Source organism: Pseudomonas sp. HT11, assembly GCF_044875395.1.
Lineage (GTDB): Bacteria > Pseudomonadota > Gammaproteobacteria > Pseudomonadales > Pseudomonadaceae > Aquipseudomonas.
Genome location: NZ_CP173217.1, coordinates 1,384,596 through 1,442,266, shown reverse-complemented (window position 1 = coordinate 1,442,266; position 57,671 = coordinate 1,384,596). Strand labels below are relative to the sequence as shown.

The window sequence follows — 57,671 nt, the reverse complement described above, 5'->3', positions numbered from 1 at the left end:
ATCGAGGACGCGGTTGCGCTCCAGCAGGCGTTCGTTCTCGGCGTGCTGGTCGGCAATTTGCTGGGTCAACTCTTTCACCTGCGCAAAGCTGCCATTACCCACCCATAGGCGGTACTGCAGGCCAGCCAGCAACAAGAGCAAGACGAGGAACAACCAATTGGGACTGCGCATCGAAATCCGGGTATCCAGTAAAAAAAGACAGCCATGCAAAACTTTTGAAGCAACTGATAGCACGAAGCCTGGATGAACCAGGCTTGTGCTTGTTAGCCATGAGATTAGCGTCGAAATTCACGCTGCCGTGATTTTTCCGACGTAATCCGCTGACCTTTTACCATTTAACAATCAGCCGCGAAACTCGCTGCGACCGTTGTACTTGGCTTTACCTGCCAATTGCTCTTCGATACGCAGCAATTGGTTGTACTTGGAAACGCGGTCCGAACGGCACAGGGAACCGGTCTTGATCTGCCCAGCCGAGGTGCCCACGGCCAGGTCGGCAATGGTCGAGTCTTCGGTTTCGCCGGAGCGGTGGGAGATCACGGCGGTGTAGCCCGCAGCCTTGGCCATCTGGATGGCTTCCAGGGTTTCGGTCAGGGTGCCGATCTGGTTGAACTTGATCAGGATCGAGTTGGCGATCTTTTTGTCGATGCCTTCTTTCAGGATCTTGGTGTTGGTCACGAACAGGTCGTCGCCGACCAGTTGGATTTTTTCGCCGATCTTGTCGGTGAGGACTTTCCAGCCAGCCCAGTCGGACTCGTCCAGGCCGTCTTCGATGGAGATGATCGGGTAGCGTTCGGTCAGGCCTTTGAGGTAGTCGGCAAAACCTTCGGAGGTGAACACGTGGCCTTCACCGGACAGGTTGTACTTGCCGTCTTCGTAGAACTCGCTGGCGGCGCAGTCCAGGGCCAGGGTCACATCGGTGCCCAGCTTGTAGCCCGCATTGGCCACGGCTTCGGAGATCACTTTGAGTGCATCTTCGTTGGACGCCAGGTTCGGTGCGAAACCACCTTCGTCACCCACGGCAGTGCTCAGGCCACGGGCCTTCAGCACAGCTTTGAGGTGGTGGAAAATCTCGGTGCCCATGCGCAGGCCTTCGGAGAAGGTCTTGGCGCCAACCGGCTGCACCATGAATTCCTGGATGTCGACGTTGTTATCAGCGTGCTCGCCACCGTTGATGATGTTCATCATCGGCACCGGCATCGAGTAAACACCCGGGGTGCCGTTCAGGTTGGCGATGTGTGCGTACAGCGGCAGGTCCTGGTCCTGTGCGGCGGCCTTGGCAGCTGCCAGGGACACGGCGAGGATCGCGTTGGCGCCCAGGCTGCCTTTGTTTTCGGTGCCGTCGAGCTTGATCATCGCGTGGTCCAGGGCTTTCTGGTCCAGCGGGTCCTTGCCCAGCAACAGGTCACGGATCGGGCCGTTGATGTTGGCTACAGCCTTGAGTACACCCTTGCCCAGGTAACGGCTCTTGTCGCCATCACGCAGTTCCAGTGCTTCGCGGGAACCTGTGGAAGCACCGGACGGCGCGCAGGCGCTGCCGATGATGCCATTATCGAGGAGCACGTCGGCTTCGACGGTAGGGTTGCCACGGGAGTCGAGAACTTCACGACCTTTGATGTCGACGATTTTTGCCATTGTTGTAAACACTCCAAAGTTGACGAAAACGACGCAGCTGAAGGAAATCTTTTGACCGACCGCAAGGGTGGAACAACGGGGCAGGCTTGCAGGCGACAAGGCTCAGGCCCGCAGGCCTGAGCGTAAAGCGAGGGAAAGTCTACCGGAGAAATGGCGCTTACGCGGTCTCTACCGTCGGAAAACTCTTGACCAGTTCGTCCAACTGCTTGAGCTGGGCCAGGAATGGCTCCAGCTTGTCCAGGCGCAAGGCGCATGGGCCGTCGCATTTGGCATTGTCCGGGTCCGGGTGGGCTTCCAGGAACAGGCCCGCCAGCGACTGGCTGATGCCCGCCTTGGCCAGGTCCAGCACCTGGGCACGGCGCCCACCGGCGGAATCGGCGCGACCACCGGGCATTTGCAGCGCGTGGGTTACGTCGAAGAACACCGGGTATTCGAACTGTTTCATGATGCCGAAACCGAGCATGTCCACCACGAGGTTGTTGTAGCCAAAGCTCGAACCACGCTCGCAGAGGATCAACTGGTCGTTACCCGCTTCCACGCACTTGTTCAGGATGTGTTTCATTTCCTGGGGCGCGAGGAACTGGGCTTTCTTGATATTGATCACAGCGCCGGTCTTGGCCATGGCGACCACGAGGTCGGTCTGGCGCGATAGGAAGGCCGGCAACTGGATGATGTCGCACACCTCGGCGACCACGGCCGCTTGTTCCGGCTCGTGGACGTCGGTGATGATCGGCACGCCGAAGGCTTGCTTGATGTCCTGGAAGATCCGCATGCCTTCTTCAAGGCCCGGGCCGCGATAGGAAGTCACGGACGAACGGTTGGCCTTGTCGAAGCTGGCCTTGAACACGTAAGGGATACCGAGTTTCTCGGTGACCTTCACGTACTCTTCACAGACCTGCATCGCCATGTCGCGGCTTTCCAGCACGTTCATGCCGCCGAACAGCACCATGGGCTTGTCGTTGGCAATCTCGATGTCGCCTACGCGAATGATCTTCTGGGCCATCAGGGTTACGCCTTCTTCTGATGTTGCGTCAGTGCTGCTTTAACGAAACCGCTGAACAACGGGTGGCCGTCGCGCGGGGTCGAGGTGAACTCCGGGTGGAACTGGCAGGCCACGAACCACGGATGATCCGGTGCTTCAACCACTTCAACCAACTTGCCATCGCCGGAGCGACCGGAGATTTTCAGGCCGGCTTCTTTGATCTGCGGCAGCAGGTTGTTGTTCACTTCGTAGCGATGACGGTGACGCTCGACGATCACGTCCTTGCCATAGCAATCGTGAACCAGCGAGCCCGGCTCCAGCAGGCAGTCTTGCGCGCCAAGGCGCATGGTGCCGCCCAGGTCGGAGCTTTCGGTACGGGTTTCAACGGCGCCGGTGGCATCTTCCCACTCGGTGATCAGGCCTACGACCGGGTGGCCGCTGGTGTGATCGAACTCGGTGGAGTTGGCGTCTTTCCAGCCCAGCACGTTACGCGCGAACTCGATGACCGCCACTTGCATGCCCAGGCAGATGCCCAGGTACGGCACTTTGTTTTCACGTGCGTACTGCACGGCAGTGATCTTGCCTTCCACGCCACGCAGGCCGAAACCGCCGGGTACGAGGATCGCGTCAACACCTTCGAGCAGCGCGGTGCCCTGGTTCTCGATGTCTTCGGAATCGATGTAGCGCAGGTTGACCTTGGTACGGTTGCTGATACCGGCGTGGCTCATCGCTTCGATCAGCGACTTGTACGCATCCAGCAGCTCCATGTACTTGCCGACCATGGCGATGGTGACTTCATGCTCAGGGTTGAGCTTGGCATCCACCACAGCTTCCCACTCGGACAGGTCCGCGCCGTTGCACTGCAGGCCGAAACGCTCGACCACAAAATCATCCAGGCCCTGGGAGTGCAGGATGCCCGGGATCTTGTAGATGGTGTCGGCGTCTTCCAGGGCAATCACCGCACGCTCTTCAACGTTGGTGAACTGCGCAATCTTGCGACGCGAGGAAATGTCGATCGGGTGATCGGAGCGGCATACCAGCACGTCCGGCTGCAGGCCGATGGAACGCAGTTCCTTGACCGAGTGCTGGGTAGGCTTGGTTTTGGTTTCGCCGGCGGTGGCGATGTACGGCACCAGCGTCAGGTGCATCAGCATCGCGCGCTTGGCGCCGACTTCGAAACGCAGCTGGCGGATGGCTTCGAGGAACGGTTGGGATTCGATGTCACCCACGGTGCCACCGATCTCGACCATCGCCACGTCGGCATCGCCTGCACCCTTGATGATGCGGCGCTTGATTTCGTCGGTGATGTGCGGGATCACCTGGATGGTTGCACCCAGGTAGTCACCACGGCGCTCTTTGCGCAGCACGTGCTCGTAGACACGGCCGGTGGTGAAGTTGTTGTTCTGGGTCATGGTCGTGCGGATGAACCGCTCGTAGTGGCCCAGGTCCAGGTCGGTCTCGGCGCCGTCGTGTGTGACGAACACTTCACCGTGCTGGAACGGGCTCATGGTGCCCGGGTCAACGTTGATGTACGGGTCCAGCTTGAGCATGGTGACCTTAAGTCCCCGCGCCTCCAGGATGGCCGCCAATGAAGCGGAGGCAATGCCTTTCCCCAATGAAGAAACAACACCGCCCGTGACGAATATGTAGCGCGTCATGAAAAACCCTAGAAGTCTGCGTTAAAGCGGTCCGAGCCGCCGGGGAAAGCGAAGGAAGGCCGAAGCCCCCGATCACCTGCATTAATCACAGTGCACCTTTCAAAAAAACCGCCGCGTTGTGACAGACCAGCAATGAAACACCGGTACGTTGATCGCTACACATTTTTTGGAATCGCCCAGCAAAGACTGCTTGGTAATCGGCAACTGCTGCGATTCAGTCGAATCCACAGAAGTTGTATCAAGAAGGGAGCGTAGTCTACCGGAAAGGCTCTATCAGCTCAAACCTTGATCGCAAGTCTGTGGCATCCAATCCAATTGTCCGTCACCCGGCAGCCTGGCCCACAGCCCTGCAAGGCGTGGCACAGCCAGCAATTGCTCACCCTGATACACCAGCGGCAATCTGCCACGGACAAAGCCCGGCAGCCCACACTCATTAAGCAAGCGCTTCAAATCGCGCCGGCCTCGAGCGGGCACTTCGATAATTTCGCCGCCCTGACGGTAACGCACCTCAAGCGGACCTTGGGGAGCCTCGCCGATAAATTTCAGCTGGCCATTGCCGGGTAACGCGAGTGGGTTTTGCGGATGCGGCCAGCTCACCGCGGCGTCGGAAAACTCCAACCATGCTGCGGGCAGCCACCAGATGCGCTCGCCGCAACGATGCAACTGGCCGTCGGCAAGGCGCCACAGCGGTTGTGCGTCAGCTTTGGCGTCGCGCAGGGAATGCCAGCTGGCCCAGTGGTCGCTGTCGGGTAAACGGGTCAGAGGCGCCAGCCAGTGGCGCAAGGCATTACGTTGGCGAGCGTCGGAAAGTTCGCTTAGTGGAGCCAGAACCAACGAGGGCAGAGGCAACCAGGGAAATGGCGAAGGCTGATCGGCGGCTTGCAAGTCCATCCTCGCCAACTCGTCGAGCAGGCCCTGGGCTTCACCCAGGTGATCAGCGGTACGCGCCAGGCTGGAAACGGCCTGAGGCCATCGCTGCGTCAACACGGGAAGCACACGATGGCGCAAGTAATTGCGCGAGAAACGTGGGTCGGCGTTGGAAGGGTCTTCGATCCACGTCAACTGGTGCTCGTGGGCGTAGGCTTCCAATTCAGCACGCGAGACCTCCAGCAACGGCCGCACCACGTGACCATTCGCCAGCTGGCGATGCACAGGCATTGCCGCCAGCCCGCGCACCCCTGCACCGCGCATCAGCCGAAACAACAGGGTTTCAGCCTGATCGTCGCGATGCTGCCCGGTGAGCAACACCTCCCCCGCGCCGATGGCTTGGGTAAACGCCTGATAACGCGCGTCACGCGCTGCGCGCTCAAGGCTGGCGCCCGGTTGCACTTGCACGCGCATCACCTGCAAGGGCACGCCCAAGCCGTCACACACCGCCTGGCAATGGCTGGGCCAGGCGTCGGCGGCAGCTTGCAGGCCATGGTGGACGTGGACAGCACTGAGCGGTGGAAGGCTTTCGGTGGTAGCAAGGGTGGCCAACAGGTGCAGCAGGACGGTGGAGTCCAGACCACCCGAGAATGCGATGTGCCAGGCCGGGGCATTGCGCCAGGGTGCCAGGGTTTGCAAGAGGTTGGCGGGTAGAGCCGGCTTCATAACACAGTACCGCCATCGATCTGGAACGCGATAACCCAGCATACACAAAGCAAATGTGGGAGCGGGCCTGTGTGGGCGCCGGGCTCGCCCGCGATGCAGGCAACTCGGGTTATCTGTTACACCGAGTTGATGCTATCGCAGGCAAGCCAGCGCCCACACAAGTCTGCTCCCACATTAGTACTGCATTGTCTTCACGATCAGTGTTTGATCAGAGACCGTAGCTCATCAGGCGCTCGTAACGACGGGCCAGCAGCGCCTCGTTATCGAACTTCTTGAGCATCGCCAATTGCGAACCCAGCTCAGCGCGCAGGGTGGCAGCAGCCGCAGCCGGGTCACGGTGGGCGCCGCCCAATGGCTCGGCGATCACTTTGTCCACGATGCCCAGGCCTTTGAGGCGATCAGCGGTGATGCCCATGGCTTCAGCCGCGTCCGGTGCCTTTTCGGCGGTTTTCCACAGAATCGAAGCGCAACCTTCCGGCGAGATCACCGCGTAGGTCGAATATTGCAGCATGTTCAGCTGGTCGCATACGCCAATGGCCAGTGCCCCGCCGGAACCACCTTCACCAATCACGGTGGCGATGATCGGGGTTTTCAGGCGCGCCATCACACGCAGGTTCCAGGCGATTGCTTCGCTCTGGTTGCGCTCTTCGGCGTCGATGCCCGGGTAAGCACCCGGCGTGTCGATGAAGGTCAGGATCGGCATCTTGAAGCGCTCGGCCATTTCCATCAGGCGGCAAGCCTTGCGGTAGCCTTCGGGGCGCGGCATGCCGAAGTTGCGGCGGACTTTTTCACGCACTTCACGGCCTTTCTGGTGACCGATCACCATGACCGGCTGGTCGTCCAGGCGAGCGATACCGCCCACGATGGCCGCGTCGTCGGAGAAGTGGCGGTCGCCGTGCAGCTCGTCGAACTCGGTAAAGATGTGCTGAATGTAATCCAGGGTGTACGGACGGCGCGGGTGGCGTGCCAAGCGCGCGATCTGCCAGCTGGTCAGCTTGCCGAAGATGTCCTCGGTGAGCGTGCTGCTCTTGTCTTGCAGGCGAGCGATCTCATCGCCGATATTCAGCGAATTGTCATTGCCGACCAGGCGCAATTCTTCAATCTTGGCTTGCAGGTCAGCGATCGGCTGTTCGAAATCAAGAAAATTCGGGTTCATAAGCGTCCGTCTTGGGTCGACGGCCAAGGAGTGCCTGGCCAGCCGGTTGTCTATTCGCGCCCTACCTTAAGGGAGAGGCGCGTTTAGGTCGAGATTAAATGTTCAGTCGAGATCAGACCTATCTGACCGTCAACGGTATTGGAGGAAGACGTTGTCTCGCCCGAACTGGTCACGCAAAGCTTGAATCAAGCCATCGGCGGGATCAATTCGCCACGTCTCACCAAACTGCAACATCGCCTTGGCGTCATTGCCGGTGTACTCCATGGTCACCGGGCACGCGCCACGGTGACGCTTGAGCAGGTCACCCAACCAGCGTAGCTGATCGCCTTTGAGGGCTTCGGTCTTGACCTTCAAGCGCAGGCTTTCGGCGAGGTTGGTGCGCGCGTCTTCCATGCTCATCACCCGCTTGATCCGCAGGCGCAGGCCGCCGGAGAAGTCGTCGTTGCTGACCTCCCCTTCGACGACCACCATGGCATCGGTCTGCAGCAACGACTGGGCAGAGTGGAAAGCGTCGGCAAACAATGACGCTTCGATCCGGCCCGAGCGGTCGTCGAGGGTGATAAAGCCCATCTTGTCGCCCTTCTTATTTTTCATCACCCGCAGGGCGATGATCATGCCGGCGACCGTCTGGGTGTCGCGCGCCGGTTTCAGGTCGATGATGCGCTGACGAGCGAAACGGCGGATTTCGCCTTCGTATTCGTCAATCGGGTGACCGGTGAGGTACAGGCCCAGGGTGTCTTTTTCGCCCTTGAGTCGTTCCTTGAGGGTCAACTCCTTGGCCTTGCGGTGGTTGGCGTAAACGTCCGCGTCTTCTTCGACGAACAAGCCGCCAAACAGGTCGGCGTGGCCGCTGTCGTGGGTGCGGGCGGTCTGTTCGGCCGCCTTGATCGCTTCTTCCATGGCGGTCAGCAGCACCGCGCGGTTGCGGTCGATATTGGCCTGATAAGCCTTGGGCTCATCATGGAAATACGGGCCAAGGCGATCGAGCGCACCGCTGCGGATCAAGCCATCGAGGGTGCGTTTGTTGATGCGTTTGAGGTCAACCCGTGCGCAGAAGTCGAACAAGTCCTTGAACGGCCCGTCCTGGCGCGCTTCGGTAATGGCCTCGACCGGGCCTTCGCCCACGCCTTTGATCGCGCCCAGGCCATAGATGATGCGGCCTTCGTCGTTCACCGTGAACTTGAACTCGGAGGCGTTCACGTCCGGCGCGTCGAGGCGCAGCTTCATGGTGCGCACTTCCTCGATCAAGGTCACGACCTTGTCGGTGTTGTGCATATCCGCCGAGAGTACCGCGGCCATGAACGGCGCCGGGTAATGGGCTTTCAGCCAGGCAGTCTGGTACGACACCAGGCCGTAGGCGGCGGAGTGGGATTTGTTGAAGCCGTAACCGGCGAACTTTTCTACCAAGTCGAAGATGTTACCGGCGAGGTCGGCGTCGATGTTGTTGGTGGCACAACCCTCAATGAAACCGCCGCGCTGCTTGGCCATTTCTTCGGGTTTTTTCTTACCCATGGCGCGACGCAGCATATCCGCGCCGCCGAGGGTGTAACCGGCCATCACCTGGGCAATCTGCATCACCTGTTCTTGATACAGGATGATGCCGTAGGTTGGCGCCAGTACCGGCTTGAGGCCTTCGTACTGATAATCCGAGTGCGGGTACGCCAGCTCGGCACGGCCGTGCTTACGGTTGATGAAGTCATCCACCATGCCCGACTGCAGCGGGCCGGGACGGAACAGTGCCACCAGTGCGATCAAGTCTTCCAGGCAGTCGGGCTTGAGCTTTTTGATCAGCTCTTTCATGCCGCGCGACTCAAGCTGGAACACCGCCGTGGTTTCGGCTTTTTGCAGCAAGGTATAAGTCGGTTTGTCGTCCAGCGGGATAAAGGCGATATCCAGCGGCGCTTCGTTGACCTTGGCGCGGTCGCGGTTGATCGTCTTCAGTGCCCAGTCGATGATCGTCAGGGTCCGCAGACCCAGGAAGTCAAACTTCACCAGGCCGGCGGCTTCAACGTCGTCCTTGTCGAACTGGGTTACCAGGCCGTCGCCTTCTTCATCGCAATAGATCGGCGAAAAGTCGGTCAGCTTGGTCGGTGCGATCACCACGCCACCGGCGTGTTTACCGACGTTACGCACCACACCTTCGAGCTTGCGCGCCATGTCCCAGATTTCGGCGGCCTCTTCATCGACCTTGATGAAGTCGCGCAGGATTTCTTCCTGCTCGTAGGCTTTTTCCAGGGTCATGCCGACTTCGAACGGGATCATCTTCGACAGGCGGTCCGCCAGGCCGTAGGACTTGCCCTGCACCCGCGCCACGTCACGGATTACCGCCTTGGCCGCCATGGAACCGAACGTGATGATCTGGCTTACCGCATTGCGGCCGTATTTCTCGGCCACGTACTCGATCACGCGGTCGCGGCCGTCCATGCAGAAGTCGACGTCGAAGTCGGGCATGGAGACCCGTTCCGGGTTCAGGAACCGCTCGAACAGCAGGTCATATTCCAGCGGGTCAAGGTCGGTAATCTTCTGAACGTAAGCCACCAGCGAACCGGCACCTGACCCCCGGCCAGGACCTACCGGTACGCCGTTGTTCTTGGCCCACTGGATAAAGTCCATCACGATCAGGAAGTAACCGGGGAACCCCATCTGGATGATGATATCCAGCTCGAAATTCAGTCGGTCAACGTAGACCTGGCGCTTGGCCTCGTAGTCCTCGGTGGTGTCCTTGGGCAGTAGCACGCTGAGGCGCTCTTCGAGGCCATCGAAGGACACTTTGCGGAAATACTCATCGATGGTCATGCCATCGGGAATCGGGAAGTTGGGCAGGAAGTGCTTGCCCAGCTTCACTTCGATATTGCAGCGCTTGGCGATCTCGACGGAGTTTTCCAGGGCCTCGGGCAGGTCGCTGAACAGCTCCGCCATCTCGTCGGCGCTTTTGAGGTACTGCTCTTCGCTGTAGTTCTTGGAACGACGCGGGTCGTCCAGAGCCCGGCCTTCGCCGATGCACACGCGGGTTTCGTGGGCTTCGAAATCTTCCTTTTTGATAAAGCGCACATCGTTGGTTGCAACCAGCGGCGCGCCCAGCTTGTCGGCCAGGGCCACGGCGGCGTGCAGATGCTCTTCATCATTGGGGCGATTGGTGCGCTGGACTTCCAGGTAGAAACGGTCAGGGAAGACCTGCATCCACTCGCGGGCCAGCACTTCGGCTTCCTGCGGGTTGCCGCCGAGCAGCGCGATACCGATCTCACCTTCTTTGGCGGCCGAGAGCATGATCACGCCCTCGCTCGCCTCGGCCACCCACTCGCGCTCGATGATGATCGAACCGTTGCGCTGACCGTCGATAAAGCCACGGGAAATCAATTCGGTGAGGTTGCGATAACCGACGCCGTTCATCGCCAACAGGCTGATGCGGCTCAGAGGGTTATCCGGGTCTTTGTTGGACAGCCACAGGTCGGCACCGCAAATCGGCTTGATACCGGCGCCCATGGCGTTTTTGTAGAACTTGACCAGGGAACACATGTTGTTCTGATCGGTCACCGCTACCGCAGGCATGTTCATGCCCACCAGGGTTTTGACCAGCGGTTTGATCCGTACCAGGCCGTCGACCAGGGAGTATTCAGTGTGCAGGCGCAGGTGAACGAATGAAGCCGGCATAGTGATCCTGTTCTAATACGTGGAGACAACAAGGCCCGGATTGTACCGGGCCTTGAGCAAAACATCAGCCTCGCGACTAAACCTCGATGAGGCGCTCGCGCAGCTCGTAAGCCTGGCGGACCGGGGCGAACGAGCGGCGATGGATCGGCGTGGGGCCGAGGCGAGCGAGGGCTTCCAGATGAACGGGCGTCGGATAGCCTTTATGGCCACCCATGCCGTAGCCGGGGTAGATCAACTCAAACGCGGCCATTTCACGGTCACGACTGACTTTGGCCAGGATCGAGGCGGCAGCAATGGCCGGAACCTTGCTGTCACCCTTGACCACCGCTTCTGCAGGCATCGCCAGTTTTGGGCAACGGTTACCGTCGATCATCGCCATTTTGGGCGTGATATGCAGGCCTTCCACCGCGCGCTGCATGGCCAGCATGGTCGCGTGAAGGATGTTCAGCTCGTCGATTTCTTCGACTTCAGCCCGGGCAATATGCCAGCTCAGGGCTTTTTCACAGATCTCGTCATAAAGCTTTTCGCGACGGGCTTCGGTGAGTTTTTTCGAATCGTTGAGGCCCAGGATCGGGCGGTTCGGATCGAGAATCACCGCCGCCGTGACGACGGCGCCACACAGCGGGCCGCGCCCTACTTCGTCAACCCCGGCGACCAACTCGTGCACTTGCGCGACGAGGCTGAAGTCCAGGCCCATTTGCGTCGTCATAGGGCTTCCTGTTTGTGGCCAATCAAGGTCAGCACGGCGTCTGCCGCCTGGTTCGACGCATCACGGCGCAAGGTCCGGTGGATGTCGTCGAAACCACGGGTCTGTTCTTCGCCGCCGTCGATCAAGGGTAGTAGCGTTTGCGCCAAAGCCTGGGGCGTTGCATCGTCCTGCAACAATTCCGGGACCAGCAGACGCTGGGCCAACAGGTTGGGCAAGGAGATGTAAGGACTTTTGACCATGCGTTTGAGAATCCAGAACGTCAGCGGCGCCAGGCGATAGGCCACGACCATCGGACGCTTGTACAACAACGCTTCGAGTGTAGCGGTGCCTGAGGCAATCAGTACCGCATCACATGCCGCCAGGGCCAGGTGCGACTGACCGTCCAGCAAGGTGACCGGCAGCGTGCGCCCTTCCAGCAGCATTTCGATTTGTGCACGACGTTGCGGGCTGGCACATGGCAACACAAAACGAATGCCTGGCTTCAACGCCTGCAGACGTTCGGCGGCGTCAAAAAACAGCGCCCCCAGGCGACCGACTTCACCGCCGCGACTGCCCGGCATCAAGGCTACCAGCGGGCCGTCGGGCAGGCCCAGTTCGGCACGCGCAGCCGCGCGATCAGCTTGCAATGGAATGGTATCGGCCAGGGTGTGCCCGACAAACCGCACCGGCACGCCCTTCTCTTCGTAGAACCGGGCTTCGAACGGCAGCAGTGTCAGCATCAAGTCGCAGCCTTCACGGATCTTGAGCACGCGCTTCTGCCGCCACGCCCATACCGAAGGGCTGACGTAGTGCACGGTCTTGATCCCGGCCTGACGCAACTTGAGTTCGATATTGAGGGTGAAGTCCGGCGCGTCGATTCCGATAAAGACGTCAGGCTTTTCTTCGATCAAGGTTTGAATCAGCAGCTTGCGGCGAGCCAGCAGCTCGCGCAGACGCCCCAGCACTTCCACCAGCCCCATGACGGAAAGACGCTCCATGGGGAAGTAGGACGTCAGCCCTTCGGCCTGCATGAGCGGGCCGCCCACACCGATAAATTCCACCGCGGGATGCTGGGCTTTGAGGGCCCGCATCAAGCCTGCGCCGAGAATATCGCCGGAAGCTTCTCCGGCCACCAACGCGATACGCAGATTAGCCATGATCAGCGGGTGATGCCGCGAGTCGATGCCTGGATAGAGTCACGGAACACCGCGACTTCCGGGTACAACGCTGCCGGCTCGGTCAGTTCGGCCAAAGCCTGGTCAACCGTCAGCCCCTGGCGGTAAACCACCTTATAGGCACGGCGCAGGGCGTGAATCGCGTCTTCACTGAACCCGCGACGGCGCATGCCTTCGAAGTTCATGCTGCGCGCTTCAGCCGGGTTGCCGAATACCGTGACGAACGCCGGAACGTCCTTGCCGATCGCAGTGCCCATGCCGGAAAAGCTGTGGGCGCCGATATGGCAATACTGATGCACCAGGGTAAAGCCAGACAGGATCGCCCAATCATCAACATGCACATGGCCCGCCAACGCAGTGTTGTTGACCAGGATGCAATGGTTGCCGATGACGCTGTCGTGGCCGATGTGGGCATAGGCCATGATCAGGTTGTGATCCCCCAGCGTGGTCTCGGCACGATCCTGCACGGTGCCGCGGTGAATCGTCACGCCTTCACGGATGATGTTGTGATCACCGATTACCAGGCGCGTTTCCTCACCCTTGTACTTCATGTCCGGGGTGTCTTCGCCTACCGAGGAAAACTGGTAGATACGATTGTGTTTGCCAATGCGGGTCGGACCTTTAAGGATCACGTGTGGCCCGATGACAGTCCCCTCGCCGATTTCAACACCTGCGCCGACGATCGACCAAGGGCCGACCTCAACGTCGGCGGCCAGAACGGCCGACGGATCGATGATTGCGCGAGGGTCAATCAAACTCATAGTTTGCGTTCCGCGCAGATGATCTCAGCAGAGCACACCGGCTTGCCGTCCACCGAGGCCTGGCATTCGAACTTCCAGATCTGGCGCTTGCAGCTGATGAACTTGGCTTCCAGGATCAACTGGTCACCCGGTGTGACCGGGTTGCGAAAACGCAGCTTGTCGGAGCCCACGAAATAGTAAAGCGTGCCATCGGCAGGCTTGAGGTCGAGCATTTTGAAACCAAGGATACCGGCAGCCTGGGCCATCGCTTCGATGATCAACACGCCCGGCATGATTGGATGCGCCGGAAAGTGACCATTGAAGAACGGTTCGTTGATGCTGACATTCTTGTAGGCACGAATGCGCTTTTCCTCAATGTTGAGGTCCACTACACGGTCCACCAGCAGGAACGGGTAACGGTGAGGCAGGTATTCGCGAATCTCGTTGATGTCCATCATTTCGGGGGGAAGCCTGTAATAAAGATTGGGGGCGGGCGGACAAAACGCACGCCCCGCTAGCAAATCAAGGAGGCAGTCTAGCGGCTGTGCACACTTGATATGGAAATGGTATCAGCCTTCTGATGAAGCATTACCGCCAGGGGTCACGTCCCCAACACGCTTTTCCAGCTGTTTGAGGCGTCGAGCCATGTCGTCGAGCTGCCTCAAACGTGCTGCACTCTTGCGCCATTCAGCCGCGGGCTGCATGGCGGTACCGGAAGAATAGGCACCGGGCTCGGTAATCGAATGCGTCACCATGGTCATGCCGGTAATGAAGACGTTGTCGCAAATCTCGATGTGCCCCACCAACCCAACGCCACCGGCGAGCATGCAATGCTTGCCGATTTTGGTGCTACCGGAAATCCCCACGCACGCGGCCATGGCGGTGTGATCGCCAATCTGTACGTTGTGGGCAATCTGGATCTGGTTGTCGAGCTTCACACCGTTACCGATGACGGTATCGGCCAAGGCGCCACGGTCCACTGCGGTATTGACGCCGATTTCCACGTCATCGCCGATCAGCACGCCGCCGACCTGGGCAATCTTGTGCCAGATGCCTTTGGCATTGGCAAAGCCAAAACCTTCGCCACCAATTACAGCACCTGACTGAATGACCACACGTTCACCGATACGCACGTCGTGGTACAGGGTGACACGCGGAGCCAGCCAGCCATCGGCACCGATCTCGCAGCGTGCGCCGATAAAGCAATGCGCACCTACTGTGACGCCGGCGGCAATGCGCGCGCCGCTCTCGATCACGGCAAACGCGCCAATGCTTGCCGCAGGGTCAACCCAAGCATCATCAGCAATGACCGCAGACGGATGAATACCGCCAGCAGCCTTTGGCTTTGGATCGAACAGGTGCGACGCCCGGGCATAAGCCAGGTAAGGATCGGCCACCACCAGCGCATCCCCGGCAAACCCTTCGGCATCAGCGGCCTTCAGCAACACGGCTGCGGCTTGGCTGTCGACCAGGTATTTACGGTATTGGGGATTTGCGAGGAAGCTCAACTGAGCTGGGCCAGCCTCCTGCAAGGTGGCTAGCCCAGTGATTTCTTTCTCCTTGGAGCCACGCAAGGTGGCTCCAAGGAACTCGGCCAACTCGCCGAGTTTGATAGTCGCGGTCATGGCTTACTTCAGCTGGTTCATGCGCTCGATCACCTGGCGGGTGATGTCGTATTGAGGCTTGACGTCGATCACGGCGCCGCGCTCGAACACCAGGTCAAAGGCACCTTTCTTGATGACTTCTTCCACAGCGCTGTCGAGTTTCGGCTTGAGCTGCTTGAGCATTTCACGGTCGGCAACGGCTTTGGCTTCATTCAGTTCCTTGGACTGGAACTGGTAGTCGCGGGCCTTTTGCTTGAATTCAAGCTCCAGACGCTCACGCTCGCCTTGCTGCATTTTGTCGCCACCGGCTACCAGACGATCCTGGATGCCTTTGGCACTGCTTTCCAGCGTTTTCAGCTTGGTCAGTTGCGGACCGAATTTTTTCTCGGCATCCACTGCGTAACGCTTGGCCGCGTCGGATTCCAGCAGAGCCATCTGATAGTTCAGGACGGCGATTTTCATTTCGGCGAAGGCCGGGGTGGTCACCAGCACGGTGGCCAGCAGAACCAATTGAGTCAACTTGCGCACGATGTACTCCTACAGAATCCGTTGTCGTTATCTTGGGTCAGACGCTTAGAACGTCTGGCCGAGGGAGAATTGGAAAATCTGGGTTTCAGCGTTATCCGGTTTCTTGATCGGCATGGCCAGAGCAAAGCTCAATGGGCCAAGCGCGGTCACCCAAGTCACACCAACGCCCACGGAGCTCGCCAGGTTGCTGAGGCTCACGTCGTTGCACTGGGTGTTGGAAACGGAACCAGGTGCCGGGTTTTTAACCTGTTCGCACTTGGAGTCGAACACGTTACCCACATCCCAGAAGACCGAAGTACGCAGGGAACGCTGATCCTTGACGAACGGCAGCGGGAACAGAATCTCCGCACCACCTTGAATCAGAACGTTACCACCGAATGGCAGCGGATCGTTGTCCGAGTCAGCCAGAGTGCCCTGGTTACCCGTCACGCTGGCGCCACGGCTCGGCGTACCACGCGGACCCAAGGTGCTGTCCTTGAAGCCACGTACCGAGTTGAAACCACCGGCATAGTAGTTCTCGTAGAACGGCAGGCCACTGGTCGAACCATAACCGTCGCCATAACCCAGCTCAGTGTGCAGGCGCATGGTGTAGTTATCGCTCAACGGCTGGAACAACTGACCACGGTAGTCGAGCTTGAAGAACGACAGATCGCTGCCCGGCGTAGTCACTTCTGCCGTGAGGCTCTGGGAGTGACCACGGGTCGCCAGTACGCCTTTGTTCAGGGTCGATTCCGACCAACCGGCCGAAGCCTTGAAGTTCAGGAACTGGTCACCCTCTTTGCGCACGAAGTCGAAGATTTCGTCCACGGTGTACACACCGGTCTTGATCTTGTCTTGTTGCGCGGTCAGGCCGAAGGTCAGGCGCGAAGTCTCGCTGATCGGGTAACCGATGTTCACACCGGCGCCGAGGCTGTCGATCGCATAGCTTGCAACGTCAACGTCGAGGTCTTTGTAGTCGGTGGTGCGGTAGAAGGCGTTGTAGCCCAGGCTCACACCGTCAGCCGTCCAGTAGGGGTCGACATAACCGAAGTTATAGCGGCTCTGGTATTCGCTTCGGGTCAGGCCGATGGAAACCTTGTTACCGGTACCCAGGAAGTTGTTCTGGGTGATCGAACCACCGAGGATCAGACCGGCGCTCTGTGCAAAACCAACGCTGGCGGTGATCGAGCCCGACGCTTGTTCTTCAACGGCGTAGTTCACATCAACCTGGTCATCCACGCCCGGTACAGCCGGGGTTTCGACGTTGACTTCTTTAAAGAAGCCCAGGCGCTCAAGACGGGTCTTGGACTGGTCGATCAGGTAAGTCGACGCCCAGCCACCTTCCATTTGACGCATCTCACGACGCAGCACTTCGTCCGCAGACTTGGTGTTGCCGCGGAAGTTGATGCGGTTCACGTAGGCGCGCTTGCCCGGATCAACGACAAAGGTGATGTCCACAGTGTGGTCATCATCGTGCGGAGTCGGTACGCCGTTGACGTTGGCGAAGGTATAGCCTTCGTTACCCAGACGACGGGTGATCAGCTCGGACGTGGTGGTCATCAGCTTGCGCGAGAACACCTGGTTTTTCTGTACCAGCAACAGCGCCTTGACCTGATCTTCAGGCACTTTCAGGTCGCCGCTGAGTTTCACGTCACGAACGGTGTACTTCTCGCCTTCGTTGACGTTGACGGTAATGTAGACGTGCTTCTTGTCCGGGGTGATGGACACCTGGGTCGAAGCGATATCCATGTTGATATAGCCACGGTCCAGGTAGTAGGAGCGCAGACGTTCCAGGTCACCCGAGAGTTTTTCACGGGCGTACTTGTCATCGTTCTTGAAGAACGACAACCAGTTGGTGGTCTTGAGTTCGAACAGGTCGATCAGGTCGTCATCAGCAAACTTGGTGTTACCCACCACGTTGATGTGCTGAATGGCCGCCACGGTGCCTTCGTTGATCTTGACCTTGAGGCCAACACGGTTACGAGGCTGCGGGATCACTTCCGTTTCCACGGTCGCGGAGTAGCGGCCCTGGGCAACGTACTGACGTTGCAATTCGTTACGCACACCTTCAAGGGTGGCGCGCTGGAAGATCTCGCCCTCGGCAAGGCCGGATTGCTTGAGACCCTTCATCAAGTCTTCAGTGGAGATCGCCTTGTTACCTTCGATCTCGATACTGGCGACAGAAGGTCGCTCGACGACAGTGATGACCAGGACGTTGCCTTCGCGACCCAGTTGGATATCTTGAAAGAACCCGGTTTTGAACAGCGCACGAGTGGATTCCACCAGGCGACGATCATCCGCCTGTTCCCCGACGTTCAACGGCAAGGCACCAAAGACGCTACCTGCGGAAACCCGCTGGAGGCCGTTGACGCGAATATCGGAGATAGTGAAGGACTCGGCGTGAACTTCGGCGATCATCAATACGGTGAGAACCGCAGTTAGCAGCAGACGTTTCATGAAGTCCTTTCTTATTCCAACTGGCAATAAACAAACTGCCGCAAAATGCGGCAGATTCGCAATTCAGCGAAGCGTTACAGTCGTCCCAGATCGTTGACCAGAGCTAACAACATCACTCCGACCACCAAACTGATACCGATCTGTATCCCCCAACCCTGCACCCGATCCGACAAGGGGCGACCACGCACCCACTCGACCAGATAAAACAACAGATGCCCCCCGTCCAATACTGGAATGGGCAGCAAATTCAGAACTCCAAGGCTAATACTCAGATAAGCCAGGAAATTCAGGAAATCCGCGACACCCGACTGGGCAGAAGCGCCCGCCACTTTAGCAATGGTTATCGGTCCACTCAAGTTTTTTACCGAGAGCTCGCCGAACAACATTTTCTTGAGCGATTCGAGCGTCAGCACACTCATGGTCCAAGTGCGTTTTGCACCCTCGCCAATTGCCGCCAAAGGCCCGAAGCTGACCTCGCGCACCATCGATGGCGGCCACTCGACACCTTTTACCCCGGCACCGAGGTAACCCCCGGCCGCCTTGGCTTCCCCACGAACAGCCAGGGTCACAGGGACGTCGATTTGAGCACCATCGCGCTCAACTTTCAGCACAATTTTGGTATCAGGCCGTACACGCACCAGATCCACCACCTGCTGCCAGTCGCCCAGCGCCTGACCATCGAGCGCCAACAGGCGATCGCCCGTTTTCAGACCTGCGGCCTGCGCCGGGCCTTTCGGGTCCAGCTCGGCGAGCACCGGCGGCAGGGCCGGACGCCACGGACGAATGCCCAGGGACTTGATCGGATCAGGCTCTTCTGCGCCTTTGAGCCAATGGTCCAGGGACAATTCACGCGGCGTCTCAGCGGTGGAATCCTGCTCGCGCACCACCACATTAATAGTGCCGCTCTCGCCCATGCGGCGAACCAACTGCAAATTGACAGCGCCCCAGCCGGTGGTGGGCTCGCCATCAATGGAAACAATTTCCTGACCGGCGATCAGCCCGGCCTTGGCCGCCATGCTGTCCGCTTCAACTGCGCCGATAACCGGGCGCACCTGCTGGCTGCCCATCATGGCCAAGACCCAGAAGAACACGATTGCCAAGAGGAAATTGGCGATCGGGCCGGCTGCGACAATAGCGATACGCTGACGAACGGTCTTACGGTTGAAGGATTGGTCCAACTGATCGACAGGCACCTCGCCTTCACGCTCGTCGAGCATCTTGACGTAGCCGCCCAGCGGAATGGCCGCAATCACGAATTCAGTGCCCCTACGGTCGTGCCAACGCAGCAGCGGCATGCCGAAACCGACGGAAAAGCGCAGCACCTTGACGCCGCAACGACGCGCGACCCAAAAGTGGCCGAATTCGTGAAAGGTTACCAGCACACCCAGAGCAACCAGGGTGCCGACAATCATGTAGAGCGCACTCATCTAATTTCTCCGCATTCCAATCCAGTGCCTGAGGGCTCAAACCTGCCCACAGACTAACGCGCGTTGCGGTTCAACCACTGTTGGGCCAGGGCTCGGGCCTTTGTATCGGCCTCGAACACTGCACCCAAATCATCCACTGCCACAACGGGCTCAAGGCTCAAAACGTCCTCGATGATACTCGCGATCTGCGGAAAGCGAATACGCCCATCAAGAAACGCCGCCACCGCCACCTCGTTGGCCGCATTGAGTACGGCCGGCGCACTGTTGCCCGCCTCCGCCGCTTGCCGGGCCAGACGCAGGCACGGGAAGCGCTGCTCGTCCGGCGCTTCGAAATCCAGGCGCGCAATGGCAAACAGGTCTAACGGCGCAACGCCGGAATCAATCCGCTCCGGCCAGGCCAGTGCATTGGCAATCGGCGTACGCATATCGGGGTTGCCCAGCTGGGCCAGAACCGAACCATCGACATAGTCGACCAGAGAATGAATCACACTTTGCGGGTGAATCACCACCTCGACCTGATCAGGCCGCGCATCGAACAACCAGCACGCCTCGATCAACTCCAGGCCTTTGTTCATCATGCTCGCCGAATCCACGGAGATTTTTCGCCCCATCGACCAATTTGGGTGTGCACACGCCTGATCAGGCGAGACATGCTCGAGATCAGCCAGCGGAGTTTGCCGGAAAGGGCCACCGGAAGCCGTCAGGAGAATCCGCCGCACGCCAACCTGGCTCAAGCCTCGGGCAAAATCACCGGGCATGCACTGGAAGATCGCATTGTGTTCGCTGTCCAGAGGCAGCAGCACGGCGCCACTCTTGCGCACAGCCTGCATAAAGAGCGTGCCGGACATCACCAGCGCCTCTTTATTGGCCAGCAGGATCTTTTTACCAGCATCGACGGCGGCAAGTGTCGGGCGCAACCCTGCCGCCCCAACAATGGCAGCCACCACAGTGTCGACGTCAGGATCTGCCGAGACCTGGCACAAGCCCTCCTCGCCCACCAACACGTGCGTCGCAAGGCCTGCAGACCTCAACTGGTCCTGCAAGCCGCGCGCTACCGACACCTCTGGCACAACGGCGAATCTAGGCGTATGACGCACGCACAAGGCCAGCAACTCACTCAAACGAGAGAAGCCGGTCAGCGCAAACACCTGATAGCGATCTGGATGGCGAGCAATCACATCCAGCGTGCTGAGCCCGACCGAGCCGGTTGCACCCAGCACGGTCACCTGTTGCAGGCGGCTCACGAAGCCGCCATCCACAACAGCACGGCGAAGATGGGAATGGCAGCGGTAAGGCTGTCGATTCGATCCAGCACACCGCCATGACCCGGCAGCAGGTTGCTGCTGTCCTTGATCCCGGCCTGGCGCTTGAACATGCTTTCGGTGAGGTCACCCACCACGGAGATAAACACCACAACGGCGGTGCCCAACAAGGCCAGGAGGATTTCCTTCACCGACCAGTCGCGCACTACACCGACCACCAGCGTGATCAACAACGTCAATGCCAAGCCACCGTAAACGCCTTCCCAGCTCTTGCCCGGGCTGACGGCTGGCGCCAACTTGCGTTTGCCGAACGCCCGGCCGGAAAAGTAGGCGCCGATGTCAGCGCCCCACACCAGCACCATCACCGCCATGATCAGCCAGTTGCCCATCGGCGAATTCTTGATTTCCACCAGCCCTTGCCAGGCCGGCAGCAGAATCAGAAGACCAATCACCAACTTGCTGGCCACGCTGGACCATTGGGCGCTGGTGCGCGGGTAGGTCAGCACCAGGAAGGTCGCAAGCACCCACCACAGTACCGCCGCTCCCAACACCCAAGGCACGACAATGCTCGAAAGCGTATGCATGAGAAACAGCAACAGGGCCACCACAGCGGCGTAAACCACGCGCGGCAACTGCTCGTTGAAACCGGCCAGGCGCGCCCATTCCCAAGCACCCAGGGTAACGACCAGGCCGATAAACAGCGCAAAGCCGGAACCGTCGAGCAGAAAAAAACCACACAAGGCAATCGGCAGCAGGATCAGTGCTGTGATGATTCGTTGTTTAAGCATTTAAACCCGGGCTCCAGCTTCGATCTGCTCGCTCGTTTTACCGAAGCGACGCTGACGGGAAGCGAAATCGGCCAGCGCATTGCGCATGGCATCGTGTTTGAAGTCCGGCCAGAACAGGTCGGAGAAGTACAGCTCGGTGTAGGCCAGCTGCCACAGCAGGAAATTGCTGATGCGGTGCTCACCACCGGTACGGATGCACAAGTCCGGCAACGGCAGATCACCGGTTACCAGGCAGGTTTGCAACAATTCGGGCGTAATGTCGTCAGGCCGCAGATGCCCGGCCTGCACTTCGCGGGCAAGCCGCTGTGCAGCCTGGGCGATATCCCACTGACCACCGTAGTTGGCTGCAATCTGCAGCACAAAACGGTTGGAGCCGGCGGTGATAGCCTCGGCTTCGCGCATGGCCGCTTGCAGTTCCGGATGGAACCGCGAGCGATCACCAATGATGCGCAGGCTGATGTTGTTGTCGTTGAGGCGCTTGGCCTCACGACGCAACGCCTTGAAGAACAGGTCCATCAAGGCGCTGACTTCTTCGGCGGGCCGTTGCCAGTTCTCGCTGGAGAAGGCAAACAGAGTCAACACCTCGACCTTGGCCTCGGCACACACCTCAATAACAGCGCGCACCGCATCGACACCCGCCTTATGCCCGGCGACACCCGGCATAAAGCGTTTTTTCGCCCAGCGATTATTCCCATCCATGATGATCGCGACATGGCGCGGAACCACGGAGGGCACAGTCTGCTTGGTCTTTTCCATGAAGGCGTCCTGACCCCTTATACGGCCATCAGGTCCTTTTCTTTCTCTTCCGTGGCCTTGGTGATCTGGGCCTCGGCGTCTTTGGTCAGTTTGTCGATATCAGCTACGGCGCGACGCTCTTCGTCTTCGCTGATTTCTTTGTCCTTGACCAGTTTTTTGAGGTCACCCAACGCATCACGACGAATGTTGCGCACGGCAACACGCGCATCTTCAGCAGCGCTGCGCGCCTGCTTGGTGAAGCCCTTGCGGGTTTCTTCAGTCAGGGCAGGCATGGAGATCAGCAACAACTCGCCCAGGTTGGTCGGGTTGAGGTTCAGGCCGGCGCTCTGGATGGCTTTGTCGACGGCTGCGAGCATGTTGCGCTCGAAGGCCACGACTTGCAGGGTGCGCGAGTCTTTTACGGTGATGTTGGCAACCTGGGTAATGGAGGTGTCAGTGCCGTAGTACGGCACCATCACGCTGCCCAGGATGCTTGGGTGAGCCTTACCGGTACGAATCTGGCCAAAAGCATGGGCCAGAGACTCCAGGGATTTGTGCATACGCTCTTGAGCGTCTTTCTTGATTTCGTTGATCATTGTTGGCCTTCCTCGATCAGAGTCCCTTCCGCGCCGCCGTGTACGATGTTCAGCAGGGCGCCGGGCTTGTTCATGTTAAATACGCGCAGTGGCATCTTGTGGTCACGGCACAGGCAAATAGCCGTCAGGTCCATCACGCCCAGCTTGCGATCCAGTACTTCATCGTAGGTCAGATGATCGAACTTCTCGGCATGCGGGTCTTTGAATGGGTCTGCGGTGTAGACACCGTCCACCTTGGTGGCCTTGAGCACGACGTCGGCATCGATTTCGATGGCGCGCAGGCAGGCAGCCGAGTCCGTGGTGAAGAACGGGTTGCCGGTACCGGCAGCAAAGATCACTACTTCTTTGGCGTTCAGGTGACGCATGGCTTTGCGACGATCATAGTGATCGGTCACGCCAACCATGGAAATAGCCGACATCACGATCGCCGAGATATTGGCACGCTCCAGGGCGTCACGCATTGCCAGGGCGTTCATCACAGTGGCCAGCATGCCCATGTGGTCGCCAGTCACCCGATCCATGCCGGCCGCACTCAGCGCCGCACCACGGAACAGGTTACCACCGCCAATCACCAGGCCGACCTGAACACCGATGCCGACCAATTGGCCGACTTCCAGCGCCATGCGGTCGAGCACCTTGGGATCGATCCCGAACTCTTCCGAGCCCATCAGGGCCTCGCCGCTAAGCTTGAGTAGAATGCGTTTATAGCGAGCCTGATAACCACTGCCCTGCTGAGCCATTGCGAATCTCTCCTGCGGCGTATTTTTTAAAAATTCTTGGCGAGCCGTTTACGGCTTGCGTTCACTCTAGCTGGACGCTGTCTCAGCGCCATCGGAACACGGCTTTGTAAGCCAGTTCCGAGAGGAAACCAAATAAAAATTGGTCTTCCCATTTGAAAAGAGGCTGCGCGCGTGAGCGGGCAGCCTCTTTCGGGCGACAGTTGAAAACTGTCTTATTGCTTGGCGGCAGCCAGCTGGGCAGCAACTTCTTCAGCGAAGTTGTCGACCGGCTTCTCGATGCCTTCGCCTACTTTGTAGTAAGTGAAGGAAACGATTTCAGCACCGGCTTTCTTGGCCAGTTCGCCAACCTTGATTTCAGGGTTCTTCACGAACGCCTGCTCAACCAGGCTCGCTTCAGCCAGGAACTTGCTGATACGGCCTTTGATCATGTTTTCAACGATGTTTTCTGGCTTGCCGGCGATCTTGTCAGCGTTCAGGCTCAGGAACACGGCTTTTTCGCGCTCGATTGCGTCAGCAGACACTTCCGACGGCAGCAGGAACTCTGGGTTGCTGGCCGCTACGTGCATAGCGATGTCTTTGGCCAGCTCAACGTCGCCGCCTTTGAGGGCAACCACAACGCCGATTTTGTTACCGTGCAGGTAACCGCCAACCACATCACCTTCGATGCGCGCCAGACGACGGATGTTGACGTTTTCGCCAACCTTGCCGACCAGTACCAGGCGAGCAGCTTCTTGAGCTTCGATCAACGGCTCAACAGTGGTCAGTTTGTCGGCGAACGCTTTTTCAACGCTAGCGGCAACAAATGCCTTGAAGTCGTCTTGCAGAGCCAGGAAGTCGGTCTGCGAGTTCACTTCCAGCAGAACAGCGGACTTACCGTCTTCTTTCAGAGCGATAGCGCCTTCAGCAGCTACGTTGCCTGCTTTCTTGGCAGCCTTGATGGCGCCGGAAGCACGCATGTCATCAATGGCTTTTTCGATGTCGCCGCCGGCCTTGGTCAAGGCCTTTTTGCAATCCATCATGCCTTCGCCGGTACGCTCACGCAGTTCTTTAACCAACGCTGCAGTAATCTCTGCCATTTCAAAATCCTCTTGGATAGGTTTTCAACCATTCCACCCGATCAAACGGGCGATCAATTCTTCCCGAATCACCCTTGTAGGCCGCTGCACGTTACAGAAGATGTAGCTGCGCTGCCGACAAATGGTTTTCGAGGTGGCAAAAAGGGGGCCAAGCCCCCTTTTTGCTTACTGAGTCAACGCCAGGGCGTCAGTTACTCAGCGGCAGCTACCGGAGCTTCTTCAACGAACTGCTCGGTACCGCCAGCAACGTGGTTGCGACCACGGATTACAGCGTCAGCCATCGAACCCATGTACAGCTGGATAGCGCGGATTGCGTCATCGTTGCCTGGGATGATGTAGTCAACGCCTTCCGGGCTGCTGTTGGTATCGACTACGCCGATAACAGGGATGCCCAGCTTGTTGGCTTCGGTGATCGCGATGCGCTCGTGATCAACGTCGATAACGAACAGTGCGTCAGGCAGACCGCCCATGTCCTTGATACCACCCAGGGAACGATCGAGCTTTTCCAGGTCGCGAGTGCGCATCAGCGCCTCTTTCTTGGTCAGCTTGGCGAAAGTACCGTCTTCGGCTTGCACTTCAAGGTCACGCAGACGCTTGATGGAAGCACGGATGGTTTTGAAGTTGGTCAGCATGCCGCCCAACCAGCGGTGATCGACGTACGGCGAACCGCAACGTGCTGCTTCTTCAGCAACGATCTTGCCAGCGGAACGCTTGGTGCCGACGAACAGAATCTTGTTTTTGCCCTGGGCCAGACGCTCTACGAAAGTCAGCGCTTCGTTGAACATTGGCAGGGTTTTTTCAAGGTTGATAATGTGGATCTTGTTACGCGCGCCGAAAATGTATTTACCCATTTTCGGGTTCCAGTAACGGGTCTGGTGACCGAAGTGCACACCGGCCTTCAGCATATCGCGCATGTTGACTTGGGACATGATAGTTCCTTAATAAGTCGGGTTTGGCCTCCACGTATCCCAATGACCAACCAGCGGCATTCGCCTCCGGCACCCAGGTCATCGTGTCGACACGTGTGTGGATTTAAGCTTTGCGGGGTATCCCCGGAAAGCGGCGCATTTTATACCACACGAAGGACAAAAACGAAACCCGCAATCACATTTGCCGTGATCGGCTTTTGCGTAAGCCTTTGAATAGAGCCAACATGCCCCTACCTTATAGAGAGAAGCGATCGTCAGACGCTCATGGTTTGCCGCCCGCGTCTGGTAGAATCGCGTTTTTTTGGGGCTTGTGCGAATTCTGCAACCTTTTGTCGCACGCCCGTAAACCGTATTGATTTCAGCGCGTCGCGCTAGAGAGAGCCTGTATGACCGTTACCTTGAAAACCGCCGAAGACATCGCAGGCATGCGCGTTGCCGGCAAACTGGCTGCCGACGTGCTGGAAATGATTGCCGAACACGTCAAGCCAGGCGTGACCACCGAAGCCCTGGACCGCATCTGCCACGACTATATTGTCGACGTGCAAAAAGCCATCCCTGCGCCGCTGAACTACAAGGGCTTCCCCAAGTCCATCTGCACCTCGATCAACCACGTGGTCTGCCACGGGATTCCAGGCGACAAGCCGTTGAAAGACGGCGACACCCTGAACATCGACGTGACCGTGATCAAAGACGGCTACCACGGCGACACCAGCCGCATGTTCCACGTCGGCACCGTGCCGGTCTGGGCCGAGCGCCTGTCGCAGGTCACCCAGGAATGCATGTACAAGGCCATCGAAATCGTCAAGCCCGGCTGCCGCCTGGGCGATATCGGTGAAGTGATCCAGAAGCACGCAGAAAAGAACGGCTTCTCGGTGGTCCGCGAATTCTGTGGCCATGGCATCGGCAAAGTATTCCACGAAGAACCGCAGATCCTGCATTACGGTCGCGCCGGCACCGGCATGGAACTCAAGGCGGGCATGACCTTCACCATCGAGCCGATGATCAACCAGGGCAAGGCCGACACCAAAGTGCTGGGCGACGGCTGGACCGCCATCACCAAGGACCGCAAGCTCTCGGCACAGTGGGAACACACCCTGCTGGTCACCGAAACCGGCTACGAGATCTTCACCTTGCGCGCAGACGACACGATTCCACGCGTTTCAGCGTAAAGGTTGCTTGGGTTTTCCCCCAACGGTGTTGTGACTGACTGATAGATAGAAAGGAAAGCCGATCGATGCCCCAGGTGGATCCCGAACTCTTCGACCGTGGCCAGTTCCAGGCTGAACTGGCCTTGAAGGCAAGCCCCATCTTCGCCTTCAAGAAGGCTATTCGCCAGGCCCGCGAAGTGCTCGATGCGCGCTTTCGCAGTGGCCGGGACATTCGTCGGCTGATCGAGGACCGTGCCTGGTTCGTCGACAACATCCTGCAAAAGGCCTGGGAACAGTTCAACTGGAGTGAAGACGCCGATATCGCCCTGGTGGCCGTCGGCGGCTACGGTCGCGGTGAGCTGCACCCCTACTCCGACATCGACCTGCTGATCCTGCTGGACAGCGCCGATCATGAGATCTTTCGCGATTCCATCGAGCGCTTTCTGACGCTGTTGTGGGACATCGGCCTGGAAGTCGGCCAGAGCGTTCGCTCGGTAGACGAATGCGCCGAAGAGGCGCGCGCCGACCTCACCGTCATCACCAACTTGATGGAAAGCCGCACCATTGCCGGCCCCGAGCGCCTGCGCAAACGCATGCTGGAAGTCACCAGCACCGCGCATATGTGGCCGAGCAAGGAGTTCTTCCTGGCCAAGCGTGCCGAGCAGAAAGCCCGGCACCACAAGTACAACGACACCGAATACAACCTGGAACCCAACGTCAAAGGCTCACCGGGCGGACTGCGCGATATCCAGACCATTTTGTGGGTCGCGCGTCGCCAATACGGCACCCTGAACCTGCGCGCCCTGGCCGGCGAAGGCTTTCTGGTAGAGAGCGAAAACGCCCTGCTGGCCTCGTCCCAGGAGTTCCTGTGGAAAGTGCGCTATGCCCTGCACATGCTCGCCGGGCGCTCCGAAGACCGCCTGCTGTTCGACCACCAGCGCTCCATCGCCACCCTCCTGGGGTTTGAGGGCGAGGACGCGAAGACCAGCATCGAAAGCTTCATGCAGCAGTACTACCGGGTGGTCATGAGCATCGCTCAGCTCAGCGACCTGATCATCCAGCACTTCGAAGAAGTGATCCTGGCCCCCGAAGACGAAGCACCGCCGCAGCCGATCAACTCGCGCTTCCAACTGCACGACGGCTACATCGAGGCGCGCAACGATAACGTGTTCCGCCGCACCCCGTTCGCCATGCTGGAAATCTTCGTGCTGATGGCCCAGCAGCCGGAAATCAAAGGCGTGCGCGCCGACACCATCCGCCTGCTACGGGAAAACCGTCATCTAATCGATGATGATTTTCGCAATGACATCCGCAACACCAGCCTGTTTATCGAGCTGTTCAAGTGCAAAATCGGCATCCACCGCAACCTGCGGCGCATGAACCGGTACGGCATCCTCGGGCGGTACCTGCCGGAGTTCGGCTTTATCGTCGGGCAGATGCAGCACGACCTGTTCCACATCTACACCGTAGACGCCCACACGCTGAACCTGATCAAGCACCTGCGTAAGTTGCAGTACACCCAGGTGTCAGAGAAATTCCCGCTGGCCAGCAAGCTCATGGCCAAGCTGCCCAAACCGGAACTGATCTACCTGGCCGGCCTGTACCACGACATCGGCAAGGGCCGGCATGGCGACCACTCGGAAATCGGCGCAGTCGATGCCGAGGCGTTCTGCCAGCGCCATCAACTGCCGCTGTGGGACAGCCGCCTGATCGTCTGGCTGGTACAGAACCACCTGGTGATGTCGACCACCGCCCAGCGCAAGGACTTGTCCGACCCGCAGGTGATCCACGACTTCGCCGGCATCGTCGGTGATGAAACCCGTCTCGACTATCTCTATGTGCTGACCGTCTCCGACATCAATGCCACCAACCCGACATTGTGGAACTCCTGGCGCGCCAGCCTGCTGCGCCAGCTCTACACCGAGACCAAGCGCGCGCTGCGCCGCGGCCTGGAAAACCCGGTAGACCGCGAGGAGCAGATCCGCCGCACCCAAAGCGCGGCCCTGGATATCCTGGTGCGCGGCGGCAATGACCCGGACGACGTCGAACAGCTGTGGTCGCAACTGGGCGACGATTACTTCCTGCGCCATACCGCCGGCGACGTGGCCTGGCACAGTGACGCGATCCTGCAGCAGCCTGCCGATGGTGGCCCGCTGGTACTGATCAAGGAAACCACCCAGCGCGAATTCGAAGGCGGCACGCAGATCTTCATCTATGCCCCCGACCAGCACGACTTCTTCGCCGTGACCGTGGCGGCCATGGACCAGCTCAACCTGAACATCCATGACGCGCGGGTCATCACCTCGAGCAGCCAGTTCACCCTCGACACCTACATCGTGCTCGACACCGACGGCGACTCCATCGGCGATAACCCGGTGCGCGTGAAAAAAATCCGCGAAGGCCTGACCGAAGCGCTGCGCAACCCGGACGATTACCCGACGATCATCCAGCGTCGGGTACCGCGTCAGCTCAAGCACTTTGCCTTTGCGCCTCAGGTGACCATATCCAACGACGCCCAGCGCCCGGTGACCGTGCTGGAACTCAGCGCGCCGGACCGCCCCGGCTTGCTGGCGCGCATCGGCGGGATTTTCCTGGAGTTCGACCTGTCGTTGCAGAACGCCAAGATTGCGACCCTCGGCGAGCGCGTGGAGGACGTGTTCTTCATTACCGACGCCGACAACCAGCCGCTGTCCGACCCTGAACTGTGCCGACGTTTGCAGGACGCAATCGTCCAGCAACTGAGCGTGACCCAGGAACCCGGCGTCGAGCTGACGCGGCTGACGATTTGATTTCTTAACTGTGTGAACGCGATTCATGTGGGAGCTGGCTTGCCTGCGATGCGCACGCTGCGGTGTGTCTGGTACACCGCAGCGATGCCAGCGCAGGCAAGCCAGCTCCCACAGGGTTCGTGCCCATTGCAATAGAGGCTTACATGAACAACGCCCTGAACCAGCTGCAGCCCTACCCGTTCGAGAAACTGCGCGCCCTGCTCGGCAGCGTTACGCCAAACCCGGACAAACGCCCGATTGCGCTGTCCATCGGTGAGCCCAAGCACACATCGCCGGAATTCGTTGCCAAGGCGCTGGCTGACAACCTCGACCAGATGGCCGTGTACCCGACCACGCTGGGCATTCCGGCATTGCGCGAGGCCATCGGCGCCTGGTGCGAACGCCGCTTCAACGTGCCCAAGGGTTGGCTGGACCCGGCGCGCAATATTCTGCCGGTCAACGGCACCCGTGAAGCGCTGTTTGCCTTCACCCAGACCGTGGTCAACCGCGCTGACGACGCGCTGGTAGTGAGCCCGAACCCGTTCTACCAGATCTACGAAGGCGCCGCGTTCCTGGCCGGCGCCAAGCCGCATTACCTGCCGTGCCTGGACGCCAACGGTTTCAACCCGGATTTTGACGCCGTGTCGCCGGACATCTGGAAACGCTGCCAGATCCTGTTCCTGTGCTCGCCGGGCAACCCCACCGGCGCACTGATTCCGGTCGATACCCTGAAAAAGCTCATCGCCCTGGCCGACGAGTACGACTTCGTCATCGCCGCCGACGAGTGCTACAGCGAGTTGTATTTCGACGAACAAACCCCGCCGCCCGGCCTGCTCAGTGCCTGCGTCGAGCTTGGCCGTCAGGATTTCAAACGCTGCGTGGTCTTCCACAGCCTGTCCAAGCGCTCCAACCTGCCGGGCCTGCGCTCGGGCTTTGTGGCCGGTGATGCCGACATCCTCAAGGCCTTTTTGCTGTACCGCACCTACCATGGCTGCGCGATGCCGGTGCAAACCCAACGGGCGAGCATCGCGGCCTGGCAGGATGAAGCCCACGTGCTGGCCAACCGTGACCTGTACCGCGAGAAGTTTGACGCCGTGCTGGCCATTCTCAAGCCAGTGCTGGACGTACAAAGCCCGGACGGCGGGTTTTACCTGTGGCCGAACGTGAATGGCGACGACGCCGCGTTCTGCCGTGACCTGTTCGTGGAAGAACACGTGACCGTGGTGCCAGGTTCGTACCTGTCCCGGGACGTGGACGGCGTCAACCCAGGCGCCGGGCGCGTGCGCATGGCGCTGGTTGCACCGTTGGCGGAATGCGTTGAAGCGGCCCAGCGCATTCGCGACTTCATTCAGCGCCGCCGCTGACACTTATGGGTCATTTCACATGACCCAGATTCGCCTCGCTCATGTCCAGATCCGCCAGCACTTCACGCAAAACGTCATCACCAATCTGGTGATGACGGCTCAAGCTGTACAACTCCAACCGCTGCGCTCGCAGGGCCTTGAGGCGTAATTTGCGCTCCAGCTGGTCCATCTGCAGCGCCAGCGCCTGGGCGTCGGCGGAGTCATTGAACACTTCCAACTGATGGCGATATTCCGACATCAGCCGCGCCTTGAGCTCAGTGGCCAGTGCGGCCTGGGCGGCGTCCGAGGTTTCGGTTTCGGCGGGTTCTTCCGCTTCAAGGGCATGGATCGCCGCCACGGCGGTCTTTTTCCACGCCTCGCGCACTTCGTTATGACGCTTTTCGTCGGGACTTTGCTCGATGCCGCGCAACAGCAACGGCAGCGCGATGCAAGCGGCGATCAGCGATAGCAGAATCACCCCGGCAGCGATGAAGATCAGCAGGTCGCGCTCAGGAAAGGCCTCGCCCGGCGCCAGCAGCAGGGGCACCGACATCACACCGGCCAGGGTCACCGCACCGCGTACGCCGCCGACCGTCAATAGCCAGCAGGAGCGCGCGGTCGGCACCAGGGTCAGTTCGCTTTTGCCACGCAGGCGTCGCAGTAAACCCGACAGGCGCCAGATGCTCTGCACCCAGATAAAGCGCAACACCACCAGCACCACAAAGATCGCAATCACATCCAGGCAGCGATACAGCAGGGTGGGCCACAACGTTGTCTCGTGGCTGACCACAGCCTTGATGATGTCCGGCAGTTGCAGGCCCAACAGCAGGAAGATCAGGCCATTGAAGGCAAACTCCAGCAGCGACCAGACACTGCGGTTAAGCAAGCGCGTGCTGGTCTGGCGCGGCAACAGGTCGAGCCAGCTTTGCATCATGCCCGCCGCCACCGCCGAGAGAATGCCCGATGCGCCCAGGCGCTCCGCCAATACATAGGCCGCAAACGGCAACAGCAACATGAACACCACATGCGTGGCCGGGTCATCCCAACCGCGCGCGATCATCCAGGCGCGCAAACGGCCGACCAGCCAGCTCAGCGCCACGCCAACCGCCAGACCACCCACGGCGACCAGCACAAAGGTCAGGCTGGCATCCGCCAGGGAGAACACGCCGGTCAGCGCCGCCGCCAAAGCGAACTTGAAGGTCACCAGGCCCGAGGCATCATTCATCAACGCTTCGCCCTGAAGCATGTGCATCAACGGCTTGGGCAGACGATTCTGGGCAATGGCCGACACCGCCACGGCATCCGTCGGCGATAAAACCGCCGCCAGGGCGAAGGCCACCGGCAACGGGATCGTCGGCAATATCCAATGAATGAAATAGCCAGCACCCACCACGGTGAACAGCACCAGCCCCACCGCCAACGTCAGAATCGGGCCGCGCAATCGCCAGAGCTCGCGCTTGGGCATGCGCCAGCCATCGGAGAACAACAGCGGCGGCAGGAACAGAAACAGAAACAACTCAGGGTCCAACGCCACATGCAGCCCCAGGGTGGGCCAGGCCAGCAAAGCGCCGGCGGCGATCTGCACCAGGGGTAACGGCAGAGGAATGATGCGCCCGACCAGGCGCGAAACGCTGACCAGCATCAGCAGGATAAGAACGGTGTAGGCGGTTTGCATAAAGCGGGTTTCCCGGACAATCGACTTGCAACGACATCCATCAGGCAACAGCTGGCCGTTGAAGTGCCATATTACTCGGCTATGTTAACCAGCCATGTTACGCGGCCATGCCGCGCCATGGCGTTTGCACAAAAGTCGCACTGCGCCATCAGCAAGCATGACGAGCGGCACCCAAACCTGCTGGTCATGGCATAATCCGTGACCTTTCGTTTCTACTTGGTCCAAAGGGGGGCAATTCCTTGACCGCTTCAAGCAAAACGTTGCACCTTTTCGGCATCAAAGCCTGCGACACCATGAAAAAAGCGCGCACCTGGCTCGATGAGCACGCTGTGAGCTATGAGTTTCACGACTACAAAACGGCCGGTATCGACCGCGAACACTTGACCCAATGGTGCAACGAGCACGGTTGGCAGGTGGTTTTGAACCGTGCGGGCACCACCTTTCGCAAACTCGAAGACGAACGCAAAGCCGATCTCGATCAGTCGAAAGCCATTGAATTGATGCTCGCACAACCCTCGATGATCAAGCGCCCGGTGCTCGATCTCGGAGACAGAACCCTGATTGGCTTCAAGCCAGATAGTTATTCGGCGGCCCTCAAGTAGGCCAGCCTTCCATTTTTGTAGAGGTAACAGCATGTCCAATTCCCTGTTCAGCCTGGGCTTCGGCGTCGGCACTCAGAACCGCCAAGGTGCTTGGCTGGAAGTGTTTTACGCACAACCGTTGCTCAACCCGTCGGCCGACATCGTCGCAGCCATTGCGCCGATCCTGGGCTACACCGAAGGCAACCAGGCCATCACCTTCACCGTCTCCCAGGCGCTGCAAATGGCTGACGCGCTCAAAGGCGTCGACGCTGCCCAAGCTGCCCTGCTGAGCCGCCTGGCTGAAAGCCACACCCCGCTGGTCGCCACCCTGCTGGCCGAAGACGCCGCACTGACCTCCACGCCTGAGGCCTACCTCAAGCTGCACCTGCTGTCCCATCGCCTGGTCAAGCCACACGGCCTGAGCCTGGCCGGTGTGTTCCCGCAACTGCCGAACGTGGCGTGGACCAGCCAGGGCGCGATCGACATCAATGAGCTGGCCGAACGCCAACTGGAAGCACGCCTGCGTGGCGAGCTGCTGGAAGTGTTCTCGGTGGACAAGTTCCCGAAAATGACCGACTACGTGGTCCCGGCCGGCGTGCGTATCGCTGATGCCGCGCGTATCCGCCTGGGCGCCTATGTGGGCGAAGGCACCACCGTGATGCACGAAGGCTTCGTCAACTTCAACGCCGGCACCGAAGGCCCGGGCATGATCGAAGGGCGCGTCTCCGCTGGCGTGTTCGTCGGCAAGGGTTCGGACCTGGGCGGCGGTTGCTCCACCATGGGCACCCTGTCGGGCGGCGGCAACATCGTGATCAAGGTGGGCGAAGGCTGCCTGATCGGCGCCAACGCCGGTATCGGCATCCCGTTGGGCGACCGCAATACCGTGGAGTCGGGCCTGTACGTCACCGCCGGCACCAAGGTCGCGCTGCTGGATGAGCAGAACCAACTGGTCAAAGTGGTCAAGGCGCGCGAGCTGGCCGGCCAACCGGACCTGCTGTTCCGCCGTAACTCCGAGACCGGTGCCGTGGAGTGCAAAACCCACAAATCGGCCATCGAACTGAACGAAGCGCTGCACGCTCACAACTAAGCAGCCACTCGATGCCACTAGCGGGTCGCGCCTCCGGGTCGGCCCGCTTATACGAGTCTTGAACACCATGCTTGTGCCCTCTCCCTGGCGCGCCGATTTTCCGGCCATCGCCACCCTGCAACGGCAAGACCAGACCTACCTGGACAACGCCGCCACCACGCAAAAACCCCAGGCCCTGTTGGATGCCATCAGCCATTACTACGCCAATGGCGCAGCCAATGTGCACCGTGCCCAACATTTGCCGGGCGCCCATGCGACCCAGGCGTTTGAAGACAGCCGCAGCAAGGTCGCGCAGTGGCTTAACGCAGGTGACAGCGGGCAAATCATTTTTACCCACGGCGCAACCTCTGCGCTGAACCTCCTGGCCTATGGCCTTGAGCACTTATTCAATGCGGGCGATGAAATTGTTATCAGCGCCCTGGAACACCACGCCAACCTGCTGCCCTGGCAGCAACTGGCCAAACGTCGCGCGCTCACGCTGGTGGTCTTGCCACTGGGTGACGACGGCGTGATTGACCTGCACGCCGCTGGCGAATTGATCGGCCCGCGCACGCGGGTGCTGGCGGTGAGCCAGCTTTCCAATGTGCTTGGCACCTGGCAGCCCTTGGACACCTTGTTGGCGATGGCGCGGGCACACGGCGCGCTGACCGTGGTCGACGGTGCCCAGGGCATCGTGCATGGCCGCCATAACGTGCAGACGCTGGGGTGCGACTTCTACGTGTTTTCCAGCCACAAACTGTACGGCCCGGACGGCGTCGGCGTGCTGTTTGGCCGCCACGAAGCCCTGCATCACCTGCGCCACTGGCAGTTTGGCGGCGAGATGATGCAACAGGCGGACTACCACAGCGCCAGTTTCCGCCCTGCCCCGCTGGGTTTTGAAGCGGGTACGCCACCAATCGCCAGCGTGATCGGCCTGGGTGCCAGCCTGGATTACCTGAGCTCACTGGACCCGCCCGCCGTGGTCGCCCATGAAGCGGCGCTGCACGACTATCTGCTGCGCGGCCTCAAGGCACGCAATGGCGTCCGCGTCTTGGGTTCGCCGCACGTAGCCTTGGCCAGCTTTGTGGTGGAAGGCATACACAACGCCGACCTCGCCCACCTGCTGACCGAACAGGGCATCGCCGTGCGCGCCGGCCACCATTGCGCGATGCCGTTGCTCAAGGCAATGCACTTGTCCGGGGCGATCCGCGTGTCCCTGGCGCTGTACAACGACTCCGATGACCTGGAGCGCTTCTTTGAAGCCCTCGACCAGGCGCTGGATATGTTGCGATGAGCTTGCCGGCCGAAGCCGCCGCTGCCCTGCACGCCTTTCAGGCGGTCGGCAGTTGGGAGCAGCGCGCGCGGATGCTGATGCAATGGGGCGAGCGCCTGCCAGCCTTGGCCGATGAGGACAAAGTCGACGCCAACCTGGTGCAGGGCTGCGAAAGCCTGGTGTGGTTGGTGGGGTGTCTTGAGAACGGCCATTGGCAGTTCGCCGCGAGCAGCGATGCGCGGATGATTCGCGGGTTGGTGGCGCTGCTGCTGGCGCGGGTCAATGGGCTGTCAGCGGCGCAATTGCAGGCCGTTGACCTGCCCGACTGGTTCAGTCAACTGGGGCTGTCCCGGCAGCTGTCACCTTCGCGCAGTAATGGCCTCAATGCAGTCCTGCAGCGCATGCGCGAACTAAGCCATACGCAAAACTAAATGTGGGAGCTGGCTTGCCTGCGATGCAGACACCTCGGTCAATCAATCAGACTGCGGTGATGCTATCGCAGGCAAGCCAGCTCCCACACTTTAGGCGTGTGCCGAGGGTGAGAGTTAAGTGGGCTTGACCCGCTCCGACGGCCTGCGCACCCCAGCCACAATCTTGTCCACCGCCTTGGTCGCCGCCACCATGCCAAACGTGGCCGTCACCATCATCACCGCGCCAAACCCGCCGGCGCAGTCCAGCTTCACCCCATCCCCAACGAAACTTTTTTGCAGACAAATGCTGCCGTCCGGCTTGGGATAGCGCAGCTGCTCGGTGGAAAACACGCACGGCACGCTGTAATGGCGGGTCACGGTGCGGGAGAAACCGTAATCGCGGCGCAACGTGGAGCGCACCTTCGAGGCCAGTGGGTCGTTAAAGGTGCGGTTCAGGTCGCACACCTGGATCAGCGTCGGGTCGATCTGCCCGCCGGCGCCGCCGGTGGTGATGATCTGGATCTTGCGGCGCTTGCACCAGGCAATCAGCGCAGCCTTGGCGTTGACGGCGTCGATGCAGTCGATCACGCAATCGATATTCGGCGTGATGTACTCGGCCATGGTGTCGCGAGTCACGAAGTCCGCCACCGCATGCACGGTGCAATCGGGGTTGATAGCGCGCAGGCGCTCGGCCATGACGTCGACCTTGGGCTTGCCCACGGTGCTGTCCAGCGCGTGCAACTGGCGGTTGCTGTTGCTGACGCAGACGTCGTCCAGGTCAAACAGCGAAATCTCGCCTACCCCGCAACGGGCCATGGCTTCGGCCGCCCACGAGCCTACGCCGCCGACGCCGACGATCGCCACATGGGCCGCTTTCAAGCGTTCCAGGCCTTCAATGCCATACAAGCGGGCGACGCCTGCAAACCGCGGATCTTCTGTGCTCATGACCATTACCCCAAAAACCGGCGCGCATTATGGACTACGCAGCGACAAGTTCGAAGCTTCCAGCTACAAGTAAAGAACTTAGGTGAACATTCGCGGACTAACGTCCGGCTTTTCTCTGTCTGCTGTACGCTCGGGGAAAGGCCGGTGTAGGATGCGCGCCGTTCGGCGTAAGCCGACACCTCTTTTCGTTCCACACCCTTTGGAACCCGAAATAGCCATGTCATCGCGTAAATTTGGACTCAACCTGGTGGTGGTGCTGGCAATTGCCGCGCTGTTCACCGGTTTCTGGGCGCTGATCAACCGCCCGGTCACCACACCCAACTGGCCTGAACAGATCTCCGGGTTCTCCTACTCGCCGTTCCAGCAAGGCCAGTTCCCGCAGAAAGACCAGTACCCAAGCGACGAAGAAATGCGTCGTGACCTCGAGATCATGAGCAAGCTGACGGACAACATCCGTACCTACTCGGTCGACGGCACCCTGGGCGACATCCCCAAGCTGGCGGAAGAGTTCGGCCTGCGTGTGACGCTGGGCATCTGGATCAGCCCGGACCTTGCGCGTAACGAACGCGAGATCCAGCGGGCCATCGAACTGGCCAACAGCTCACGCAGCGTCGTGCGCGTGGTGGTCGGTAACGAAGCCTTGTTCCGTGAAGAAATCACCCCAGAGGCGCTGATTGCGCTGCTCGACCGCGTGCGCGCCGCCGTGAAAGTGCCGGTGACGACGTCCGAGCAATGGCACATTTGGGAAAAGAACCCGCAACTGGCCAAGCACGTCGACCTGATCGCGGCGCACATCCTGCCGTTCTGGGAATTTATTCCGATGGACAAGGCCGGCCAATACGTACTCGACCGCGCCCGGGATCTGAAGAAACTGTTCCCGAAAAAGCCGCTGCTGCTGTCGGAGGTTGGCTGGCCGAGTAACGGCCGTATGCGCGGGGGCAATGAAACCTCGCCCGCCGACCAGGCGATTTACCTGCGTACGCTGGTCAATAAGCTCAACCGCCAGGGCTACAACTACTTCGTGATCGAGGCGTTCGACCAGCCGTGGAAAGTCAGTGACGAAGGCTCGGCCGGCGCCTATTGGGGCGTGTACAACGCCGCGCGCCAGCAGAAATTCAACTTTGAAGGCCCGGTGGTCGCGATCCCGCAATGGCGCGTGCTGGCCATCGGCTCGGTGGTGCTGGCGCTGCTGTCGCTGACCTTGCTGATGATCGACGGCTCGGCCCTGCGCCAGCGTGGCCGTACGTTCCTGACCTTTATCGCGTTCCTGTGCGGTTCGGTGCTGGTGTGGATCGGCTACGACTATAGCCAGCAATACAGCACCTGGTTCAGCGTGACCGTGGGGATCTTGTTGGCACTGGGCGCTCTCGGCGTGTTTATCGTGTTGCTGACCGAAGCCCACGAATTGGCCGAAGCGGTGTGGACCCACAAGCGCCGGCGTGAATTCCTGCCGGTGGAAGGCGATTCGGACTACCGCCCGAAAGTGTCGATTCATGTGCCGTGCTACAACGAGCCGCCAGAGATGGTCAAACAGACCCTCGACGCCCTCGCCGCCCTCGATTACCCGGACTATGAAGTCCTGATCATCGACAACAACACCAAGGACCCGGCGGTATGGGAACCGGTGCGCGACTACTGCGAAACCCTCGGCCCGCGCTTCAAGTTCTTCCACGTCTCGCCCCTGGCCGGTTTCAAGGGCGGCGCGCTGAACTACCTGATCCCGCACACCGCCAAGGACGCCGAAGTGATCGCGGTGATCGACTCGGACTACTGCGTGTCGCCCAACTGGCTCAAGCACATGGTGCCGCACTTCGCCGACCCGAAAATCGCCGTGGTGCAGTCGCCGCAGGATTACCGCGACCAGAACGAAAGCACCTTCAAGAAGCTCTGCTATGCGGAATACAAAGGCTTCTTCCATATCGGCATGGTCACCCGTAACGACCGCGACGCGATCATCCAGCACGGCACCATGACCATGACCCGTCGCTCGGTGCTCGAAGAACTTGGCTGGGCTGACTGGTGCATCTGTGAAGACGCCGAACTGGGCCTGCGCGTATTCGAGAAAGGCCTGTCGGCGGCGTATTACCACGACAGCTACGGCAAAGGCTTGATGCCCGATACCTTTATCGACTTCAAGAAGCAGCGTTTCCGCTGGGCCTACGGCGCGATCCAGATCATCAAGCGCCACACCGCCAGCCTGCTGCGCGGCAAGGGCACTGAGCTGACCCGTGGCCAGCGCTACCACTTCCTCGCAGGCTGGTTGCCGTGGGTGGCGGACGGCATGAACATCTTCTTCACCGTCGGCGCCCTGTTGTGGTCGGCGGCGATGATCATCGTGCCAACGCGGGTTGACCCGCCGCTGCTGATTTTCGCGATTCCGCCGTTGGCGCTGTTCGTGTTCAAAGTGGGCAAGATCATTTTCCTCTACCGCCGTGCGGTGGGTGTGAACTTGAAAGATGCGTTCTGCGCGGCGCTGGCCGGCCTGGCGTTGTCGCACACCATCGCCAAGGCGGTGCTTTACGGCTTCTTCACCACCAGTATTCCGTTCTTTCGGACCCCGAAGAACGCGGATAACCACGGCTTCTGGGTAGCGATCTCCGAAGCCCGCGAAGAAGTGTTCATCATGCTGCTGTTGTGGGGCGCGGCGCTGGGGATCTACCTGGTGCAGGGCCTGCCGAGCAATGACATGCGCTTCTGGGTGGTGATGCTGCTGGTGCAATCGCTGCCGTACGTGGCGGCGTTGATCATGGCGTTCCTCTCGTCGCTGCCAAAACCTGCGCCGAAGGTTGAGCCGGTAACGGCTGAGTAAAAACTTGCGCAATGCACTAAACGGCGGCCCTTGGCCGCCGTTTTGCTATAAGATAACGGCCGTTTTGTGAGACTTGGCCTAGCCCTGCTTTCTGTGGGAGCTGGCTTGCCTGCGATGGCACCGCCGCGGCGTACCTGCCAGACCGCGGCGTCTGCATCGCCGGCAAGCCAGCTCCCACATTGAATCTGCGCCCATTCAGGTTGTGTATTCCACATTCGTCCTGCGCCCATAACACGCTTCCGGAGTTCCCCCATGACGGCCCATGCCGACCTTTCGCCGACCCTTCAACTCGCTATCGACCTGATCCGTCGCCCCTCGGTGACGCCGATCGACGCCGATTGCCAGAAGCTGATGATGCAGCGCCTGGGCGACGCCGGCTTTGCGCTGGAGCCGATGCGTATCGAAGATGTGGACAACTTCTGGGCCACCCACGGCAAGCACGACGGCCCGGTGCTGTGCTTTGCCGGCCACACCGACGTGGTACCGACCGGCCCGGTGGGCGCCTGGCAGAACGACCCGTTCGACGCGCTGATCGACGAAAACGGCATGCTCTGCGGCCGTGGCGCGGCAGACATGAAAGGCAGCCTGGCCGCCATGCTGGTGGCCTCCGAGCGTTTCGTCAGCGACTACCCGGACCACAAAGGCTCGGTCGCCTTCCTGATCACCAGCGATGAAGAAGGCCCGGCGCACCACGGCACCAAAGCCGTGATCGAACGCCTGGCAGCCCGCAAGGAACGCCTGGACTGGTGCATCGTCGGCGAACCGTCGAGCACCACGCTGGTGGGCGATGTGGTCAAGAACGGCCGCCGTGGCTCCCTCGGCGCCACCCTGACCGTGCGCGGCGTGCAAGGCCACGTGGCGTACCCGCACCTGGCGAAGAACCCGATCCACCTCGCCGCCCCGGCCTTGGCCGAATTGGCCGCCGAGCACTGGGACGACGGCAACACCTTCTTCCCGCCGACCAGCTTCCAGATTTCCAACCTCAATTCCGGCACCGGCGCCACCAACGTGATCCCCGGTGACCTGACGGCGGTGTTCAACTTCCGCTTCTCCACCGAGTCCACCGTCGAGGGCCTGCAACAGCGCGTTGCGGCAATTCTCGACAAGCATGGCCTGGACTGGCACGTGGAGTGGGCGCTGTCGGGCCTGCCGTTCCTCACCGAGCCCGGCGCGTTGCTGGATGCGGTGTCGGCCAGCATCAAGGCGATCACCGGGCGCGAAACCAAAGCCTCCACCAGCGGCGGCACCTCCGATGGCCGCTTCATTGCCACCCTCGGCACTCAGGTCGTGGAACTGGGCCCGGTCAACGCGACGATCCATCAGGTCAACGAGCGCATTCTGGCCAGCGACCTCGATGTGCTGACCGAAATCTATTACCAGACCCTGATCAAGTTGCTCGCCTGATGCTCGCTTGCCCCATTTGCAGCGCACCGCTCCACGCGGTGGACAATGGCGTGGCGTGCCCGGTCGGGCACCGTTTCGACCGCGCGCGCCAGGGTTACCTGAACCTGTTGCCGGTGCAGCACAAAAACAGCCGCGACCCGGGCGATAACCTGGCCATGGTCGAGGCGCGCCGCGACTTCCTTAACGCCGGGCATTACGCGCCGGTGGCCAAGCGCCTGGCTGAACTGGCCGCTGACCGCGCACCGCAGCGTTGGGTGGACATCGGTTGTGGCGAGGGTTACTACACCGCGCAAATCGCCGAGGCCCTGCCCCACGCCGACGGCTATGCGCTGGACATCTCCAAGGAAGCGGTCAAGCGTGCGTGCAAGCGCAACCCGGCGCTGACCTGGTTGATTGCCAGCATGGCGCGTGTGCCGCTGGCCTCGGGCAGTTGCCAATTTCTCGCCAGCGTTTTCAGCCCTTTGGATTGGCAAGAGGCCAAGCGCCTGCTCAGCCCCGGCGGCGGTCTGATGAAAGTCGGCCCGACGGCCGGCCACCTGATGGAACTGCGCGAACGCCTGTACGACGAAGTGCGCGAGTACACCGACGACAAACATCTGGCCCTGGTGCCGGATGGCATGAGCCTGGCACACAGCGAAACCCTGGAATTCACCTTGAGCCTGGCCGAGCCCAATGACCGCGCCAACCTGCTGGCGATGACACCGCACGGCTGGCGCGCGAGTGCCGAGCGCCGCGCCGAGGTGATCGAGGCCGCCGAGCCGCTGCAGGTCACGGTGTCGATGCGCTACGATTATTTCGTGCTTCAATAACCGACTTTTAAGCATCCGCGAATGGATTTTCGAATCCCGCAACGAGGAACATCCATGCGCCAACCTGATATCGAGATTTACCTGAAGGACGCCGACGTCGACCATAAAGCCATCGCCGCCTGGCTGGGCGCCGCGCTGGGCCCGTGCACCGACTGGGTCCAGAAGGGCCAGACCTACAAGTGCAAAGCCGGCAATGTGCCCGTCACCTGGCTGCCCAAGGCCGTGGGCAAATGGAACAGCCTGTACCTGGAAAGCGACCAGACCCCGTGGGACGACGACATCGCCTGCGCCCGCGCAGCTTTTGCCGCACTCAACGTTGAGGTGCGTTGTGCGCCGGGTACCTGGGTTGAGGAAGAAGGTGAGGAAAGCGCCGACACCTGGATTCGCATCAGCGTGGACGGTGAAGAACAGATCACCTGGAAAACGGCCTGAACTAAACCTGCGAACCCGATCAATGTGGGAGCTGGCTTGCCTGCGATGCAGGCACCTCGGTCTGTCAATCAGACCGCAGTGATGCAATCGCAGGCAAGCCAGCTCCCACCGTTGATTGGGTTATCAAGCCCGGATGCGGTCTGTGTTACAACCCCACCACATCCTCCGCCTGCAACCCCTTCTCGCCGGTCACCACGGCGTATTCCACCTGCTGGCCCTCGGCCAGTGAGCGGTGACCATCACCGCGAATGGCGCGGTAGTGCACAAACACATCCTTGCCGTCCTCGCGTTGAATAAAGCCATAGCCCTTTGCATCGTTGAACCACTTCACATTGCCGGTTTCGCGCGTTGCCATCAGTTTTGCTCCCACATGCTTTTTATTGTTGAGTCAGTCGCATTGAACTGCCGAGTATAAGACAGGCTCAAAAACGATCAACTCAAGTTTACATCGCTGCTTTTTTGCCGATTTTCGGCGAATACGGCACACTACCCGCCCGAGCGCCTGCTCGGTTTTTTCCACTTGAAGCAGCACGCCTATGACCCGCTCTCCGTTCCGCCGTCTGGTGTTTGGCACCTTGCGCCGACTGTTGTACCTCTGGGTTCGCTCGGAGACGATCAACCAGTCGTCCCTAACCCTTAACCTCGACCGCAGCCGGCCGGTGTTTTACGTCCTGCAATCGCCCTCCCTCACCGAATTGGCCGTGGTCGATACCGAGTGCACCAAGGCCGGCTTGCCGCGCCCGGTGCTGCCGGTCTCGGTAGGCCCGCAGATCGAACCCGCCGCGTTCTTCTACCTCACGCCCGAGCCGGATTGGCTCGGCCGTCAGGACAAGCGCGGCGCGCCGCCGACCCTGACCCGGCTGGTCAACACCCTGACCGAACACGCCGAAGAGAATGCACAAATCATTCCGGTCAGCGTGTTCTGGGGCCAGTCGCCCGAGAGCGAGTCCAGCCCGTGGAAACTGCTGTTTGCCGACAGCTGGGCCGTCACCGGGCGTCTGCGTCGGCTGTTAAGCATCCTGATCCTGGGTCGCAAGACCCGCGTGCAATTCTCCGCGCCTATCAACCTGCGTGAATTGATCGAGCACAATAAAGGTCACGAACGCACCGTGCGCATGGCCCAGCGCATCCTGCGGGTGCACTTTCGCAACCTGAAGACCGCCGTGATCGGCCCCGACCTGTCGCACCGGCGCAACCTGGTCAAAGGCCTGGTGAATATGCCGTTGGTGCGCCAAGCCATCAGCGAAGAGGCCGAACGCGAGAAAATCTCCCCGGAAAAAGCCAAGGCCCAGGCCTTGCGCTACGGCAACGAGATCGCTTCGGACTACACCTACACCGCGATTCGCTTCCTGGAAGTGGTGCTCAGCTGGTTCTGGAACAAGATCTACGACGGCATCAAGGTCAATAACATCGAAGGCGTGCAAAAGGTTGCCCAGGGTTACGAGGTGATCTACGTACCGTGTCACCGCAGCCATATCGACTACTTGCTGCTGTCCTACCTGCTGTTCAAAAACGGCCTGACCCCGCCGCACATCGCCGCCGGTATCAACCTGAACATGCCGGTGATCGGCAGCCTGCTGCGCCGGGGCGGTGCGTTTTTCATGCGCCGCACCTTCAAGGGCAACCCGCTGTACACCTCGGTGTTCAACGAATACCTGCACACCTTGTTCACCAAGGGCTTTCCGGTGGAGTACTTCGTCGAAGGCGGACGCTCGCGCACCGGGCGCATGCTTCAACCCAAGACCGGGATGCTGGCGATTACCCTGCGCAGCTTTTTGCGCTCCTCACGCATGCCGATCGTCTTCGTGCCGGTGTACATCGGCTATGAACGCGTGCTGGAAGGCCGCACCTACCTCGGCGAGCTGCGCGGCGCGAGCAAGAAAAAAGAGTCGATCTTCGATATTTTCAAAGTGGTTGGCGCGCTCAAGCAGCGCTTTGGCCAGGTCGCGGTCAACTTTGGCGAGCCGATCAAACTGGCCGAGTTCCTCGACGCCGAGCAACCCGACTGGCGCGCCCAGGAGCTGGGCCCGAACTACAAACCGGCGTGGCTCAATGAAACCACCAACCGCCTTGGCGAGCTGGTGGCGCGCCACTTGAACGAAGCCGCCGCGGTCAACCCGGTGAACCTGGTGGCCCTGGCGTTGCTGTCCACCACGCGCCTGGCGCTGGATGAACAGGCCATGGCGCGCCAGTTGGACCTGTACCTGGCGCTGCTGCGCCGCGTGCCCTACTCACCGCACACCACCTTGCCGGAAGGCGATGGCCTGGCGCTGATCAAGCACGTCAAGGACATGCACCTGCTGTCGGAGCAGAGCGACGCCCTGGGTAAGATTTTGTACCTGGACGAGCAACATGCCGTCCTGATGACCTACTACCGCAACAACGTGCTGCACATCTTCGCCCTGCCGGCGTTGCTGGCGAGTTTCTTCCAGAGCAGCTCGCGCATGAGCCGCGAACAAATCCTGCGCTACACCCGTGCGCTGTACCCGTACCTGCAATCGGAGCTGTTTATCCGCTGGTCGCTGGATGAGCTGGACGCGGTGGTCGACCACTGGCTGGAGGCGTTTGTCGAACAAGGCCTGCTGCGCTTCGAGAATGAGGTGTACCTGCGCCCGGCACCGAGCTCGCGGCATTTTGTGCTGCTGACGCTGCTGTCCAAGAGCATCGCCCAGACCCTGCAACGCTTTTACATGGCGATCTCGCTGCTGCTCAACAGCGGCCAGAACACCATCAGCGCCGAAGAGCTGGAAGACCTGTGCACGATCATGGCTCAGCGCCTGTCGATCCTGCATGGCCTCAATGCCCCGGAGTTCTTCGACAAGAGCCTTTTCCGACATTTTATCCAGACGTTGCTCGAGCAAGATGTGCTGCGTCGCGATGAGGCCGGCAAGTTGAGTTACCACGACCTGCTCGGTGAGTTGGCCGAAGGTGCAGCCAAACGCGTGCTGCCCGCCGACATTCGTTTGTCGATTCGCCAAGTGGCGTTGCACCGCGTCGATGGCGCAGCCGAAACGCCGACCGAACCCGAGCCGGTAAACGCTGAAGAAAGCCGCTAGATTGAACGAGGCGCCGGGCGGTTTCCGGCGCCGTTGAAAAGGAGCTGTACCATGAAAAAGATCATCCTCCTGGGCCTGACCGCCCTGCTCGGAGCCTGCCAATCCATGACCCCCAAGGCCAGCCTCGACGGCGAAGTGTTCTACCTGCAACGCATCGCGCTGCCGCCCGCCGCCACCTTGAGCGTCAGCCTGCAGGACGTGTCCTTGATGGACGCTCCGGCCGTGACGCTCGCCGAACAGAAAGGCCCGGTCAAAGGCCAGGTGCCGCTGCCATTTCACCTGAGCTACGACCCGGCCCAGATCAAACCGGGCCACACGTACTCGGTCAGCGCTCGCATCGAGCTCGATGGCAAGCTACTGTTTATCACCACCGAGCGGCACGCCGTGCAACTCAACGGCCAAGACCCACAACCAATGCGTCTGCGGGTTGATGCGGTCTCACACTGATTATTCCCAGCTTGAAAAAGGAAGCGCCCATGCTCCGTAATTCTCTTCGCCTCACTGCCCTGTGCGCCGGCCTGCTGCTTGGCGCCAACGCCATGGCGGTGTCACTTGGCAGCCTGTCCCAGGGCGACGCCAGCGGCGGCCTCAAGGATGCACTGACCCAAGGCGCACAAATCGCCGTGAAACAACTGGGCGCGCCCGGTGGCTTCAGCAACAACCCGCAAGTGAAAATCGGCCTGCCCGGCAAACTCGGCAAAGTCGCCGACAAGCTGAAAATGTTCGGCATGGGTGATCAGGTCACGCAGCTCGAAATCAGCATGAACAAAGCGGCAGAAACCGCCGTGACCCAGGCTCAGCCGATCCTGGTCAATGCGGTGAAGAACATGAGCGTGACCGACGCCAAGGGCATTCTCACCGGTGGCCAGGACTCGGCCACTCAATACCTGAACAAAAGCAGCCGCGAAGAGATTCGTGCCAAGTTCCTGCCGATCGTCAAGGCCGCCACCGACAAGGTCGGCGTCGCCCAGCAATACAACGCCCTGGCCGGCAAGGCCGCAGCGTTTGGCGCGGTTGATGCCAAAAGTGCCAACGTCGAAAGCTACGTGACCGAACAGGCGCTGGACGGTCTGTTCAAGATGATCGCGCAGCAGGAAGAAACCATTCGCAAGAACCCGGCCGCGGCTGCCACCAGCCTGGCGAAGAAGGTGTTCGGCGCGCTGTAAACGCTGGCAGTAAACCTTCAATCACTGCGCCAAGGCCGCTGTTCACGGGCCTTGGCGCTGTTGCTTCAGCCCTGGATAACCGCCTGCGCCAACCGCCCAAGCATGAGCGTGGCGAAACAACAAATCGCCACGGATACCGCGCGGTTGATCTTCAGCGGCGTGAGCCACGTCTTCTGAATCCCTTCAAAGCGGCTGCCCAGCAAGATCCAGGCAGACCCCACCGGCACCACCACCAACGCCAGCGTGGCCATGAACCCGGCATAGCCCTGCAACGATGCAAATGCGCTGAGCGGGGCGATGAACGAAACGATCAACAGGCCCTTGGGATTCATCACAGTGAGCCAGAAAAAATACACGCCAGAGAAGCGGTCACGGGTCGAGTCGATGGCGCTGTGTTTGCGTTGCCACAACTTGAACGAGACATACAGCAGGTAGCAGCCCGCCGCCAGTTGCGTGGTTTTCAACGCCCACGGCGAATGCGCCGCCAGATACAGCCACGCCACGCCCCACACCGAGACCTGCAACAGGTACGCCAGGCACTCGACCAGCGCCAGCGTCCACGACGCCCGATAGCCGAACAACACCCCGGCACGAAACAACAGGGTGTTGGTCGGGCCAGGGGCAAGCAGCAACAACAGTAAGGCTGAAACAGTGGCCAGCATGATTACGCGACGTCCTTCCTCACTCGGAACCACGCAGCATACAGGGCCGGCAGGAACAACAGGGTCAACGCCGTCGCCACAATCAACCCGCCCATGATCGCCACGGCCATCGGCCCGAAGAACACGCTGCGTGACAGTGGAATCATGGCCAACACCGCCGCGAGCGCCGTCAGCACAATCGGGCGGAAGCGTCGCACGGTCGCTTCAATGATCGCTTGCCAGGGTGTCAGGCCGGCCTTGATGTCTTGCTCGATCTGATCGACCAGGATCACCGAGTTGCGCATGATCATGCCCGACAAGGCGATCGTCCCGAGCATGGCGACAAACCCGAAGGGCTGACGGAACACCAGCAGAAACAAGGTCACGCCGATAAGGCCCAGCGGTGCCGTCAGAAACACCATCGCAGTGCGTGAGAAGCTACGCAGTTGCAGCATCAGCAAGGTCAGGACCACCACGATAAACAGCGGCACACCGGCCTTGACCGAATTCTGGCCACGCGCAGAGTCTTCAACGGTGCCGCCGACCTCCAGCAAGTAACCTTCCGGCAGTTCGGCGCGCACGCCTTCAAGGGTCGGCAAGATCTGCTGGACCAGGGTCGCCGGTTGTTCCTTGCCATAGATGTCGGCGCGCACAGTCACCGTCGGCAGGCGGTTGCGGTGCCAGATAATGCCCTCTTCGAAGCCGTACTCGAGGGTGGCAATCTGCGACAGCGTAACGCTTTTGCCGTTGTCGGTCGGCACGGCCAGGCTTGGCAACAACGACAGCTCGGTGCGCTCGTGCACGGTGCCGCGCAGGAGGATTTCGATCAACTCGTTGTCCTCGCGGTACTGGCTGACGCTTGCACCAGTCAGCGAACTCTGCAGGAACTTCGACACGTTGGCGGTGCTTACACCCAGGGCGCGGGCGCGGTCCTGATCAATATTGAGGTAGACGATTTTGCTCGGCTCTTCCCAGTCCAGGTGCACGTTGACCACGTGGGTATTTTCACGAACCTTGGCCGCCACTTTACGGGCCAGGGCACGGACCTCTTCGATGTGTTCGCCGGTCACGCGAAACTGCACCGGGTAACCCACCGGTGGACCGTTCTCCAGGCGTGTGACCCGTGAACGCAGTTCGGGGAATTGCTCGTCAAGGGTTTCGATCAGCCAGGTGCGCAGGCTTTCACGCTCTTCGATGGTCTTGGCCAGCACCACAAATTGCGCGAAGCTCGCGGCCGGCAATTGCTGGTCCAGCGGCAGGTAGAAGCGCGGCGAACCGGTGCCGACATACGCCACATAGTTGTCGATGCCGACGTGTTCCTTGAGCAGCGCTTCCAGGCGTTTGACCTGCTCGGCGGTGTTGCTCAGGGACGCCCCTTCAGCCAGCTTGAGATCGACCATCAACTCCAGGCGACCGGAAGCCGGGAAGAACTGTTGCGGCACAAAGCGGAACAGCGCGACCGAGCCGATAAACAACAGCAACGTCAGCACGATCACGGTTTTGCGCCGACGCACACACCATTCAACCAAACGTCGCACACGCTGATAGAACGGCGTGCCGTAGGGATCTGGCCCATCGGTGCCGTGCTTGGCGGCATGAATTTTCGCCAGGTCCGGCAGGAGTTTTTCCCCCAGGTACGGCACAAACACCACGGCGGCCACCCATGAGGCCAGCAGCGCGATGGTCACGACCTGGAAAATCGAGCGGGTGTATTCACCGGTGCTCGATTGCGCGGTGGCAATCGGCAGAAACCCTGCAGCGGTGATCAACGTACCGGTGAGCATCGGGAACGCAGTGCTGGTCCAGGCAAAGCTGGCGGCCTTGAGCCGGTCGTAGCCCTGCTCCATTTTGATCGCCATCATTTCCACGGCGATGATCGCGTCATCGACCAGCAGGCCCAGGGCCAGGACCAATGCGCCGAGGGAGATCTTGTGCAAGCCGATGCCCAGGTAATACATGGTGGCGAAGGTCATCGCCAACACCAACGGAATCGCCAGGGCCACCACCATGCCGGTGCGCACACCGAGGGAAAAGAAGCTCACCAACAATACGATCGCCAGTGCCTCGGCGAGTACCTGGACGAATTCGCCGACGCTGGTTTTCACCGCGGCCGGTTGGTCCGACACCTTGCGCAGCTCCATGCCTGCCGGAAGGTTCTTCTGCAGGCGTGCGAATTCACCTTCGAGGGCCTTGCCCAATACCAGAATGTCGCCGCCGTCACGCATCGCCACGGCCAGCCCGATGGCGTCCGCGCCCATGTAGCGCATGCGCGGTGCCGGTGGGTCGTTGAAACCCCGGTGGATGTCGGCCACGTCGCCAATGCGAAAGGTGCGGTCACCGACGCGAATCGGGAAATTGCGGATCTCCTCCACCGTCTTGAAGTTGCCGGACACGCGCAACTGCACGCGCTCCGTCGGGGTTTCGAAGAAGCCGGCGGTAGAGACGGCGTTCTGCTCCTGCAACGCCTGCTGCACGGCGGCCAATGGCAGGCCGAGGGTGGCGAGCTTGAGGTTGGATAATTCGATCCAGATTTTTTCGTCCTGCAGGCCGAGCAGCTCGACCTTGCCCACATCCGGCACACGTTGCAGTTGAATCTGGATGCGGTCGGCGTAGTCCTTGAGCACCGCGTAGTCGAAACCGTCACCGGTCAACGCGTAGATATTGCCGAAGGTGGTGCCGAATTCATCGTTGAAAAACGGCCCCTGGATGTCCGGCGGCAAGGTCTGGCGAATGTCGCTGATCTTCTTGCGCACCTGGTACCACAAGTCCGGAATCTGCGCCGAGTGCATCGCGTCGCGCGCTATGAAAGTGACTTGGGATTCACCGGGGCGCGAGAAGGAAACAATGCGCTCGTAGTCGCCGGTCTCCATGAGCTTTTTCTCGATACGCTCGGTGACTTGGCGCGAGACTTCCTGGGCCGTGGCCCCGGGCCAGTTGGTCTTGATCACCATGGCCTTGAAGGTAAACGGCGGGTCCTCGCTTTGCCCCAGCTTGGTGTAGGACAGCGTACCGACGACCGCCAGCAGGATCATCAGGAACAGTACGATCTGGCGATTACGCAACGCCCATTCGGAAAGATTGAAACCCATCGGGGACTACTCCTTGTTGGCCGCCAGATTCACCACGCGGTTGGAGCGATCCACCGGGCGCACTTGCTGGCCCTCATGGAGCACATGCACACCGGCCGCAATCACCCAATCGGTGGGGGCCAGACCTTCCAGTACCGGCACGGTTTTTTCACCAAAGGCGCCGATCCGCACCGGCGTGCGCTTGAGCGTGTTGTCTGGCTGCACCACCCAGACGTAGGACGCGCCATTCTCTGCACTCACCGCTGACAGCGGCACCGCCAGCGCAATCACGCCGTCAGCCTGTATGAATACGCGGGCGCTCTGGCCCAGCTCGGCCGGGACTTTGCCGCCGGTGAAGGCAACGCGGGCGGCAAAGGTGCGCGATTTTGGATCAGCAGCCGGCGACAGTTCACGGATACGCCCGGCAAAACGTTGGTCGGGCTGACTCCACAACTCAACCGACACAGGCTGGCCGATCTTGAACCGGCCGAAACCTTGCTCCGGCAGGCTGATCAGCACTTCGCGCTCGCCATCGGTGGCCAGGGTGAAGACGGTTTGGCCGGCCGACACCACTTGGCCAACTTCCACCGCGCGCTTGGCGACCACACCGTCCTGGGGCGCGCGCAGCACGGCGTAACCGGCCTGGTTGCTGGATACGTCGAACTCGGCCTTGATCTGCTTGAGGCGTGATTCACCGGATCGGTAGAGGTTTTCGGAATTGTCGTACTGAGAACGGCTGACCATCTGACGGTCCATCAGGGTCTTGTAGCGATCACGCTCGGCGCGCACCAGGCTCAGGTTGGCTTCGGCGGCGGCCACTTGGGCGCGCGTGGCTTCCAGTTGCAGGCGCACATCCTGCGGATCGAGTTCGGCCAGCGGTTGGTTGGCCTTGACCCGCTCTCCCTCCTCCACCAGGCGTTTACTGACTTTGCCGCCAATGCGAAAGGCCAGGTCCGGCTCATAACGGGCACGTACCTCGCCTGGAAAGCTGTCCATCGCCTGCGCCGAGGGCTGCGGTTGCACCACCATGGCTGGACGGAGGGTGGTGTGGGCCGCTTCTTCATGGCCGCAGGCGGCCAACAGGAAGATCAGGCTGACAGGCAACGCAAGGGGCAGGAAAGTGCTGCGCATGCTGTAGGACCTTTCGCAAATGGAGCTAGGAATAATTATACTGGCCGGTATGTTATTAATACCAAACTCACCAGTCCAGTATTAAAGGTGAAAATGTCCGACAATCCTGTAAACACCAATAGCCCCGGGCGTCCCAAGGACATGGCAAAACGCCAGGCAATCCTCGAAGCCGCGAAAAATCTGTTTTTGAGCAATGGCTACGCCAGCACCAGCATGGATGCCGTGGCAATGGAGGCCGGCGTGTCGAAACTGACCGTCTACAGCCACTTCACCGACAAAGAGACGCTGTTCACCGCCGCCGTCGTGGCCAAGTGCGAAGAACAGTTGCCGGTGATGTATTTCGAGCTGCCCGCCGGCATGCCGGTGGAAACCGTGCTGCTGAACATCGCACGGGGCTTTCATCGGCTGATCAACAGCGAGGAGTCGGTGAACCTGCATCGCCTGATGATGACCACCGGCAATCAGGACGTGAAACTCTCACAGATCTTCTTTGAAGCCGGGCCGATGCGCATGCTGCAGGGCATGGAGCGCCTGCTCAGCCGCATCCACCAGAGCGGCGCGCTGAGCATCGACAAACCGTTTACGGCGGCCGAGCACTTCTTTTGCCTGCTCAAGGGCACGGCGAATTTCTGCTTGCTGTATGGCTGCGGCGGGCAACTGAGCGAAGAAGCCGCCGAGGCGCATGTGCAGGAGGTGGTGGGGTTGTTTATGCGGGCTTACAAACCCTGACGCTGGGTGGTGTCTGGACTGGCGCAATCGCAGGCAAGCCAGCTCCCACAGGAGAATGCATTCCAGCATGAGAACACGGTCAACTGTGGGAGCTGGCTTGCCTGCGATGAGGCCCTCAAGGCTTGAGCGCTTTCTTCGGATAAATGTCATACCGGCTCGATTTGCCATCCAGCGCATGGCTCGGCTTTGGCCCTTCAATGCACGGCGCCTTGCGTGGACGCTTGACCACCACGCGGTGACTGGCCAAGGCCAAGGCCGCGGCGAGCAACGCCGGTGCGTCCGGGTCATCGCCCACCAACGGCCGGAACAGGCGCATTTCCTTCTTCACCAGCGCGGTTTTCTCACGGTGGGGAAACATCGGGTCCAGGTAGATCACCTGCGGCGGCTCACCTTCCCAATTGCGCATTACGTCGATGGAGTTGCCCTTGAGCAACTTCATGCGCGCCACAATCGGCGCCACTTCGAAGTCATCCGCGCCACGGGCCAGGCCGTCTTCGAGCAAGGCGCCGATCAGCGGCTGGCGCTCGATCAGGCTCATCTCGCAGCCAAGGCTGGCCAGCACGAACGCGTCCTTGCCCAGCCCCGCCGTGGCGTCCAGCACGCGTGGGCGCACGCCTTGGGCAATGCCCACCGCCTTGGCGATCATCTGCCCGCTGCCACCGCCGTATAGACGCCGGTGCGCCGCGCCACCTTCGACAAAATCCACGCGCACCGGCCCCGGTGCATCGGGCCCGAGCTGCTGCAGTTGCAGGCCGTGCTCGCCCACTTGCAGGGAAAAGTCCGCCTCTTCCAGTTGCACAGGCAGGCCGAGCTGCGACGCCCACTGCTCGGCACGCGCCTGAAAACCTTCGGCCAAAGCCTCGACCCGAATGCGGCTGGCCGCTGGTTGTTCGCTCATCAATCGCTACGCTCAAAAATATTAAGGATCGGCAAACAGCGGCCGATAAAAACAACAGTCAGGTATTTTGCCAGAGCTGAGCGTCGACCGAGAAAAATGTCAGACATTCTTCCCCTAACCATCGGTGTACTGCCGACCCACAACCACTACGGCCTGCGCAATACTCAAGCGCTGGCCGGGGTGAGTCATGTGTGGCAGGACTTCTTTGCCCGGGCGTTGGCCGAGCAGCTCGGCGACACGCCGGACGCGCGCGCCGCCAAAGCACCGGCACCCAGAGACCCGGCGGTAGAACCCAGCGAAGGCGCCGACCTGCTGTCGCAGATCCTCACCCAGCGTGAATGCGACGTGAAAGACACCGAAATAGCCCCGCCGGAACCGCTGTTCCTGCCGATCGCCGAATTCGAAACCGAGTTGCTGCCGCCACCCGCTACGCCGTTCCCGGCGCAAGAAATCGTTGCCCAACAGCGCCAGCAGAACTTTGAAAGTGGCTGGGTGCGCCCGCTGGTGCTGAATGCCGGCCAGCCGCTGCCTGAGCCTGGGCCGGCGCCTGAACCGCAGCCGCTGCACCTGCCCATCGCCGAGTTCGAACTGGACTTGCTGCCGCCGCCCGCCGTGCCTTATCCAAAGGAAGAGCTGGTGGCGCAACAGAAAGCGCTCGACTTCGACTACCACTGGGCGCGCCCACTGATCCTCAACAACCTGCGCCTGGCCGCCTGAGGCTCAGCGACACACTCCCCAACGCCCCATGTCCAGATGGAAGTGGTTGCGATGAGCAGCGTTGTAGTCCGGGCTCAGCACCACGTTGAAATCATCGCAGGCGCCATCGCGCACCTGGCGCAGAAACCGCGCGCTGTCGCCCGTCCCCGGCCAATCCTTGAGCACACTGATGCTGCGCCCATCCGCCAGGCGGAAGCCGGCGATATCCAGCGCATTGGCCGAGGCGTGCTGACTGAGCCGCCCGTCTGCACGGTTATACATATTGCGACAGGCAAAGCTGCCCAGGTGATCGACCCGCGTCACCGCCTGACCAAACACCGCCTGTGCCGCAGGTTGCAGGCTGTGGCGTTCGAACAGGGCAAAGGCGACGGCCAGCGGGCAACTGGCGAGAAAGCTGCTGCTCAAGGCTACGTCAGCGCCTTGTACGCGCAAGACATTGCGCAATGGGCACGCGGCATCAGCCGGGCTGTCGGCCTGATGGCTGACGCGCAAGTCCGAGGTTTTCAGCACCTCATCGCACAGCGCTGGATCATCCTGCAGGCGACCGAGCTTGAAGCGCGTGAGCAGGTTCGGCTTGGCACGCACATCCAGCGGCGCCCAGGGGTTCCATTCGGCAGGCAACGGCACCCAGCCACGCCACACGCCCACTGCGAACACCCCCGCCAGCAACAGCAGCGCACCGCTCACGTTAAGAAAACGCACGGCTCAGCCCTTGAAGAATTGGTTGGCCTGGCTGAATGGCATCTTGCGCTCGGTGAAGGTAAAGGTGCCCAACTGGTAGACCTCCTGCGCGGCGCGGTAGAACTCGCCATACGCCGCCAGCGCCATGGCCGAGCCGACACTGATGCGGCGCACGCCCATCTCGCTCAACTGCGCGACGCTGAGGTTCAAGCCACCGGACATCAACACATTCACCGGTTTCGGCGCGACCGCCCTGACCACCGCCAACACGTCTTCGGCACTGCTCAACGCCGGCGCATAGAGCACGTCGGCTCCCGCCTCGGCGTAGGCCTGCAGGCGGCGAATGGTGTCAGGCAAATCCAGGCGACCATGCAGGAGGTTTTCCGCGCGAGCCGTCAGGGTGAACGCAAATGGCAGACTGCGGGCCGCCGCAACCGCCGCTTCGACGCGCTCAACAGACAAATCAAACGGATAGATCGGGTCGACGGCAATGCCTGTGGCGTCTTCGATGGAGCCACCGACGATGCCCGTGGCGGCCGCGCGCAGGATGGTCTGAGCGCAGCCTTCGGGGGTATCGCTGAAACCGTTTTCCAGATCGGCCGCCACCGGCAGTGCGGTCGCCCGAACGATGGCTGACGCATTGCCCAGCGTGTCCTCCAGCGACAACGCACCTTCCGCATCCGGCCGCCCCAGGCTGAATGCATAACCTGCGCTGGTGGTGGCCAGGGCTTCAAAACCCAGGCTGGCGAGCATGATGGCCGAGCCGGCGTCCCACGGGTTGGGCATCACGAACGCGCGATCACGCTCGTGCAAGGCTTTGAAGGTTTCGGCGCGAAGGGTTTGGGCATCCATGTCTGACTCCTGGCGGAAAAAGGAGCCTTAGAGTAACCCCAGTTGCTCCGCTGCGGGTTCTCGATGCAAGGTCGGCAGCGGTGGCAGGCCCGGCAAACGCGCCATCAGTTGTTGATGAAAACGCAGCGCCAGTTGCGCGGCAAGGCGGTTATCCGAGGTGTGCAGGAACACATACGGCGTGCGGCCTTCCTCGATCCAACCGGCGACTTTTTCCACCCACGGCACCAGGAACGGGTCGTTGGCTTCCAGCTCCGGATGACCAATGAAACGCACTTGGGGAAACAGCGTCAGCGCGGCCGGGCGCGGCGGCACCTTGGGTTTCTTCGACTGGGCGTGCAGCACGGCGGCTGAGGTAGAGGTGCAACTGAACAGCGCGCGCGGGTCGAGGCAGATTCGCTCAACACCACGGTCACGCAGCAGACGGTTGAGGCTGCGCTCGTCATCGCCCTTGGCGAAGAACGCCTGATGGCGCACTTCCACCGCCAGCGGGCGCTCCAGTCCATCAATAAAACCGGCCAGTTCACCCAGGCGTTGGGGCGAAAAGCTCGCCGGCAGTTGCAGCCACAGCGGCGCGACACGCTCACCCAATGGGCTCATCAAGCCGACAAAACTTTCCGCTGCCGGCAACTGCTCACGCAGGTCGCCACTGTGGCTGATGTCGCCGGGGAATTTGGCGGTGAAGCGAAAATCGGCGGGCATGATTTCAGCCCAGCGCTGCACGGTGGCGGCCGAGGGTCGGGCATAAAACGTGGTGTTGCCTTCAACGGCGTTGAAGACTTGGGCATACAGCGAAAGGTAATCGCTGGCGCGTGCGTCGGCAGGGTACAGGTACTCGCGCCAGGCGTTTTCACTCCAGGACGGGCAACCGATAAAGTAAGGCAGACGCATCAGATATGGATGTCGAGACCCAGCACTTCCATATCCCATTCGACAAAGCCGGCAGTGGTCAGGTAGCTGGCCAGGGCTGTAGCGACGCTTTTGCTCATGGAGCGGGGGAAGACCATGTCTTGCTGACGCGCGGGAAGACCGCTGATACGCGCGCCGGCTGAACCTTGGGCGCTGGAATGAGAACTGGCATGCGACTCGGATTGGACCTCGATGAAGTCCGGCGAATCCTCGACGGAATCGTCTACCGTCACGTTCGCCTTGCGCAGCTTACGTTTGAGGGGGTAGGACTGTGAGGAGAAGCCGTCTATACGCATACATGCAGACTCGGTATCAATGATGGCAATTTAGCGGCACTTTCCGTGGTGCGCAAATGCTCTGGTGATAACTAGAACACATAATTTGTAAAAGGTTTAAAAACGGGGCCAAATTCTGACGATTGGCGAACTTTGCCCCAAATTGCCATCATTTTTGACGTCAAATAATCCCGCGTTCAGCCTTGGTCTGCGCGACTTTATCACGCAGATAAACCGGCGCCGCCTGATCGGCCGGAATCGCTTCGCCACGCTCGAAAGCGAAGCGTGCCAGCGTCAGCAAGTCCTGGGCATGAGGCAACATCGCAGCGTCCTGGCCCACCAGCTTTACGCCGATGCGCTCGCCATAACCCCAGCCAGTGCCGGCACCGAACCAGTCACCGCTAACATCCGCCGGCAACACAGAGGACTGCGGCGATTGCACTGCTTCGACGCCCACCAGGCGCATTTCGCCAGCGTGCTCGCGGTAGCAACCCCAATAGACTTCGTCCATGCGCGCGTCGATGGCCGCGGCGACTTGCGAAGCGCCGTGTTCACGCAAGGCACGCTGGGCCAGCACTGCCAGGTTGGAGACCGGCAATACCGGACGCTCCAACGCAAAGGCCAGGCCCTGGACCACACCGATGGCAATCCGCACACCAGTGAACGCACCCGGGCCACGGCCAAAGGCAATGGCGTCGACGGCCGCGAGCGTGGTGCCCGCGTCCTCAAGCAGTTGCTTGATCATCGGCAACAGCTTCTGCGCATGCAGGCGCGGGATCACCTCGTAGTGGCTCGTTACCTTGCCATCGTGCAGCAAGGCAACGGAGCAAGCTTCAGTCGCGGTGTCCAGGGCCAGCAGGGTGCTCATGGGTGTCGGTGTCCAAGTCGAAAAAAAGTGCGCCAGTATAAACAACAACGGCCCGCAAGCGGGCCGTTGTCAGTGAAGCCGATCGATGGATCAGCTCAACGCTTGCAGCACCTTGGCGGTGATGGCTTCTACGGAGCCGACGCCAGGGATGTGGCTGTACTTCGGCTTGCCGTTGGCAGCAGACAACTTCTGGTAGAAATCCACCAGCGGCTTGGTCTGCGAATGGTAGACCGACAGGCGATGACGCACGGTTTCTTCAGTGTCGTCTTTACGCTGCACCAGGTCGTCGCCGGTGACATCGTCCTTGCCAGCCACTTTAGGCGGGTTGTAGACGATGTGGTAAACGCGGCCCGAGGCTTCGTGAACACGACGACCGGCGATGCGCTGGACGATTTCTTCGTCTTCAACTGCGATTTCAACCACGGCATCCAGCTCGACGCCGGCTTTCACCAAGGCTTCAGCCTGGGGAATGGTGCGTGGGAAACCGTCGAACAGGAAGCCGTTCTTGCAGTCTTCCTGGCTGATGCGTTCCTTGACCAGGTTGATGATCAGGTCATCGGAAACCAGGCCGCCGCTGTCCATCACGCTTTTTGCGATCAGGCCCAGCTCGGTGCCCGCCTTGAC

At 60.5% G+C, this 57,671-nt stretch carries 51 protein-coding genes (2 of these 51 cut by a window edge); 16 read left to right on the top strand and 35 right to left on the bottom strand.

Features of this window, described 5'->3' with window-relative positions; genetic code table 11:
* The 22 genes from ftsB to rpsB all read right to left on the bottom strand — a co-directional run.
* Positions 1–171: the 5' portion of a cell division protein FtsB gene (gene ftsB, locus ABWL43_RS06440; RefSeq protein WP_016974420.1), read on the bottom strand. The gene continues 108 nt to the left of window position 1, outside the view; only the first 171 of its 279 coding nucleotides appear in the window; its start codon is at positions 169–171; its stop codon lies off the left edge, out of view.
* Positions 172–342: 171 nt separating this feature from the next.
* Positions 343–1,632 carry a phosphopyruvate hydratase gene (gene eno, locus ABWL43_RS06435; protein WP_106577156.1) on the bottom strand — a complete coding sequence of 430 codons (1,290 nt, stop codon included), beginning with the start codon at positions 1,630–1,632 and terminating at the stop codon, positions 343–345.
* A 157-nt stretch (positions 1,633–1,789) separates the two neighbouring features.
* On the bottom strand, positions 1,790–2,635 hold the full coding sequence (kdsA, locus tag ABWL43_RS06430; protein WP_010212442.1) for a 3-deoxy-8-phosphooctulonate synthase: 846 nt from the start codon (positions 2,633–2,635) through the stop codon (positions 1,790–1,792).
* 5 nt (positions 2,636–2,640) lie between these two features.
* Positions 2,641–4,272: a CTP synthase gene (locus ABWL43_RS06425; protein WP_106577157.1), complete on the bottom strand. Its 1,632-nt coding sequence runs from the start codon at positions 4,270–4,272 to the stop codon at positions 2,641–2,643.
* A 273-nt stretch (positions 4,273–4,545) separates the two neighbouring features.
* Positions 4,546–5,865: a tRNA lysidine(34) synthetase TilS gene (gene tilS / locus ABWL43_RS06420; RefSeq protein ID WP_404487227.1), complete on the bottom strand. Its 1,320-nt coding sequence runs from the start codon at positions 5,863–5,865 to the stop codon at positions 4,546–4,548.
* Between the two features lie 208 nt (positions 5,866–6,073).
* A complete protein-coding gene (locus ABWL43_RS06415) occupies positions 6,074–7,021 on the bottom strand; it encodes an acetyl-CoA carboxylase carboxyltransferase subunit alpha (protein WP_106577159.1) in 948 nt (315 codons plus the stop codon).
* A gap of 129 nt (positions 7,022–7,150) precedes the next feature.
* Positions 7,151–10,672, bottom strand: a complete 3,522-nt coding sequence (gene dnaE, locus ABWL43_RS06410) for a DNA polymerase III subunit alpha (RefSeq protein ID WP_124416617.1) — start codon at positions 10,670–10,672, stop codon at positions 7,151–7,153.
* 76 nt (positions 10,673–10,748) lie between these two features.
* A complete protein-coding gene (rnhB, locus tag ABWL43_RS06405; protein WP_145161887.1) occupies positions 10,749–11,381 on the bottom strand; it encodes a ribonuclease HII in 633 nt (210 codons plus the stop codon).
* The gene (lpxB, locus tag ABWL43_RS06400) at positions 11,378–12,517 is read right to left on the bottom strand and encodes a lipid-A-disaccharide synthase (protein ID WP_404487224.1); all 1,140 of its coding nucleotides are present in this window, start codon (positions 12,515–12,517) and stop codon (positions 11,378–11,380) included. Before lpxB ends, rnhB begins: the two co-directional genes overlap by 4 nt.
* A gap of 2 nt (positions 12,518–12,519) precedes the next feature.
* Positions 12,520–13,296: an acyl-ACP--UDP-N-acetylglucosamine O-acyltransferase gene (gene lpxA / locus ABWL43_RS06395; RefSeq protein ID WP_242194287.1), complete on the bottom strand. Its 777-nt coding sequence runs from the start codon at positions 13,294–13,296 to the stop codon at positions 12,520–12,522.
* The gene (gene fabZ, locus ABWL43_RS06390) at positions 13,293–13,733 is read right to left on the bottom strand and encodes a 3-hydroxyacyl-ACP dehydratase FabZ (protein ID WP_016976866.1); all 441 of its coding nucleotides are present in this window, start codon (positions 13,731–13,733) and stop codon (positions 13,293–13,295) included. The genes lpxA and fabZ overlap by 4 nt, the downstream gene beginning before the upstream one ends.
* 111 nt (positions 13,734–13,844) lie before the next feature.
* Entirely contained in the window at positions 13,845–14,900 is a 1,056-nt protein-coding gene (lpxD, locus tag ABWL43_RS06385; protein WP_262207035.1) for a UDP-3-O-(3-hydroxymyristoyl)glucosamine N-acyltransferase, read from the bottom strand.
* A 3-nt stretch (positions 14,901–14,903) separates the two neighbouring features.
* Positions 14,904–15,407, bottom strand: coding sequence for an OmpH family outer membrane protein (locus tag ABWL43_RS06380; protein ID WP_003189173.1), 504 nt, complete (start codon positions 15,405–15,407; stop codon positions 14,904–14,906).
* A 45-nt stretch (positions 15,408–15,452) separates the two neighbouring features.
* The gene (gene bamA, locus ABWL43_RS06375; protein ID WP_145161876.1) at positions 15,453–17,843 is read right to left on the bottom strand and encodes an outer membrane protein assembly factor BamA; all 2,391 of its coding nucleotides are present in this window, start codon (positions 17,841–17,843) and stop codon (positions 15,453–15,455) included.
* Positions 17,844–17,917: 74 nt separating this feature from the next.
* A complete protein-coding gene (gene rseP, locus ABWL43_RS06370; protein ID WP_119738754.1) occupies positions 17,918–19,270 on the bottom strand; it encodes a sigma E protease regulator RseP in 1,353 nt (450 codons plus the stop codon).
* A gap of 53 nt (positions 19,271–19,323) precedes the next feature.
* Entirely contained in the window at positions 19,324–20,514 is a 1,191-nt protein-coding gene (ispC, locus tag ABWL43_RS06365; protein WP_404487220.1) for a 1-deoxy-D-xylulose-5-phosphate reductoisomerase, read from the bottom strand.
* The gene (locus ABWL43_RS06360; protein ID WP_404487218.1) at positions 20,511–21,320 is read right to left on the bottom strand and encodes a phosphatidate cytidylyltransferase; all 810 of its coding nucleotides are present in this window, start codon (positions 21,318–21,320) and stop codon (positions 20,511–20,513) included. The genes ispC and ABWL43_RS06360 overlap by 4 nt, the downstream gene beginning before the upstream one ends.
* Positions 21,321–22,076 (bottom strand): polyprenyl diphosphate synthase, encoded by a 756-nt coding sequence (gene uppS / locus ABWL43_RS06355; protein WP_017137143.1) that lies wholly within the window; start codon positions 22,074–22,076, stop codon positions 21,321–21,323. It abuts the gene before it with no gap.
* Positions 22,077–22,093: 17 nt separating this feature from the next.
* Positions 22,094–22,651 carry a ribosome recycling factor gene (gene frr / locus ABWL43_RS06350; protein ID WP_106577169.1) on the bottom strand — a complete coding sequence of 186 codons (558 nt, stop codon included), beginning with the start codon at positions 22,649–22,651 and terminating at the stop codon, positions 22,094–22,096.
* The gene (gene pyrH, locus ABWL43_RS06345) at positions 22,648–23,391 is read right to left on the bottom strand and encodes a UMP kinase (protein WP_003172271.1); all 744 of its coding nucleotides are present in this window, start codon (positions 23,389–23,391) and stop codon (positions 22,648–22,650) included. Before pyrH ends, frr begins: the two co-directional genes overlap by 4 nt.
* 212 nt (positions 23,392–23,603) lie before the next feature.
* Complete coding sequence (gene tsf, locus ABWL43_RS06340) at positions 23,604–24,467, bottom strand: translation elongation factor Ts (RefSeq protein WP_083359812.1); 864 nt, start codon at positions 24,465–24,467, stop codon at positions 23,604–23,606.
* A 191-nt stretch (positions 24,468–24,658) separates the two neighbouring features.
* Positions 24,659–25,396 (bottom strand): 30S ribosomal protein S2, encoded by a 738-nt coding sequence (gene rpsB, locus ABWL43_RS06335; RefSeq protein WP_003219330.1) that lies wholly within the window; start codon positions 25,394–25,396, stop codon positions 24,659–24,661.
* A 386-nt stretch (positions 25,397–25,782) separates the two neighbouring features.
* Between rpsB and map the strand changes: the two genes are divergently transcribed.
* The 3 genes from map to dapC all read left to right on the top strand — a co-directional run bounded on the left by map (position 25,783) and on the right by dapC (position 30,676).
* A complete protein-coding gene (gene map / locus ABWL43_RS06330; RefSeq protein ID WP_073522657.1) occupies positions 25,783–26,565 on the top strand; it encodes a type I methionyl aminopeptidase in 783 nt (260 codons plus the stop codon).
* 65 nt (positions 26,566–26,630) lie between these two features.
* Positions 26,631–29,333 (top strand): [protein-PII] uridylyltransferase, encoded by a 2,703-nt coding sequence (locus ABWL43_RS06325; protein ID WP_242194295.1) that lies wholly within the window; start codon positions 26,631–26,633, stop codon positions 29,331–29,333.
* A gap of 143 nt (positions 29,334–29,476) precedes the next feature.
* Positions 29,477–30,676 (top strand): succinyldiaminopimelate transaminase, encoded by a 1,200-nt coding sequence (gene dapC, locus ABWL43_RS06320; RefSeq protein ID WP_145161862.1) that lies wholly within the window; start codon positions 29,477–29,479, stop codon positions 30,674–30,676.
* A 10-nt stretch (positions 30,677–30,686) separates the two neighbouring features.
* On the opposite strand, the gene ABWL43_RS06315 is transcribed toward dapC, so the two are convergent.
* Positions 30,687–32,330, bottom strand: a complete 1,644-nt coding sequence (locus ABWL43_RS06315; RefSeq protein ID WP_262210438.1) for a Na+/H+ antiporter — start codon at positions 32,328–32,330, stop codon at positions 30,687–30,689.
* 293 nt (positions 32,331–32,623) lie between these two features.
* Here ABWL43_RS06315 and ABWL43_RS06310 point away from each other — a divergent pair, with 293 nt between their 5' ends.
* From ABWL43_RS06310 to ABWL43_RS06295, 4 genes are all read left to right on the top strand, one after another.
* Positions 32,624–32,932, top strand: a complete 309-nt coding sequence (locus ABWL43_RS06310) for an arsenate reductase (protein ID WP_231982825.1) — start codon at positions 32,624–32,626, stop codon at positions 32,930–32,932.
* Positions 32,933–32,963: 31 nt separating this feature from the next.
* Positions 32,964–33,998, top strand: a complete 1,035-nt coding sequence (gene dapD, locus ABWL43_RS06305; RefSeq protein WP_145161856.1) for a 2,3,4,5-tetrahydropyridine-2,6-dicarboxylate N-succinyltransferase — start codon at positions 32,964–32,966, stop codon at positions 33,996–33,998.
* A gap of 67 nt (positions 33,999–34,065) precedes the next feature.
* Positions 34,066–35,271, top strand: coding sequence for an aminotransferase class V-fold PLP-dependent enzyme (locus ABWL43_RS06300; protein ID WP_404487212.1), 1,206 nt, complete (start codon positions 34,066–34,068; stop codon positions 35,269–35,271).
* Complete coding sequence (locus ABWL43_RS06295) at positions 35,268–35,681, top strand: SufE family protein (protein ID WP_404487210.1); 414 nt, start codon at positions 35,268–35,270, stop codon at positions 35,679–35,681. The genes ABWL43_RS06300 and ABWL43_RS06295 overlap by 4 nt, the downstream gene beginning before the upstream one ends.
* A 114-nt stretch (positions 35,682–35,795) precedes the next feature.
* On the opposite strand, the gene tcdA is transcribed toward ABWL43_RS06295, so the two are convergent.
* A complete protein-coding gene (tcdA, locus tag ABWL43_RS06290; RefSeq protein ID WP_370879564.1) occupies positions 35,796–36,605 on the bottom strand; it encodes a tRNA cyclic N6-threonylcarbamoyladenosine(37) synthase TcdA in 810 nt (269 codons plus the stop codon).
* A gap of 217 nt (positions 36,606–36,822) precedes the next feature.
* On the opposite strand from tcdA, the gene ABWL43_RS06285 reads away from it, so the two are divergent.
* The 4 genes from ABWL43_RS06285 to ABWL43_RS06270 all read left to right on the top strand — a co-directional run bounded on the left by ABWL43_RS06285 (position 36,823) and on the right by ABWL43_RS06270 (position 42,059).
* The gene (locus ABWL43_RS06285) at positions 36,823–39,414 is read left to right on the top strand and encodes a glycosyltransferase (RefSeq protein ID WP_404487208.1); all 2,592 of its coding nucleotides are present in this window, start codon (positions 36,823–36,825) and stop codon (positions 39,412–39,414) included.
* 252 nt (positions 39,415–39,666) lie between these two features.
* A complete protein-coding gene (dapE, locus tag ABWL43_RS06280) occupies positions 39,667–40,818 on the top strand; it encodes a succinyl-diaminopimelate desuccinylase (RefSeq protein ID WP_145161842.1) in 1,152 nt (383 codons plus the stop codon).
* A complete protein-coding gene (locus ABWL43_RS06275) occupies positions 40,818–41,627 on the top strand; it encodes a putative RNA methyltransferase (protein WP_369300819.1) in 810 nt (269 codons plus the stop codon). Before dapE ends, ABWL43_RS06275 begins: the two co-directional genes overlap by 1 nt.
* 54 nt (positions 41,628–41,681) lie before the next feature.
* Entirely contained in the window at positions 41,682–42,059 is a 378-nt protein-coding gene (locus tag ABWL43_RS06270; protein ID WP_058425300.1) for a hypothetical protein, read from the top strand.
* Positions 42,060–42,204: 145 nt separating this feature from the next.
* Here the strand turns inward: ABWL43_RS06270 and ABWL43_RS06265 are convergent, their stop codons facing one another.
* A complete protein-coding gene (locus ABWL43_RS06265) occupies positions 42,205–42,414 on the bottom strand; it encodes a cold-shock protein (protein WP_032891681.1) in 210 nt (69 codons plus the stop codon).
* Between the two features lie 181 nt (positions 42,415–42,595).
* On the opposite strand from ABWL43_RS06265, the gene plsB reads away from it, so the two are divergent.
* Genes plsB through ABWL43_RS06250 form a run of 3 tightly spaced genes read left to right on the top strand, consistent with a single transcriptional unit; the run spans position 42,596 to position 46,281 of the window.
* Positions 42,596–45,115 (top strand): glycerol-3-phosphate 1-O-acyltransferase PlsB, encoded by a 2,520-nt coding sequence (plsB, locus tag ABWL43_RS06260; RefSeq protein WP_404487204.1) that lies wholly within the window; start codon positions 42,596–42,598, stop codon positions 45,113–45,115.
* 51 nt (positions 45,116–45,166) lie between these two features.
* Positions 45,167–45,562, top strand: coding sequence for a YbaY family lipoprotein (locus ABWL43_RS06255; protein ID WP_145161833.1), 396 nt, complete (start codon positions 45,167–45,169; stop codon positions 45,560–45,562).
* 29 nt (positions 45,563–45,591) lie between these two features.
* Entirely contained in the window at positions 45,592–46,281 is a 690-nt protein-coding gene (locus ABWL43_RS06250) for a DUF4197 domain-containing protein (protein WP_404487201.1), read from the top strand.
* 65 nt (positions 46,282–46,346) lie between these two features.
* Here the strand turns inward: ABWL43_RS06250 and ABWL43_RS06245 are convergent, their stop codons facing one another.
* Genes ABWL43_RS06245 through ABWL43_RS06235 form a run of 3 tightly spaced genes read right to left on the bottom strand, consistent with a single transcriptional unit; the run spans position 46,347 to position 51,121 of the window.
* Complete coding sequence (locus ABWL43_RS06245; RefSeq protein ID WP_404487199.1) at positions 46,347–46,943, bottom strand: LysE family translocator; 597 nt, start codon at positions 46,941–46,943, stop codon at positions 46,347–46,349.
* A gap of 2 nt (positions 46,944–46,945) precedes the next feature.
* Positions 46,946–50,011, bottom strand: coding sequence for an efflux RND transporter permease subunit (locus ABWL43_RS06240; protein WP_404487197.1), 3,066 nt, complete (start codon positions 50,009–50,011; stop codon positions 46,946–46,948).
* 6 nt (positions 50,012–50,017) lie between these two features.
* Positions 50,018–51,121 carry an efflux RND transporter periplasmic adaptor subunit gene (locus ABWL43_RS06235; RefSeq protein ID WP_404487195.1) on the bottom strand — a complete coding sequence of 368 codons (1,104 nt, stop codon included), beginning with the start codon at positions 51,119–51,121 and terminating at the stop codon, positions 50,018–50,020.
* A gap of 93 nt (positions 51,122–51,214) precedes the next feature.
* On the opposite strand from ABWL43_RS06235, the gene ABWL43_RS06230 reads away from it, so the two are divergent.
* A complete protein-coding gene (locus tag ABWL43_RS06230; protein ID WP_145161820.1) occupies positions 51,215–51,850 on the top strand; it encodes a TetR/AcrR family transcriptional regulator in 636 nt (211 codons plus the stop codon).
* Positions 51,851–51,965: 115 nt separating this feature from the next.
* Here ABWL43_RS06230 and ABWL43_RS06225 read toward each other — a convergent pair whose 3' ends face one another.
* Complete coding sequence (locus ABWL43_RS06225) at positions 51,966–52,748, bottom strand: class I SAM-dependent methyltransferase (protein ID WP_145161817.1); 783 nt, start codon at positions 52,746–52,748, stop codon at positions 51,966–51,968.
* A 96-nt stretch (positions 52,749–52,844) separates the two neighbouring features.
* Here ABWL43_RS06225 and ABWL43_RS06220 point away from each other — a divergent pair, with 96 nt between their 5' ends.
* Entirely contained in the window at positions 52,845–53,465 is a 621-nt protein-coding gene (locus ABWL43_RS06220) for an energy transducer TonB (RefSeq protein ID WP_145161814.1), read from the top strand.
* A gap of 3 nt (positions 53,466–53,468) precedes the next feature.
* On the opposite strand, the gene ABWL43_RS06215 is transcribed toward ABWL43_RS06220, so the two are convergent.
* The 6 genes from ABWL43_RS06215 to adk form a co-directional block, all read right to left on the bottom strand.
* A complete protein-coding gene (locus ABWL43_RS06215) occupies positions 53,469–54,167 on the bottom strand; it encodes an extensin family protein (protein WP_404487192.1) in 699 nt (232 codons plus the stop codon).
* 3 nt (positions 54,168–54,170) lie between these two features.
* Entirely contained in the window at positions 54,171–54,998 is an 828-nt protein-coding gene (locus ABWL43_RS06210; RefSeq protein WP_262210449.1) for an isocitrate lyase/phosphoenolpyruvate mutase family protein, read from the bottom strand.
* A gap of 27 nt (positions 54,999–55,025) precedes the next feature.
* A complete protein-coding gene (locus ABWL43_RS06205; RefSeq protein ID WP_369300826.1) occupies positions 55,026–55,886 on the bottom strand; it encodes a DUF72 domain-containing protein in 861 nt (286 codons plus the stop codon).
* Positions 55,886–56,200, bottom strand: a complete 315-nt coding sequence (locus ABWL43_RS06200; RefSeq protein WP_262210451.1) for a hypothetical protein — start codon at positions 56,198–56,200, stop codon at positions 55,886–55,888. Before ABWL43_RS06200 ends, ABWL43_RS06205 begins: the two co-directional genes overlap by 1 nt.
* 160 nt (positions 56,201–56,360) lie before the next feature.
* Complete coding sequence (gene tsaB / locus ABWL43_RS06195; protein ID WP_404487189.1) at positions 56,361–57,047, bottom strand: tRNA (adenosine(37)-N6)-threonylcarbamoyltransferase complex dimerization subunit type 1 TsaB; 687 nt, start codon at positions 57,045–57,047, stop codon at positions 56,361–56,363.
* A gap of 90 nt (positions 57,048–57,137) precedes the next feature.
* A protein-coding gene (gene adk / locus ABWL43_RS06190) for an adenylate kinase (protein WP_145161799.1) crosses the window boundary here: on the bottom strand, positions 57,138–57,671 show its 3' portion. The gene runs 114 nt beyond the window's last position; the window shows 534 of its 648 coding nt (coding positions 115–648); the start codon falls outside the window, past its right edge; the stop codon is at positions 57,138–57,140.

Bases quoted from the DNA above. Each gene is read 5' to 3' on its own strand.
- eno (WP_106577156.1), bottom strand. From the start codon at position 1,632: ATGGCAAAAATCGTCGACATCAAAGGTCGTGAAGTTCTCGACTCCCGT.
- kdsA (WP_010212442.1), bottom strand. From the start codon at position 2,635: ATGGCCCAGAAGATCATTCGCGTAGGCGACATCGAGATTGCCAACGAC.
- ABWL43_RS06425 (WP_106577157.1), bottom strand. From the start codon at position 4,272: ATGACGCGCTACATATTCGTCACGGGCGGTGTTGTTTCTTCATTGGGG.
- tilS (WP_404487227.1), bottom strand. From the start codon at position 5,865: ATGAAGCCGGCTCTACCCGCCAACCTCTTGCAAACCCTGGCACCCTGG.
- ABWL43_RS06415 (WP_106577159.1), bottom strand. From the start codon at position 7,021: ATGAACCCGAATTTTCTTGATTTCGAACAGCCGATCGCTGACCTGCAA.
- dnaE (WP_124416617.1), bottom strand. From the start codon at position 10,672: ATGCCGGCTTCATTCGTTCACCTGCGCCTGCACACTGAATACTCCCTG.
- rnhB (WP_145161887.1), bottom strand. From the start codon at position 11,381: ATGACGACGCAAATGGGCCTGGACTTCAGCCTCGTCGCGCAAGTGCAC.
- lpxB (WP_404487224.1), bottom strand. From the start codon at position 12,517: ATGGCTAATCTGCGTATCGCGTTGGTGGCCGGAGAAGCTTCCGGCGAT.
- lpxA (WP_242194287.1), bottom strand. From the start codon at position 13,296: ATGAGTTTGATTGACCCTCGCGCAATCATCGATCCGTCGGCCGTTCTG.
- fabZ (WP_016976866.1), bottom strand. From the start codon at position 13,733: ATGATGGACATCAACGAGATTCGCGAATACCTGCCTCACCGTTACCCG.
- lpxD (WP_262207035.1), bottom strand. From the start codon at position 14,900: ATGACCGCGACTATCAAACTCGGCGAGTTGGCCGAGTTCCTTGGAGCC.
- bamA (WP_145161876.1), bottom strand. From the start codon at position 17,843: ATGAAACGTCTGCTGCTAACTGCGGTTCTCACCGTATTGATGATCGCC.
- rseP (WP_119738754.1), bottom strand. From the start codon at position 19,270: ATGAGTGCGCTCTACATGATTGTCGGCACCCTGGTTGCTCTGGGTGTG.
- ABWL43_RS06360 (WP_404487218.1), bottom strand. From the start codon at position 21,320: ATGCTTAAACAACGAATCATCACAGCACTGATCCTGCTGCCGATTGCC.
- uppS (WP_017137143.1), bottom strand. From the start codon at position 22,076: ATGGAAAAGACCAAGCAGACTGTGCCCTCCGTGGTTCCGCGCCATGTC.
- frr (WP_106577169.1), bottom strand. From the start codon at position 22,651: ATGATCAACGAAATCAAGAAAGACGCTCAAGAGCGTATGCACAAATCC.
- pyrH (WP_003172271.1), bottom strand. From the start codon at position 23,391: ATGGCTCAGCAGGGCAGTGGTTATCAGGCTCGCTATAAACGCATTCTA.
- tsf (WP_083359812.1), bottom strand. From the start codon at position 24,467: ATGGCAGAGATTACTGCAGCGTTGGTTAAAGAACTGCGTGAGCGTACC.
- rpsB (WP_003219330.1), bottom strand. From the start codon at position 25,396: ATGTCCCAAGTCAACATGCGCGATATGCTGAAGGCCGGTGTGCACTTC.
- map (WP_073522657.1), top strand. From the start codon at position 25,783: ATGACCGTTACCTTGAAAACCGCCGAAGACATCGCAGGCATGCGCGTT.
- ABWL43_RS06325 (WP_242194295.1), top strand. From the start codon at position 26,631: ATGCCCCAGGTGGATCCCGAACTCTTCGACCGTGGCCAGTTCCAGGCT.
- dapC (WP_145161862.1), top strand. From the start codon at position 29,477: ATGAACAACGCCCTGAACCAGCTGCAGCCCTACCCGTTCGAGAAACTG.
- ABWL43_RS06315 (WP_262210438.1), bottom strand. From the start codon at position 32,330: ATGCAAACCGCCTACACCGTTCTTATCCTGCTGATGCTGGTCAGCGTT.
- ABWL43_RS06310 (WP_231982825.1), top strand. From the start codon at position 32,624: ATGAAAAAAGCGCGCACCTGGCTCGATGAGCACGCTGTGAGCTATGAG.
- dapD (WP_145161856.1), top strand. From the start codon at position 32,964: ATGTCCAATTCCCTGTTCAGCCTGGGCTTCGGCGTCGGCACTCAGAAC.
- ABWL43_RS06300 (WP_404487212.1), top strand. From the start codon at position 34,066: ATGCTTGTGCCCTCTCCCTGGCGCGCCGATTTTCCGGCCATCGCCACC.
- ABWL43_RS06295 (WP_404487210.1), top strand. From the start codon at position 35,268: ATGAGCTTGCCGGCCGAAGCCGCCGCTGCCCTGCACGCCTTTCAGGCG.
- tcdA (WP_370879564.1), bottom strand. From the start codon at position 36,605: ATGAGCACAGAAGATCCGCGGTTTGCAGGCGTCGCCCGCTTGTATGGC.
- ABWL43_RS06285 (WP_404487208.1), top strand. From the start codon at position 36,823: ATGTCATCGCGTAAATTTGGACTCAACCTGGTGGTGGTGCTGGCAATT.
- dapE (WP_145161842.1), top strand. From the start codon at position 39,667: ATGACGGCCCATGCCGACCTTTCGCCGACCCTTCAACTCGCTATCGAC.
- ABWL43_RS06275 (WP_369300819.1), top strand. From the start codon at position 40,818: ATGCTCGCTTGCCCCATTTGCAGCGCACCGCTCCACGCGGTGGACAAT.
- ABWL43_RS06270 (WP_058425300.1), top strand. From the start codon at position 41,682: ATGCGCCAACCTGATATCGAGATTTACCTGAAGGACGCCGACGTCGAC.
- ABWL43_RS06265 (WP_032891681.1), bottom strand. From the start codon at position 42,414: ATGGCAACGCGCGAAACCGGCAATGTGAAGTGGTTCAACGATGCAAAG.
- plsB (WP_404487204.1), top strand. From the start codon at position 42,596: ATGACCCGCTCTCCGTTCCGCCGTCTGGTGTTTGGCACCTTGCGCCGA.
- ABWL43_RS06255 (WP_145161833.1), top strand. From the start codon at position 45,167: ATGAAAAAGATCATCCTCCTGGGCCTGACCGCCCTGCTCGGAGCCTGC.
- ABWL43_RS06250 (WP_404487201.1), top strand. From the start codon at position 45,592: ATGCTCCGTAATTCTCTTCGCCTCACTGCCCTGTGCGCCGGCCTGCTG.
- ABWL43_RS06245 (WP_404487199.1), bottom strand. From the start codon at position 46,943: ATGCTGGCCACTGTTTCAGCCTTACTGTTGTTGCTGCTTGCCCCTGGC.
- ABWL43_RS06240 (WP_404487197.1), bottom strand. From the start codon at position 50,011: ATGGGTTTCAATCTTTCCGAATGGGCGTTGCGTAATCGCCAGATCGTA.
- ABWL43_RS06235 (WP_404487195.1), bottom strand. From the start codon at position 51,121: ATGCGCAGCACTTTCCTGCCCCTTGCGTTGCCTGTCAGCCTGATCTTC.
- ABWL43_RS06230 (WP_145161820.1), top strand. From the start codon at position 51,215: ATGTCCGACAATCCTGTAAACACCAATAGCCCCGGGCGTCCCAAGGAC.
- ABWL43_RS06225 (WP_145161817.1), bottom strand. From the start codon at position 52,748: ATGAGCGAACAACCAGCGGCCAGCCGCATTCGGGTCGAGGCTTTGGCC.
- ABWL43_RS06220 (WP_145161814.1), top strand. From the start codon at position 52,845: ATGTCAGACATTCTTCCCCTAACCATCGGTGTACTGCCGACCCACAAC.
- ABWL43_RS06210 (WP_262210449.1), bottom strand. From the start codon at position 54,998: ATGGATGCCCAAACCCTTCGCGCCGAAACCTTCAAAGCCTTGCACGAG.
- ABWL43_RS06205 (WP_369300826.1), bottom strand. From the start codon at position 55,886: ATGCGTCTGCCTTACTTTATCGGTTGCCCGTCCTGGAGTGAAAACGCC.
- ABWL43_RS06200 (WP_262210451.1), bottom strand. From the start codon at position 56,200: ATGCGTATAGACGGCTTCTCCTCACAGTCCTACCCCCTCAAACGTAAG.
- tsaB (WP_404487189.1), bottom strand. From the start codon at position 57,047: ATGAGCACCCTGCTGGCCCTGGACACCGCGACTGAAGCTTGCTCCGTT.